Origin of the sequence: Marinobacter sp. ELB17, from assembly GCF_000169375.1 — a bacterium.
Taxonomy (GTDB): domain Bacteria; phylum Pseudomonadota; class Gammaproteobacteria; order Pseudomonadales; family Oleiphilaceae; genus Marinobacter.
This window is the reverse complement of the sequence record NZ_AAXY01000009.1, coordinates 1-56,074: the sequence shown is the minus strand read 5'-3', so window position 1 is coordinate 56,074 and position 56,074 is coordinate 1. Positions and strand designations below refer to the sequence as shown.

Here is a 56,074-nt window from a genome sequence, read left to right as displayed (position 1 = left end):
ACAGCGACGGCATCAGCGGAAAGGTTAACCAGGTGTGGGACATCGCCAGTGGCCAGACGGTCGCCGGGCGCTTTGGCTGGAAAGCCGCAGAGCCCGATGTGCACCAGCAAAGCATGGGCGCCTTTGCCGGTGATATGGGCCTTACCTCATCACTGAAAACCACCACCGACTGCACGCCAAGTCAGAACTGCGACGGCTGGGCCAATGGCGGCGAACCGGAAGTAACGGACAAAATTGCCGGTTTTGTGACCTTCTACTCTAAAAGCCTGGCCGTTCCTGCCCGCCGCGATATGGATAGCGCCGCGGTGCAGCAAGGCGCCCGTCTGTTCAATGAAAACGGCTGTGCTGCTTGCCATACGCCTACACACGTAACCGGTGTTGACCCGCAACGCCCAGACCTGAGCAATCAGACCATCTGGCCTTACAGCGATCTGTTGCTACACGACATGGGGCCGGCGCTGGCAGACGGTCGCGACGAGTTTTTGGCCAACGGCAATGAATGGCGTACGGCTCCTCTTTGGGGCGTTGGCATGGCTCAGCAGGTAAATCCTTTAGCCGGGTTTTTACACGATGGCAGGGCTCGTACGCTGGAAGAAGCTATTCTTTGGCACGGTGGCGAAGCGCAACCGGCCAGCAACCATTATCGCCAAATGGCCCCGCAGCAGCGCCAGGCGCTGGTTGAATTTCTAAACTCACTGTAAGGACGTTTTATGTTGCGATTTACCCGCTATTTCCGCACCGCCGCACTTACCCTTTTGCTGCCAACGCTGGTATTGCCGGGCCTTGCGCTGGCTGCTTCGGCGGAATTCGGAACGGCTGTTGAACAGCAGACACGCGCAGGCTGGCATCAGGGTATCGGCCGCGGCTATCAGGCTTTGGCCAACGACAGCGAAACCTTGTTACAGCAGGCAAAAGCCTATTGCCAACAGCCCTCAACGGAAGCTCGCAGTACCATTGCTCACAGTACCGTTGCTCGCAGTACCGTTGAGAGTGCCTGGAAACAGGCGTTTAAGGCCTGGCAGCAGGTGCGGTTTGTGGACTTCGGGCCGGTTGAAACCAACAACCGCGCCTGGCAGCTCCAGTTCTGGCCGGATCCGAAAAACCTGATTGCCCGCAAAGCCGATCTTCTGCTGAAAGACGGCACGGCGGTGAGTGCCGAAACCGTCGGCCAGGCCGGCGTGGCGGTTCAGGGTTTTCCGATGCTGGAATACCTGCTGTCTGACACGCGCTTCAATACGGGTGATCACGCCCTGCCAGCCGAGACAAGCTGCCAGATTCTGATTCAGGTGGCAGCCCATGTGGTCGATAACAGTCAGCAGTTGGTTGCAGACTGGGGCGAGTTCAAACCCCATTACCTGGCAACCGGCAACTACACCCACGCCACCATCCGCGCCGCTATGACTGCGCTGGAAGTGGTCGAAGAACGTCGGCTGGCCACCCCCATGGGATTGCGCGGCAATGGCAAACGCTCTGTTTACGCAGCCGACGCCTGGCGCAGTGGCAGCAGTCTGGCCAGCATTGGTGCCAGCGTTGACGGCCTGCAAAAGTACTTCCTGCCCGGCCTGGAAAAGCTGTTGAACGAGCAAGGCGAGAGCGATCTGGCGCAACGCATCAACAAGCAGTTTGGCGAAGTGCTGGAGCACTTCCCGGCAATGGATCTTGCGCTGAAGCCATTGCTAGACGACGACAACGCCTACCGCAGCCTTCAGGGCCTGTACGTTGACGTGTCGCAGCTGACGACGCTGGTCAACGGTGAAGCCGCCACCCGTCTCGGGGTGATTCGTGGTTTTAACGCCAGTGATGGCGACTGAGCCATTATGAGTGTAAGTCGCAGACAGTTCCTGGCGGCCTTTGGTGGCGCCATAAGCGCAACCGGCTTGAGCCTGACTGCCTGCTCGCGGTTGCCGGCAAAGGCCGATTCGCTGAAGGGCCGTGAGTACGTGGGCGCCAGCAAGCACGATGATGGAGGCTTTGCCGTGCAAAGCTTGAACAGCAACGGCACACCACTTTGGCAAACGCCCGTTGAAGCCCGCTGCCACGGTGGCTGTTTTCGCCCGCACACTGCCCAGGTACTGATTTTCGAGCGCCGGCCCGGCTGGTGGTTTCACGTGTTTGACAGCCGCAGTGGCAAGCGCCTGGCACACATAAAGGCCAATGACGGCGAGCATTTTTACGGCCATGGCGTGTTCTCCCCCGATGGCCGTTATTTGTACACAACGGCCAGCCGCTATGAGCGCGGCGACGGTATTATTGCGGTGTACGACGCCGAGGCCCGCTATGCGCGTGTCGACACGCTCGACCTGAACGGCATAGGCCCACACGAACTGCACCTGCACCCGGATGGCCAAACCCTGGTTATCGCTCTGGGTGGCATAAAAACCCACCCGGATTACGATCGCATCAAAATGAACCTCGAGTCCATGGCACCCGCGCTGATGCTGGTGGATCGCACCAGCGGCGAGATTCGCGCGCGCTTTAGCCCCTCACACCATCAACTGAGTTGCCGCCACCTGGACGTGACCCCACAAGGCTATATCTATGCGGGCTATCAATACCAGGGGCCGAATGACCAGGCGCCGCCATTGATCGCCAGGTACCGCAATGGCCGCTTTGATGAAATCGGGTTTACCGACGATGTCCAACCGCGATTGGCAAACTACATTGCCAGCGTGTGCGCGCATCCCCAGAAAGATCTGGTCGCGGTGACTGCGCCCCGAGGTGGCCGCGCTCTGATATTTGAGGGCGCAACAGGGCGAATACTCCGCAACGAAGCCATAACCGATGGCGCCGGCGTGGAAGCCCTGGCCGGCGGCGACTTTTTGATCACCACCGGCCAGGGCAAACTGATCCGCATGAGTATAGGCGCGCCAGCACAGGAACTGGCCACTCTACCTTTACACTGGGATAACCATCTGGTTTAGCCCATCCATGGCGACTGGTATGCTTGGTACTCACGTTTCACAGGGAGTGCTGGTGTGCCAACGTCCAAAACACCTTTAGACCGACTCTATGGGCTGATAGCCAACGAAGAAGACGCAAGGGTCTGCAAAGACATTCCCGATTCAGCCTGCCGCGAAGTACCGCGTAACTTTTTCCTGATTCTGGCGGCAAACGTTCTCACCAAACTCGGTGATCTGCTGATCAGTCCAAAAACGGTGCTGGCCTGGCTGATGAGTGCGGTTGGCGCCCCTGCTCTGGTGGCCTGGTTGGTACCCATTCGTGAATCCGGCTCTATGGTTCCACAAATGGTGATAGCCGCCTGGGTGCGACGTAAACCGGTGCGCAAATGGTTCTGGACACTGGGCAGTCTGGGCCAGGCCCTCAGTGTGGCCGCCATGGCCGCCAGCGTGTGGTTTCTGGACGGTTACAGCGCCGGCTACGGTCTGATTGCCGCGCTTATCCTGTTCTCGCTCTCCCGTGGTTTCTGCTCGGTGTCGATGAAAGATGTTCAGGGCAAGTGCATTCCAAAAACCCGTCGTGGCCGCTTGTCTGGCTTGGCCTCCACCCTCGGCGGCACTGCCACCGTTGCCCTCACCGCCCTGTTGTTCTGGGATCGGGGCGACCCAAGCATGGCTTTTTACAGCCTGCTTCTGTTGCTGGCTGCCGCTTTGTGGCTGCTTGCCGGCGCGCTGTTTGCCGGCGTTGACGAGTACCCCGGTGAAACCGGCGGTGGCGGCAACGCCATCCACGATGCCATTTCCAGCCTGTCGCTGCTGAAAACCGACAAGCCGTTCCGCCACTTTGTAATTACCCGCGCTCTGCTGCTGTGCTCTGCCCTGGCCGCACCGTATTTCGTGGTGTTGGCTCAACAGCAAACCGAATCCGGCTGGGCATTGGGGATTTTCTTGTTGGCCAGTAGCCTGGCCAGTTCATTGAGCGCCAGTTTTTGGGGCTGGGCCGCCGATACGTCTAGTCGTAAAGTCATGATTCGCGGCGCGCTCATGGCCAGCATGGTGTGCCTGAGTGTTGCAGGTACCGCTCTGGTTATGGGGGAGTCCGTGGGCGGCGTGTGGTTCTATCCAGGCGCTTTTTTTGTGCTCAGCATCGCCCACGCCGGCGTAAGGCTTGGCCGGAAAACCTATCTGGTGGATATGGCGGGGGGCAACAAACGCACAGATTATACCGCGGTCAGCAATACCGTTATCGGTGTTTTACTGCTGGCAACCGGGGCCCTGACGGCGCTGATCTCAACCTTTTCGAACATTGCCGTTATTCTGGTGCTGGGATTTATGGGCCTGGCCGGTACGTTCAGTGCCATGGGGCTGAGCGAAGTGACCGGCGACGATAACCACTGAGCGGCAAGCACCGGCTGCGTTGATGTTTAAAAAGTTTTGCTAGCCCTTTAGGTTTTTTTGAGGGTGGTAACCAATACGGAACCCACCCCAATGTTTGCCGTCGATGTAAATGGGCACTGACAGGTCGTGCATAATTTCACCGGTGTCGCGGCGATACGTTTGCAGCAGCATTTCCTGAGTATGGCTGCCGCAGCGAATGCCCGTGCGATCATTGAACAAACGCTTACTGCGACTACGCGCCAAATCGGTGGCGGCATTGCCGGTAGAAGCGTGGGCGAACTCGCGGTTATGGGTAGGCACGTAGCCATCCGGCGCCGTGGTAATAGCGTACACAATCTGCGCGTTGGCGCCCTTTATTGCCTCCTGAATAACAGGCAGGGCCTGATCAGTGAAACGGTCAAACCCACAGGTGTATTTCGGCGGATTGGTATTAGCCACAGGCTGACGATTGCGATCGAACAGGGCCGCGGCGCTGAGCTTATTGTCACGGAGAGCTTGTGCGAAAACATCAGCAACTTGCGCTGCACCAACGCTGGCGTGTTGGAAAAACGGGCGGTGGTAACTGGTCTCGCTGTTTAACGCAAACACCGCGTTTGTGGTTTCAGCGATTTCCATAAGGCGGGCGGCCTGCTGTGCCAGCGAAGCGACACTGACATCGCTCTCGGTGATGTCATCGCGCACCGTTTCGATCACCGTGAATATCTGCTGCAAATTGTGTTCGTTATCGCGATCAATACTCGCAATCTGCGAGACCTGTTGCTGGAGCTGGTCAGACTGTTCACGAATACCGTCCAGCTGTGTTCCCACCGATTCCACCGACGCCACACCCTGCTCAATGCTGACCGTCAAGGCTTCTATTCCGATCACAATCTGGGCAGTGTCTTCGCGAATTTCCCCCAAGGTGGCTGCAACATCGGCCGTGGCCTCTGCGGTACGACGTGCCAACTGCCTTACCTCGTCGGCAACCACGGCAAACCCACGCCCCTGATCGCCAGCCCGAGCCGCTTCAATGGCCGCGTTCAGAGCCAACAGATTGGTTTGCTCAGCAATGCCCTGAATCGTGCTAGTGACCCCCTGAATACGATTAGACTTTTCATTAAGGTGTTGAATACGTAACAAGTTCTCATCAGACTGACGATGTACATTACGGATACGCTCAATCACCTGCACCAGCGCCTGGCGGCCGTCTTGGCTCGCCGAACTGGCCTGCTGCGCAAGAGCCGCCGCATCATTGGCCTGCAAAGTCGATGCCTGAGTGGCGCCAGTAATCTCGCCGGCGAATTCGGCAAGCCTGGCGGTTTCATTCACCTGGCGGTCCAGCCGCAGTTTCAGCTGATCAGCAGCATAAGACACTTCGGCGGCAGAAATGGCGTTGGTATTGGCACTATGGCGAAGATTTTCCAGCAGTGCGCGGCCTGCTTTTGCATCGCTGAGTAGCTGCGCGCATAAACCTGCAAGCGGGTGGCCCGGTGCTAACTGGCCTTGGCTGAGATGAATGAGACTGCGCTGTGCCGGCGCGACAATCCGCCAGGTAATAAAAAGACCGGCCACCCCCAGACCAACCGCCAAACCGGTCAACACGGAAACCAGATCAATCGCGGTAACGGCCGCAACCAAAACGCCACCGGCCAGCGTAGCCAGCACCATTACCAAGCCCCAGCCTTTCGTTGCCTTGTCTACAAACAACATCTGATTACCCCGTTTTTATCATTGTTCGTTGTCGGGCGCAGCGCACAGCGCGCAATCCGCAATCTGTCACCAAAGTCGCCCATAGCTTACCGAAAAAGACACCGCCAGGCCTTGCGACTTTGGTAAAGAACGCTTGCAGTTACTTATTTTACGACTGAAGTGAGTATTTCTGAAGTGCGTGATCTGGCCAAATATGCAAAACAAAAAAAACCGGAGCAATGGCTCCGGTTTTTTGATCTGTGCCGATGCTTACTGGGTAGCGTCATCCATAGCATCTTCCGCGGCGTCGCCGGCCTCTTCTGCGGCCTCACCGACTTCTTCACCAGCATCTCCGGCGGCGTCTTTGGTTTCTTCCCAAGCGCTATCGTTCTGCCCGGTAACGTCTTCATAGCTTTCTTCAATGGCATCGCCGGCATCATCCGCCATATTGCTGATATTGTCGCCAGCCTTGTCCAAATCTACCATCTCGTCATCATCGGAACTGCAGCCCGCCAAGCCCAGAGTCAGCACCAATGCCAATGCGCTAATTGTAAATTTTTTCATAAAAATCTCCATCGATCGTCATTGAAAACAGCGCCAAGATTACGCTGCGACCTGGCGAAAACACAATTACACAAGGGTTACTCTTTGGTTAATCGGGCAAGGTGCTAGAACCACTCGGCTTTCATTGCCAAGCAGGTATCGTCCATGTTGCGCAGCAGAACCAGATCCTGAGCAACGGTGGGTAACTCCCAATGAAAAAAGTACTGTGCGGCCTGCAATTTACCCTCATAAAAATAGCGTTCACGATCGTTGCTGGCATCATTCAATCCTATCGCGGCGGCATTGGCCTGGCGCAGCCACATCCAGGCCACACAGATGTGACCGAACAGGTGCAAATAGCAAGAGGCGTTGGCCAGGGCCTGCTCGGTTTCACCGGCCATCAGCGTTTTGCCCAGGCTTTGGGTCACTTTAACCGCCTGCTGCAGAGTTTCGCTGAGTGACAGGGCCCAGGGTTCGCAGCGGGCGCTGGTCGCAGCTTGCAGATCAGCCTGCATGGCATCGAGCAACAACTGCAAGCCATGGCTTTGGTTCTGCCACACTTTGCGGCCCAGTAGATCCAGTGCCTGAATACCATTGGTGCCTTCATGGATCGGGTTCAGCCGGTTATCACGCCAGCATTGCTCCACCGGATATTCGCGGGTGTAACCTGCACCGCCGTAAACCTGAATCGCCAGATCGTTGGCCTTGGGGCCATATTCCGAAGGCCAGGCTTTAATAACCGGAGTCAGAAGATCCAGCAGTTGCCCGGCTTCCTGGCGTTTTTGCGGCTCCGGATGAGTGTTCTGGTCGTCCATCAGCCGGGCGCCATAAAGGCACAGCGCCAGTCCACCTTCGCTGTAGGCTTTCTGAGCCAGCAGCATGCGCCGTACATCGGCGTGTTCGATAATCGGCACCTGTTCACTTTGCGGATTGTTATCCGCTGCCCGACGCCCCTGCAGACGATCTTTGGCATAGGCCAGGCTGTGCATATAACCACGGTAGCCAATCACCGCCGCGCCACAGCCCACGCCAACCCGGGCCTCGTTCATCATCTGGAACATGTACTTCAATCCCTGATGGGGCTCGCCCACCAGGTAACCGTGGCATTCGGCGTCGTCACCAAAACTCAAGGCCGTCGAGGTGGTTCCACGGTAGCCCAGCTTGTGAATCAAGCCGGCCAAAGCCACCCCGTTGCGCTCACCCGACCCGCCGGTTTCGCTCAAACGGAGTTTGGGCACAATAAACAGTGAAATACCCTTCACACCGGCCGGCGCACCTTTTATTTTGGCCAGCACCATATGCACGATATTCTCCGTGATGTTTTGCTCGCCACCGGAGATGTATATCTTCGCGCCCTTGATCAAGTAATGACCAGCGTTGTCAGGCGTAGCCGACGTGCGAATGTCTGCCAGCGAAGAACCCGCATGGGGTTCGGTAAGGGCCATGGTGCCGGCATATTGGCCACTAAGCATAGGCGGTAGTTATCCTCACCCTATAATTATGCAAGGTTTGTTGGGCTATTCCGGCAAAGGCCAGTGGCGACGAAGCTTTTAGCTGTGTTGTAGCTATCGAGCTTTGCATAAAAACAGTGTTTCCTGTGGGCTCGTCCCTAACCGCAGGAGCACACACCATGCCCGCCGATAAAACCCTCACAAACCTTGTTCGCTACAACTGGCTGATTGATAGTCCGCTCGAGAGCGTCGTTTCATCCTACATTAAGGCGCTGCGAGGCCAGCGCTACGCTGATCGCACCATCAGAATCTATTTGGGCTGCCTTGCCCATTTTGGTTTCTGGCTTAAAGCTGAAGAGCTCGAGTTGACGCACGTCGATTCATCCCTTATTAAACGGTTCGTGCGCGAACACCTCCCGGCGTGCACCTGTCCCGTACCCTGCTACGATTCTGTAGGCTGCTCCGGAGCGGCGCTTCGGCATCTGCTCAAAATACTGATGCGTTCACAGCCATCGCCAACGATGGCGAAGGATCCAGTGACGATCGAGCTCACTCGGTTCGCCGAGTACTTAACGGATACTTGCGGGCTATCATCAGCCACCCGTGACAGCCGAGCTCAACACGTTGGGGCGTTCCTCTACGACGTAGGCGTTACTGATACCGTGAGCGTCTTGTCGCTGTCGGCGACCGACATAGATGCTTACTTTTCGACGCTGACGTCGCGCCTACGGCCGGCATCGCTGCGTATCGTGTGCAACAGTCTGCGTAGCTACTTTCGTTACCGTGCCGTGCGCGGTGACGAGACCGACGGGCTAGCGGCAGCGCTTCCACGAATCGCAGACTGGCGCCGGGCCACGTTGCCCAAGGTATTGTCGGACGCCGAACTAACGGCCTTTCTGGATGCCTTCGATCGCACGGACCCCGTTGGCCTGCGTGACTATGCCATCGCGCGCTGCCTGCTTGATCTGGGTTTACGCGGTCACGAAGTAACCTACCTCACGCTGGAGTCGATCGACTGGCGCAGGGCAATACTGACCATCAGCGGTACCAAAAGTAAACGCATTCAACAGCTTCCCCTGCCTGCGTCCACGGGAGAGGCGGTAGCGCAGTATCTGCGACAGGGACGCCCGCAGACGACGAGCCGCAGACTATTCGTCCGGCACCGGGCACCGCTCGACACGCCACTGAGCGTTCCGGCCATTCGCAATTCAATGAACCGCGCCTTTGTTCGTTGCGGTTTGCGCGATCAGTTCTGCAACACACACGTGCTGCGGCGAACGATGGCAACGCAGCTACAGCGCGCTGGGGTCTCAGTCAAAGAGATCGCCGACGTATTGCGTCACAAGAGTCTTGACACTGCCTACAGCTACGCCCGCGTTGACGTGGAGCAATTGCGCGCGATGGCACTGCCGTGGCCCGGGAGCCCGTCATGAGCGCCCGGTTGTCTTGGATGGCGCGGGTCGAAGCGTACCTGGCGTATCGTCGTCGTAACGGATTCGAGCTAACCATCGACGCAACGCAGCTTCAGTCATTTGCCCGTTTCGCGGATGAGGTCTCTCCTGAAGGGCATCTGACGGTGCCGCTCGCTGTCGCATGGGCACAGACTTCGCAGCTTAAGGCGTCGTTTACCTGGGCGCGCCGCATCGGGATTCTTCGCGGTTTCGCCCGCTTTTGCCAGCGCGAGGATCCGGCGACGGAGGTTCCACCGCGAAGTCTCTTTGGTTCGGCCCACCGGCGTCTCATCCCACACATCTACACAGAAGCCGAACTGTGCACACTGCTTGAAGCCACGCATGGCTTGGCGCCCACCGAGGGATTGCGTCCAGCAACTTGCCACTGTGTTTTTGGCTTGCTCGCCGCGACCGGGCTACGCATCGCCGAAGCACTGACACTAACCGCGGCTGACGTCGACATGGACAGTGGCGTTTTGCATATCCGCGAAGCGAAGTTCCATCAGCAGCGTCTCGTACCGCTGCATCCGAGCGTTACCGACTCGTTGCGCGCCTATGCACGACAGCGAGATAGGCTCGTGCCACGGCCTTGTTGTGACAAGTTCTTCCTGCGTGATGATGGCAGCGGCGTAAATCAGCCCAGCATGCTGTATGCCTTACAGAGGCTGTGTCAGCAACTGGACTGGCAAACGCGCGGTGACTATCAGCGTCACCGCCTGCATGACATCCGGCACACCTTCATCGTGAGAAGCATGCTGCGCCTCTATGAAGAGGGCGTAGATATTGATCGTGCCATTCTGGCGCTATCAACCTACGTCGGGCACGCCAAGGTGAGCGACACCTACTGGTATGTCACCGGCATTCCCGAACTGATGGCGATCGCCGCCGAACGCTTTCACCTCTATACGCAAGGAGAGGCGTCATGAACCCCTTGCTCACCGCTCCCACCGAATTCGGCGCGTTGCTCCAGCGCTTCTTCGCCGAGCGCTTGATCCAGCAACAGAACGTCAGCCCCCGAACAGTCGCTGCCTATCGCGATACCTTCAAGCTCTTGCTGAACTATGTGGGACGCGCAACGGGCAAGCCACCTGCCATGCTGGCACTGTGCGATGTCGATGCGGCCTTGGTGCTGAATTTCCTCACGCATCTCGAGACCGAACGGCACAACACCATTCGCACGCGCAATGCAAGATTGGCGGCGGTTCGTGCCTTTGCCCACTACGTCGCCTCACAAGCGCCGCCAGCTCTGCATCTTGCACAACAGATTCTCGCGATACCTATGAAACGCTTCGAACGACCCATGCTTGAGTTCCTGTCTCGCGACGAGGTTCGCGCGCTGCTTGCAGCCCCGGGTATAACGACCTGGTGCGGGCGCCGCGACACCGCCATGCTCACGGTGCTTTACAACACCGGCGCTCGGGTTTCCGAACTGATCGGCATCCGGGTGGCCGATATCACGTTGGCGGCAACCGCCTCTGTGCGCCTACATGGCAAGGGCCGCAAACAACGAACCGTGCCTCTATGGAAGGAAACGGCGAAGGAAATCCGGCAGTGGCTAAAATACGCCGACTTGCATGTCGAGCAACCCCTCATTCCAAACCGCAGCGGATTGCCAATGACGCGCACCAATGTGGCCGAACGACTGAACCTGGCCGTCAGCACCGCGACAAAGATGTGTCCACAGTTAGCAGGCCGCAGGATCTCGCCGCATACCTGGCGCCATACGACGGCCATGCACCTGTTGCAGGCGGGCGTCGATCTGACCGTGATCGCGTTGTGGCTCGGTCACGAAAGCCCCGTCACCACTCACGGCTATGTCGAAGCGGACATGGGCATGAAGGAGCGGGCCCTTGCCGCCATCACCCCACCTGCGACCCAGCACAAGCGCTACCGCCCGACGGACGCACTCCTCCAGTTCCTGGAAAGTCTCTGAAATTATGCAAACCTCCGCTCGCGCTCCGCCCCTGAAAATACCGCTTGTGTTCCGACGAACCTTGCATAATTATCGGGTGCAGATAATTTCGGTTATGCAAAGCTTCGCATAATCGAAAAAACAGACTCTTCTGCGACTCGCTGCCAAACACGCGAATCAGATTCGCCGCCGCCGTGGTCAGGAACGGGTAGCCCGCGGTGCTGGGATTCGCCGCGGTAAAAAAACCGTTGCAGGCTGCCATGACCGTTTCCGGCAGCTGCATGCCGCCAAGTTCGTAATCGTAACGACCGGCAATGAACCCGGCGCGGGCGTAGGCGTCGAAGGCCTGCTTTACCTGTGGCAGCAAGGCCACATTGCCATTCACAAACCGCGGCTCGTCCTGATCGGCGGCCCGATTGTGATTCGCGAATGTATCCCGCGCCATTTTGTCAGCGGTCTCGATGACGGCATCGAAGGTGTCACGGCTGTGGTCAGCAAAACGCTCGCGCTCGGCCAACACGTCAACACCCAGTACTTCGTAGAGTTGGAACGACAGGTCGCGACGGTCAATCAGGGTATCGGTCATTACGCGGTCTCCGGCTTTGGGCCATTTTCATACGGCCGTTTTAAAATTGCTGCGTTCTTTATGCCACAGATAACCGCTGGATAGCCACTCTTTAGCACGACGCCAGGCCACAAGTTACTTGACCTTCAGACTGCGGCACGTATCATCCTTTTGATATTTTCTATACGGAGTAACCATGACGGAGGAGTCGCACAGCTGCTGGTTTACATCAGATCTAATTCGCCTGGCTGACATCGCCCGTTATCGCGGCAAGCTTCCTTATTTTCCATACCCTCCACGGCGTTAAGCAGCTCATACTTGGCGAGTGATAGATCGCTTGTCATGGTTCGTTGGTAATGGATCGCTGGTAACATCTTTTTCTGCCCTACACCTACAATTGAGATTGCGATGTCGCTCCCGCTGGTTGTTTTACTGCCCTTTTTAGGCGCCATGGCCGCACCACTGTTCGCGCAGGGCGGGCGCACAGCCATCGCTATTGCGTCAACCGTTCCCGCGCTGATTGCGCTCGCCGCGTTGTTCCCCCACTGGCAAACACTGGCAGACGGCGGTGTTGTCCTGCACACCTACGAATGGTTACCTGCGATCGGGCTGTCGCTGAGTTTCCGCCTGGATGGCCTGTCACTGCTGTTCGCGCTGCTGATTCTAGTGATTGGTATCCTGATCATTCTTTACGCCCGCTACTACTTGAAACCTGAAGAAAACATTGGCAAGTTTTACGGCCTGCTGCTGTGTTTCAAGGGCTCAATGCTTGGCATTGTGCTTTCCAGCAATTTGTTGCTGATGATGATTTTCTGGGAAATCACCAGCTTGGTGTCGTTTTTACTGATCAGTTTCTGGACCCACAAAAAAGGCGCGCGGCGCGGCGCCCGCATGGCGCTGACGGTTACCGGCGGCGGCGGCCTGGCCCTGTTAGCAGGTGTTCTCATAATCGGTCAGATTGTCGGCAGCTACGAGCTGGACGATGTGCTGGCCGCAGGGCCCATCATCAAAGCACACGCGCTTTATCCGGTTGCGCTCACTTTGGTGCTACTAGGCGCATTTACAAAATCAGCCCAGTTCCCATTCCATTTCTGGTTGCCCCACGCCATGCAGGCGCCTACGCCGGTATCGGCCTACCTGCACTCGGCCACGATGGTTAAGGCCGGCATATTCCTGCTGGCGCGGCTATATCCGGCGCTGGCAGGCACTGAACAATGGTTTTACATGGTCAGTTTTACCGGCATGGCAACGCTGCTTTTAGGCGCTTACATCGCCATGTTCAAACACGACCTCAAAGGCTTGCTGGCGAACTCCACTGTTAGCCATCTTGGGTTGATTGTTCTGTTGCTTGGCATGGGTACGGAACTCGCCACAGTTGCTGCCCTGTTTCACGTAATCAACCACGCCACGTTTAAGGCCTCGCTGTTTATGGCGGCGGGCATTATTGACCATGAAACCGGCACCCGCGATATGCGCCGCATTAACGGGCTTTGGCGATTCATGCCCCACACCGCCACCCTGGCCATGGTGGCAGCGGCCTCTATGGCCGGTGTACCGCTACTGAACGGCTTTCTTAGTAAGGAAATGTTTTTCGCAGAGTCTCTGGCACTTAACCTTCCCGGTTACTGGGCCTGGCTACCGCCGATTGTGGCGACCCTGGCCGGTATTTTCGCGGTTGCTTACTCCGCCCGGTTTATTCACGACGTGTTCTTCAACGGCAAGCCGATAAATTTGCCCATTTACCCGCCCCATGAACCGCCGCGTTATATGAAAATCCCTGTGGAAATATTGGTGTTCGCTTGCCTGATGGTGGGTATGTTCCCGACCATATCAGTGGGCCCGCTGCTTTACGCCGCATCCTCTGCAACCTTGGGCGTGCCGGCACCGGACTATCGGCTGGCGGTAATGCACGGCTTCAATCTGCCGCTATTTATGAGTTTTTTAGCGTTCTTTGGCGGCTTGCTGATGTACAGCCAGCGCAAGCGCTTCTTTGCCTTTCACGATCGCTTCCGCGAGATCGACGAAAAAGCGATCTTCGAAAAAGTGGTGTTCAGCCTTGGCCTGAGAGCCAACCGGTTCACGACCGCCACCGAGAACGGCTCGCTGCAGCGCTACGTTATGCTGCTGATTGTCAGCGCTCTGGCCGTGGCGTTTTTACCCATCAGCAAAATGGGCTTCTTTATTGGCAGCAACGGGCTAACCCCGGTGGACTGGCCGACGGCAACCTTGGGTGCCGTTTTGATTGCCAGCGCTCTGGCCACTGCAGCTATGCACCGCGAACGCTTCTTTGCGCTGGTACTGATCAGCGTCGTCGGGTTGTTAACCGCGCTCACCTTTGTGCGTTTCTCGGCGCCAGATCTGACGATGACCCAATTGTCGGTGGAAGTCGTCACCGTTGTGCTGTTAATGCTGGCACTTTACTACATGCCCTCATGGACACCCGTTGAGAGCAGCCGTGGTCGCCGCGTTCGTGACATGGGGATAGCCCTGTTAGCCGGCAGCGGCATGACCATAATTACCCTGGCCATTCTGACCCAGCCGTTCAGTTCGATTTCCGAGTTCTTTCTGGCAAACAGCAAAACAGGTGGTGGTGGTACCAACGTGGTCAATGTGATCTTGGTGGATTTCCGCGGCTTCGACACCTTGGGTGAAATTTCAGTGCTGGCGATTGCGGCGTTGGGCATTTTTGCAATGCTCAAAAACACGACACTTACGCCGCCTCCGGGCGACGGCCTGGGCCACGCATGGGCCCGCGAAAGCCACCCCACCATGCTCAAACAGATTGCCCGTCCGATGCTACCAATGGCGCTGATGGTATCCGCGTTTATATTCCTGCGCGGTCATAACCTGCCAGGGGGGGGCTTTATTGCCGGGCTGATAACCGCCGTTGCGCTGATTCTTCAGTACATCGCCAGTGGCTTTTCCTGGACCGAAGACCGCATCGCCATGCGCTATCACAATGTGATTGCGCTAGGTCTGCTGTTTGCCGTTATTACTGGCGCCGGCAGCCTGGCGTTTGGTTATCCGTTCCTGACCTCCACATTCGGCTATATCACTTGGCCGGTGGTGGGTAAGTTCGAACTGGCATCGGCGCTGGTGTTTGACCTGGGTGTGTACCTGGCGGTGGTGGGTGCCACACTGATGATGCTGGTCAGTGTAGGCCGCATCAACCCCCATTCCGCTATCCGTCCTGTAAACAGCGAGTCGAGCTACGGCGCTGACACGACTACCCTGACTCAAAGAGAGACCGAATAATGGAACTTGTATTCGCACTGGCCATTGGTGCGCTCACAGCCGGCGGGGTGTATCTGTTGCTGCGCGCCCGCACGTTTCCGGTGGTGCTGGGCCTGACCATGCTGTCGTACGGGGTGAATTTGTTCCTGTTCGCCAGCGGGCGCCTGGCCACCGGCAGCCAGCCGGTTCTGGGCACCGCTGCCCAGTACGCAGACCCATTGCCCCAGGCGCTGGTGTTAACCGCGATTGTTATCGGCTTCGCCATGACCGCATTCGTGGTGGTGTTGTCACTTCGCAACCTGGCCGACCACGGCAATGATCACGTAGACGGCGACCCGAAAAAGCGTACGCCCGCTTCCAAGCATGCGCGGGAGCGTCGGCCACTATGACCCACTGGCTGCTTGCTCCGATTCTGATCCCGCTACTGGGCGCTATTCTGCAAATATTTGTGGGCTACGCGCCCATGCCGTTGCGCCGGGTGTTGGCCATTGTTACCTCGGTTCTGACCCTGGCCGCCGCCATTGTTCTGCTAAATTTGGCCGGCGACGACACCTACCGTGTCTACGCCATGGGCAACTGGCAGCCACCCTTCGGCATTGTGATGGTGCTGGACCGTCTGGCCGCCATGATGTTGGTTCTAACGGCGTCGCTGGCACTGCTGTGCCATCTGTTCTCGATCGGAGGTGCCGACGAAGGTACGCGCCAGTTCCACAGCCTGTTCCTGTTCCAGCTGATGGGCCTGAATATTGCCTTTCTGACCGGCGACCTGTTCAACCTGTTCGTTGCGTTTGAGATTCTGCTGATTGCCTCTTACGGACTGCTGATGCACGGCAGTGGAAGCACGCGCTCAACGCCAGGGCTGCATTATGTCGTATTAAACCTGGTGGGTTCGTCGCTGTTTCTGATCAGCGTGGGCATGATTTACAGCGTTACCGGCACCTTGAATATGGCCGACCTGGCCGTGAAAGTGCCGCAGGTCAGCGGCGACCAACGTTTTCTGGTCGAAGCCGGTGGCATGCTGTTGTTGGTGGTATTTGCCCTTAAAGCAGCGGTGTTGCCACTGACATTCTGGCTACCACGGACCTACGCCAGCGCTACCGCGCCGGTCGCTGCATTTTTTGCCATTATGACCAAAGTCGGTATCTACGGGATTATCCGGGTTTACCCGCTGGTTTTTGGCGCCAACGCCGGCGAGATGGCTAATCTGGGCATGAACTGGCTTTTCCCGCTAGCGCTCGCCACCCTTATTATGGGCGTTATTGGCGCTATGGGTGCACAAACCTTGCGCACCCTGGTGACCTGGCAACTGGTCATTTCGGTTGGCACTCTACTGGCACCCATCGCGCTGGGTTCGCAAAAAGGCCTGGCTGCGGCCCTGTTTTACTTACTTAGCACTACCTGGACAGTGGGCGGTTTGTTTTTGCTGATTGAGCTGGTGCGCAGCCAGCGCGGGTCCGCTTCTGACAAAATCGTTATGGCGCCGCAAATTCGTCATCGAACCCTGCTTAGCTCGCTGTTTTTCTTTGGCGCGGTGTCCGCTGCGGGTTTACCGCCCCTAAGCGGTTTCTTTGGCAAAGTGATGATTCTGCAATCCACCACCAGCGGCGTGGAAATGGCGTGGCTTTGGGGTACGATTCTCACGGGGAGCTTTTTCACTCTGATTGCCTATAGCCGCGCCGGCAGCGTGGTCTTTTGGCGCAATATTGAAGGCGAAATTAAAAACAGCACCCCGGTAACGCCGTTGTTGGCCATTTCTACCGGCGCGCTGATTGGTATGAGTGTATTAATGGTGGCACTGGCCGGGCCTATCAGTGCCTATACCAGCGCCACTGCTGTGCAATTGCTGGACACCCGTGGTTATATCCAAACGTTGCAGGCACCAATGGTTGAGGAGGGTTCGTAATGCTGGACCGCCTGAGTTTCCCGCAACCCTGGCTAAGCCTTCTGCTGTTCAGCATCTGGCAGTTGCTTGCCGATGGCGTTGGCGGCGGAAGCGTGATTGTGGGTTTAATACTGGCCTGGGGTATTCCGCAGCTCACCCAAAGCTTCTGGCCTGATCGTCCGGCGGTGTTCAAGGCTTGGCGTTTACCGGGTTATTTGCTGCTGGTGTTATGGGACATCGTGATTGCCAGCTTTGAAGTGGCCTGGCTGATTATCAGCCCGCGCCGGCCGGAACCGATGTTTATCAGCTACCCGCTGCAGCTTGACTGCCCACAGGCTATCGCTATTTTGGCCAGTACCATTTCCCTGACACCGGGCACGGTGACCGCCGATATCAGCGATGATCACAAGATTCTGCTGATTCACGCGCTAGACACCCGAACCGCAGAAGAAGTGATTGAGGCCATTCACAATCGTTATGAAAAGCCTTTGATGGAGATGTTCCAATGATTGCGATTGTCTTGAAAATATCCATCGCCCTGGTGGTGATTGCGGCTTTGCTTAATGTGTATCGTCTGATTGTTGGCCCACATGCCCCAGACCGGGTTCTGGCCATAGACACTCTGGCCATTAACGCCATCGCACTCATCATTCTTCTGGGTATTACGTTGAACACCCGTATGTACCTGGAGGCCGCGTTGCTGATTGCCGTCATGGGTTTTGTCAGCACAGTGGCTATGGCCAAATACCTGAAACGCGGTAGCGTTATTGAATAACAAGGGTGCAGAGCGAGGCGCCAGGCGCGTTGCAAAGGAGACGACACAATAATGAACTTGTTTATCGAATACATTATCGCAGCCCTGTTGTTGCTCGGTGCAGTATTTACATTGATGGGCGCCATCGGGCTTGCGGTCTTGCCTGATTTTTTCACCCGCCTGCACGGACCCACCAAGGCCACCACCGTGGGTGTGGGAGCTATGGCGTTAGCGTCGATGATTTGGTTCGCCAACCAGCCGGTGGGCACAGGCTTCGTGGAGATTCTGATTATGGTCTTTTTGCTGCTGACCGCACCGCCAAGCGCCAACATGATGGCAAAAGCCGCTATGCACATGGAAGTACCTAAAGTTGGCAATACCCGCGGCGACTCCTGGCAGCAATAAAACGACCCTCGAATGTGAGTGCCTGCAAAAACGGTAGTGGTGCGCTAGGTTAGATAGTGCGCTAGATTAGGCGCATATTGACTACGCAGAATGATTTCTGAAACAGTCCGACACGGAGTTCTGTTTATGCTTAAGGTAAATGAATATTTTGATGGCAAAGCAAAGTCGATCGCCTTTCAGTCAGACGCTTTACCCGCCACCATTGGCGTAATAAGCCCTGGCGAATACCAGTTCAGCACCCAGCAAAAAGAAACCATGACCATTGTCAGCGGTGTGATGTCGGTGTGCTTGCCAGGTGTGGAAACATGGATGACCTACGGTGCCGGTGAATGCTTCGGGGTTGCGCCCGATTCCACCTTTCGGGTTACCGTCGAATACGATACCGCCTATTTGTGCACCTACGGCTGAGGTAGCCCACCTCTCCCAACAACAAAAAGGATATTGTCATGGCTTCGACCCGCTTGCTAACTCCAGCAGAAAACGCCTATCAGTACCCATTACTGATCAAACAATTACTGGCTTCCGGGCCGCGATTCGCCGGCTCCCAGGAAATTATTTACGCGAACAAAAGTCGCTACACCTACACCGAGTTGCAAGCCCGTATCGGCCGCCTGGCCAACGCCCTGACCAAAGCCGGAGTTAAAGCCGGCGACACCGTTGCAGTGATGGACTGGGATACGCCCCGCTATCTTGAATGCTTTTTTGCAATACCGATGATTGGCGCCGTTCTGCACACCGTTAACGTGCGGCTGTCACCGGATCAGATCGTATACACCATGAATCACGCCGAAGACGATGTGGTGCTGATACACGACGATTTCCTGCCCATACTCGATGCTGTTAAAGACCAGATCGAGACGGTAAAGCACTACATACAGCTGACCGATAACAACCAGCCTGCAGCCGCCAGCATGCCGGTGTTGGGTGAATACGAGCAGCTTCTGGCCCAGGAAGACAGCCACTTCGACTTCCCGGATTTTGACGAAAACAGCGTAGCCACCTGCTTTTACACCACTGGCACGACCGGCAAGCCGAAAGGTGTAATGTTCAGCCATCGCCAGTTGGTGATGCACACTATGGCCATGGTAGGCTCCCTTTCAATGTTCGATGAGGCGCCGCTGCTGCGCTCCAGTTCTGTCTACATGCCGATGACGCCCATGTTCCACGTGCACGCATGGGGTGTTCCCTACGCTGCCACCTTAATGGGCATTAAACAGGTATACCCCGGGCGCTATGAACCCGAACTGCTGATGGACCTGATCAAAACCCACAATGTGACCTTCTCCCACTGCGTGCCCACCATTATGCAGATGCTGCTTGCCACTGAGTCCATCAAAGACGCAGATCTGAGCAACTGGCAGGTACTGATAGGCGGCAGTGCCCTCACCAAAGGGCTGTGTGAAGCCGGAGCCGAGCGGGGCATTCGCATGTACACCGGCTACGGCATGTCGGAAACCTGCCCGATTCTGACCATCACCCACCTGACACCGGAAGATCTGGAACTGCCGCTGGCGCAGCAGGCCGAAGTGCGGGTGAAAACCGGTGTCGCCATTCCGTTGGTGCAAGTTGAAATTGTGGACACCAATGGCAAACCGGTCGCCCACGACGGTCAGGCCAAAGGCGAAGTTGTTGCGCGTACGCCCTGGTTAACCCAAAGCTATCTGAAAGAACCGGAAAAAGGCGAAGAACTTTGGCAACACGGCTGGCTGCACACTGGCGACGTGGCCAGTATGGAGCCAAATCAGACCCTGATGATTAAAGACCGCATCAAGGATGTGATCAAAACCGGGGGTGAATGGTTGTCGTCACTGGATCTGGAAAACCTGATTAGCCAGCATCCGGCGGTCGCAGCCGCTGCGGTTGTGGGCGTTGCCGATGAGAAATGGGGCGAGCGCCCACACGCACTGATCACGCTCAAGCCCGGCCAGAATGCCACACAAGAAGACATTCAAGCGCACTTACAGCGCTATGTGGATAAAGGCGAAATCAACAAGTGGGCAATCCCCCGGCAAATGGACTTTGTGGACGACATTCCAAAAACCAGCGTGGGCAAGATCAACAAGAAGCAGATTCGCGATCAGTTAGGCTAGCTCAGTTACGTCACTGAAACGCCACTGAAGCGAAAATCCAGCTGCGGCGGCCGCCCGGCGATAATATCCGCCAGCGCGGCCGCTGACCCGCAGGCATGGGTCCAGCCCAAAGTACCATGCCCGGTATTCAAAAACAGATTACTAATAACGCTCTTACCCACGTAGGGCACGCTGGACGGCGTCGTTGGCCGCAACCCGCTCCAGTATTCAGCCTGCTCCCAGTGACCCGCCTCGGGCATAACAGCCGCCACCCGGCGCAACACGGCCCGGCAGCGGGTGACATTCAGGCGTCTGGAATAGCCGCTGAGCTCTGCCGTACCCGCAATCCGCATACGATCACCCAAACGTGAGTAAACCAGCTTGTACTCATCGTCGGTCAGGCTGACATTGAACGCCGCCTCAGGATTTTTCACCGGCACGGTGATGGAATAGCCCTTGGCTGGATAAATATTCAAAGCCAGTCCCAATTGCCGCACCAGTGGCGCGCTAAAGCTACCCAAACTGAGAACCCAAGCGTCTGCACGCAGATTATGGTGATGGCCTTGGGACAGGGTTTCCACCGCATCGATACGCCCGATACCGCGCTCAAACCCAACCACTTCGGTGTTGTGTTTGAACACCACACCCGCTTGTTTACAGCGCTCCGCCAGGGCCTGGGTAAATTTGCGAGCATCACCGGATTCGTCTTCCTCGGTGTAGGTGCCCCCTGCGAGGCGATGCTTCAAGGGCGCCAAAGCCGGCTCCAGTTCGATTGCCCGCGCAGCACTCACCACTTGCCGGTCACACCCCAGCTCGCGCATCTGCCGCGCCGGTTCCAGGGCGCTGTCGAATTCTTTCTGGTTGGTGTAAAAGTGCAGAATTCCACGGGTCAGATGGTCGTACTCTAAACCCAGTTCGGCCCGCAGTTCCTGTAATTTGCTGCGGCTGTAAAGGCCCAGGTTGACCATCTGACGCAGATTGTCAGCCGCCCGTGCAGAGGTGCATTGGCCCAGAAACGCCAGCGCCCAGCGCCATTGGGCAGCATCCAGTCGTGGCCGGAACAGCAGCGGCGCGTCATTACGGTGCAGCCATTTCAGAACCTTCAGCGGTGTCGATGGGTTGGCCCAAGGCTCGGCATGGCACACTGAAATCTGGCCGCCGTTGGCGTAACTGGTTTCAAGCCCGGCTGCTGGCTGACGATCTATCACTGTGACTTGGTAACCCTGACGCTGCAAAAACCAGGCACTGGTAACGCCAACCACACCCGCGCCTAAAACCACTACGTGCATACCCGTTCCTGTCGGTTATTCGTGTTGTTCATCGTCGATTATTGCTTACTGCTTAGTAATGGCTGTTTGTTGATGAGCAGGGTCAGCCACCGGAACGTTTTACCACCCAGCCTTTTTGCATCAGCAACGGCAATAGAATATCTCGTTGGTCGCCCTGAATTTCAACAATGCCGTCTTTTAGGGTGCCACCGGTGCCGCATTTGGCTTTAAGCTCTTTGGTGTAGGCTTTCAGCTTTTTTTCTGCCAAAGGTATGCCGCTAATCAGAGTAACGCCCTTACCTTTGCGGCCTTTGGTTTCGCGACTGACCCGCACGACACCGTCACCCAGCGGGCGTTGTTCCCGGCCGCAGCTGCACTGTTCCTGCGGATGACGACACCGGGGGCACATGCGGCCCTGATCGGTGGAATAAACCAGTCCACCGTCGTGCTTTTTACTCATTCAGTCCAGCCCGGGCGGATATTTGGTGAACATTTCCTGAACCACTTCGTCGATCAGCTTGCGCCGCGTTTCTGGTGATTGGTTTTCGTTCAGGTAACGCCTGCTGGCTGCACGCCAAATCACCTGGCGGCTTTGCGCATCAGCCAGTTCAATCACCAGTTTACCTTCGTTGACTTCTCGCACCGGAGGCGGTGCCGACAGCCCCCAACCAAAATTACCGGTACCAAACCCTAACCCCAGGCCCAAACCGCTTTGCTCAAGGCGCTCTTCCTTTGTAATGTGCCAATTTACCAGCACGTCGGCCTCAGCAGCGCTTACCGGCTTCATAGCCTTGCTTGCCAGCTCACGTTCCAGCGCGCTTTTTACGCGGCTGCCGTCGAGCGACATAAAAGAATCGGAGCCGGCATCGTCGGCGTAGGCCCAGGTGTTGTAATCACCAAAAGGCGTGGCTGAATTATAATCCGTCACCACGTTGCTTGCGCAACCGGCCAGAGCCAGCGCGACAACTACACAGGTTACAAAGCGCATTAGTGCGTTCTCCTCAAATTAGCGGCCCGATAGAGTATACGCGCTGCCCGGCGAGCGGGTCAGGTATCGAAATGATAATTCAGTCCGCGGGCGTTGCAAAAACCAGCAAAATTTTCTGTCGCAGGTTCTGGCACGTCAACAGATACCGCCACTTGCTGGCCATAATTGATCTCGGTAATGGTCGCGTTGTGCCGTTCGCACCAATGCCGCAGAGGTTGTTCATCGGCAAAACCAATCACCGCCAAGGCTAGCTGGCTGGGCTGATGCACTACCCGTTCTACCGCCGACAGTACACTTTCTGCGGCGCCTGCGTAGGCCCGCACCAGGCCACCTGCGCCCAGCTTTATGCCGCCAAAATAGCGAATGACCAATACCAGTACATCCCCCATGTCTTTATGCTGAATAACACTGAGTATCGGTTTTCCAGCGGTGCCAGAGGGCTCGCCGTCGTCGTTCATGGCGGCTTCGGCTGCCGAGCCCGGACGGCCAATCTGATACGCCCAGCAGATATGGCGGGCATCATTATGATCTGCCTGCGCCTGTGCCAGCCATTGATGAACCTCATCGCGACTGTTTACCGGAGCCACGCGGGCTATAAACCGGCTCTTTTTAATTTCCGTGACCCGCTCCAGATAACCGGCGGGGACGGGGTAGTCTTTTTTCATTCGATTTTGCCTATTTTGCTCTCGAGCGCGCTCTAGATATTGATGGTTCCAAATCGAGACATTGCAACGACGCTATTCGGGTTCTCAGAAGCTCAGCTGACCACAAACACTGGCAACTGGACCCTTACCACCAGGCCTCCAGCGACCGCGTTGGCGGCGGAGACCTCGCCATCGTGGGCGAAAATTACCTTTTGTGCGATTGCCAGCCCCAGGCCCCAGCCCTGGCCACCACGGGATTGGTCGCTGCGGTAGAACGGCTCAAACAGGTGCGCCAGGGCTTCGTCTGGCGCACCGGGGCCGCTGTCGGTGATTTCAATCCATAACCGGTTGTCTGCAACCGTGGCCGCAACCGTCAAGGCTTGTCCTGGTGGCGTATGGTCCAGAGCATTCTGCAGAATATTGTCAAAGGCTCGGTGCAACAGCCCGGCATCACCCAGAACCAGCACGTGAGTTGCCTGCTCGCTCGCATTCAGCCGGCATTTCACATCCCGTCCACGGGCATACCCTGCTGCGTCTTGCAGTACAGCGTTTAATAGCTCCATAACAGCCACTGGCTGGCACGCAAACTGCTCGCCCTGGGCGGCCAACCGGTAAAGGGTCAACACCTGTTCAGTCATGGCTTCCAGGCGTTCGTTCTGACGCAGTATGCTGTTTAGCAATGCACCATCGCCGCCGCCGTCCAGAGCCAGTTCAATGGCTACCCGCTGCCGTGCCAGTGGCGTGCGCAAATCGTGGGAAATATCCCGTAATAATTGCTGCTGGCGATCAAGAAGACCCCACAGCTGTGCCGTCATAGCGTTAAATGCACTGGCAAGGGCGCCAATCTCATCACGGCGCGAGGCAACTTTGGGGTCAACCCGCAGGCTTTTGTCGCCGGCGGCAATAGCGCGAGCGGTGGCCTCCATGATTTTTAACGGCCGTGACAGGCGCCGGGCAATCAGCCAGCAGGCCAGGGAAATCAGCACTACCGCAAAGCCAGCGTTAATGGATCTTAAAGACCCAGGGGTCAACCAGCCGGCGGATTTGCCGCGCGGCCAGGCAATCAACCTATAATTGCCTGCCAGTTCAATCACTGCGGGTTTCAAGGCAAACCAGTGCGAATCCATGCGTTTACGAACGGAGGCCGGCAGGTTTCGACTATGGCCGGGCTCGCCGGAAGCCTCGGGCGCGGCCAGTATCAGGTGCAGGCCCAGAGTTCGGCCTTGCTGGCGCAAAAACTGGCGGGCCGCATCACCGCCGCCGCTCTGGCTGAGCGCCAGCACTTCCTGGCCTAGCTCATACAGCCCAAGCTGGCGCGTCATGGCCTGCTGTTCTTGTGCCACCAGCAACCGTGACACCAGCTGTCCAGCTCCCAGCGTTAACGCCATGGCCAGCCACACCATCAAAAAAATGCGCCAAAACAATGACACCGTAAAACGTCGCCGCGGCTCGGCAGCTTCATCGGCGCCGTTATTGTTTGTGCTGTGGAATGGTTTCATGGCACTACCCGGTAGCTATAACCAAGCCCGCGCACGGTTTCGATGCGCGGCGGTTCTTCGTTGCCGAGTTTCTTGCGCAGATTGCTAATGTGCATATCCAGAGTTCGATCGTAAGTCTCAAGGCGCCGGCCCAGCGCCCACTGCATAAGATCGGTTTTACGCACCACACTGCCGGCGTGAGCCAGAAGCACCTGCAGAACTTCGTATTCGGTAGCGGTCAAGTCCAGCGGCGTGCCATTCTGGCGCACCCGCCTGTGGTCGGGCTCAAGGCGCAAATCACCGTAGCTTCGACTGTCGTCCAGGTCCGCTTTCTGGTCCCACGCAATACGGCGCAACAGTGCGTGCAAACGTGCCACCAGCTCACGGGGGTTGCAGGGTTTGGAGATATAATCATCGGCACCCACTTCAAAGCCCACAATGCGATCAGTTTCATCACCGTGGGCGGTCAGCAGAATCACTGGCAGATGGGCACTGACACGCAGCTGTCGCAGTACGTCGAGCCCGTTGATATCAGGCAGCATAATATCCAGAACCACAATGTCACAGGATTCGCTTCGAGCCAGTGCCAGTCCGTCTTTACCGTTGGCCGCTTCGCGCACGGTGAAGCCTTGGGTAACAAGGTAACGGGCCAGCAACATGCGCAGCTCGTCGTCATCTTCTATTAATAGCACCCGATTTTGCATGCCTGCTTCACTCCGTCTGGAACTGCTCTGGCTTAGCGCAAGTCTACCATGCCCGCACTCACCCAATTTGGCTGGCCGCAAAGGCTTTACAGAACCTTTACCCAACGCTGACAGCAATTGACACTGCATTGATTAACATGGAGCCCCCTAAACGAAGCCACTAACCCTTACTGGCTTCGTCGCAAACCCGTTACCGGAGAAATCACCATGAAAACACCCCAATCTGTTCGCATCGCAGCTGCCCTGATGGCCTGCGCATTGCTGTCCACCGCTCCGCTTGCCATGGCCCAAGGCTTCGAAAAAGGTCCGGACAAGCATCAACGAATGCAGGAGCAGTGTGAACAAATGAACAGCACTGACATGCAGGCCCGGCATGCGCAACATCAGCAAAAAATGATGGAACGCCGCAACGAAACGGCCGACCGTCTTAAGCTAACCGATGAACAGCGCGAAACCTGGAACGATATGCAAAAAGAGCGTCAGCAACAGATGCAAAAGAAAATGGAGAAACAGCAAAAGCGTTGCGACAAGATGGCTAAATAAATCGCAACGGGTGATCGCCTGGGTGGTTCTGGCGTAAGGTATGTGCAGTGAGTGCATCGTCTTACAGGAAATCGAACTTACATGAACCAGCCAGATAGCCAACCACTAAGCCTTACCTTTGACGGCCCTGCACAAAGCAAGATCCACATTTGCCGGTCTATCGACGATATTAACGCTGCAGACTGGCAGAGCTTGGCCGGCAGCGATTACCCCTTTGCGCGATACGATTTTCTTCAGGCACTGGAGCACAGCGGTTGCACCAATGCTGCTACCGGCTGGCAGCCCAGCCATCTGGTGATCCGCCAGCAGGGTCAGGTTACCGGCATTATTCCAGCATTCTTAAAAAACAATTCCCGCGGCGAATACGTGTTCGATTTTGCCTGGGCCGAAGCCTACCAGCGTCACGGCCAGCCTTATTATCCAAAGTTGCTAATGGCCATTCCCTTTACCCCGTCACAGGGGCCGCGGCTGCTGCTAACACCGCAGCTGCGCGAAATTCTGGACAGCGCATCGCTTCATAAACTGCTTGATACAGCCACCACTGCACTCGGCGCCCATTCCTGGCATCTGCTGTTTCCCAACAGCGCGGATCAAGCGCTGCTTTGCCAGCCGCAAACACCAGACAGCTCGCAATTGCATCGGCTAGGCTGCCAGTTTCACTGGCACAATGCCGGGTACGGCGCCTTTGACGACTTTCTGGCGCTATTAACATCGCGCAAGCGCAAGTCCATCCGCAAAGAACGCAAACAGGTCAGCGATCAGGGCATTGAGTTTCAGCGTGTCAGCGGCTCGGACATATCTGACCGAGTGCTTGATAGTTTCTACGTGTTCTACCAGGCAACTTATCTTAAGCGCGGCCAGCGGCCCTATCTGAACCGTGACTTTTTCGAGCGTTTGTTCCGCCAGGTGCCAGAGCATGTGCACATCGTGATAGCGCTCAAACAAGGTGAAATGATCGCCAGCGCGCTGTTTCTAAGCGGCACTGACACCCTTTACGGGCGCTACTGGGGTTGCCTGGACGAGTACAATCATTTGCACTTTGAAACCTGCTATTACCAGGGAATAGAACTGGCCATAGACCTTGGCCTGCAGCATTTTGACGCCGGTGCTCAGGGTGAGCACAAACTGGTACGGGGTTTTGAGCCGCTACTCACCCACTCGTGGCACGGCATAGAACATCCGGGCTTTCGCGATGCCATTGCAAATTTTGTCGCTGAAGAGCGCGAGGGAGTTCGCGGCTATTTTGAAGAGAGTAAAACATTACTGCCATTTCGCCAGACTGAAAATGAAAAAGGCGGCTGATTGCGCAGCCGCCTTTTTGATTTTGCCATTCAACATGAACTAGCGTGCAAAATCAGTCTTTACCAATGCGAAAGCCAATTTTCAAACTGACCTGGTAATGGCCCACCTTGCCGTCAACAATGTGGCCGCGGGTTTCAACCACTTCAAACCACTCCATGTTACGCAGGCTTTTACCACATTCGTCCAGTGCGTTCTGAATAGCCTCCTCAATGCTGTTGGGAGATGACCCTACAATTTCAACTTTCTTGTAAACATGCAAGCTGCTCAAAATTGAACTCCTCCTATCCTCATGAATTAACACGTACTTTCAGCCTAGAACAGGTTTTCATACAATGCAATTCCACGCGAACGGATTTTTTACCCGGCTTGCGGCTAAAGCTGGTTCACGCAAACCCGAAGGGTGTCCGAAATGCTGGCGTTAAGTCTGAGCATTGCCAGAGATTCCGCACGGGTTCGGCCCAGGTTCAATGTCGCGATGGGCTTACCCCATTCATGAGCGTAACGGCAAAAGCGGAATCCGGAGTAAACCATCAGTGACGAGCCAATCACCAGTAGGCCGTCGCTGGCTTTAAGCGCATCCAGTGCCGCATTCACCCGCTGTTTGGGTACGTAATCACCAAAGAACACCACGTCCGGTTTTAAAATACCGCCACACACCGGGCAGTCTGCCAACTGGAAGTCTGCAAAATTAATGTCTAAATCGGCATCACCATCCGGCGCCACGTCCGCCGTAAACGCACTGAACTGCGGATTAAGAATCGCACAGCGCTGGTGTACCTCGTCCCTCATGCATCGATAATCGCAGCTCATGCATAGCACCTCGTCAGCGCGGCCGTGCAAATCAGTTACCGCCTGAGTACCTGCTTTTTGGTGCAACCTGTCAACATTCTGGGTGACCACCAGCGAACTGTGATTGAGCATTTCAAGCTGGGAAATATGATGGTGAGATGCATTCGGTGAGGCGTTGCGCATCAGCGGCCAGCCTATCAGGCTGCGGCCCCAGTAACGTTGGCGGGTTTGAACGCTGCCCATAAAGGCCTGATGCTGCACCGGCTGCTTTCGCTTCCAGGCGCCGTCGCCATCGCGGTAATCCGGAATACCGGAATCGGTGCTGACACCAGCGCCGGTCAGAATCAACAATCTGGGATGGCTGTGAATATAGTCGGCGAGCATGGCACCGGCCTGCTCGGGCTGGTGCGCATTGGGCGTTATGTCAGTATCTGGCAGCCGCTGACCAGAGCTGAAGGGGCGGGAACGGTGACGGATTTCAGACATGCACACTCCGGTCAGGAAGGATTTTCCAGGCATCTCGCCAGAAGGGCGCGCATTTTCTGGACACCCAGTTTTTGCGTGAGTTCAATATTACGGTCTGGAATGTCATCTACGTTCGGATAGTGATCAATGGCCACTTCCAGGCTGGCTTCGCGCAGCAGATGCAGCATCGGGTAGGGCGATCGATTGGTGTAGTTCTCGGCATCATCCGGCCCGGTGCCAGCGAACTGATAGTGCGGGTGAAAACTGGCAACCTGGTAAACACCTTCCAGTTCCAGAACCGCCAACAGGCCGTTGGCTTCTTCCAGAAACTCGTTGTACCGCATGAAGTCGCCCAGTGCGTAGGGGTGAATCAGCAGCGTGGTTTCCAGATCTGGCTCGTTATCCAGGCGCTGTAGTTCCTGCTGCAGATACTGCAGCAAGAACTCTTCGTTTGTCGCTTCGCACACCGTAAAACGCACGCTGCCTTTCGCGAGTTCGCGCTTGGCGAACGGACAGAAGTTCAACCCAACGACTACCGTGTCCACCCAGTTACGGGTAGCGCTAATAATGTCTGACTGGTTCACACCCTACCCTCTTGCATAACCAAGTGCGTTAGTTGCTCTTACTCATACGTAGCCGCGGCTTCGCAGGTATTCGTCGTAGTTGCCGCTGAAATCGATGACTCCGCTAGCGTCGAGTTCAATAATACGGGTCGCCAGGGACGATACAAACTCCCGGTCGTGGCTCACAAAAATAAGTGTGCCTTCATAGTTTTCAAGAGCCAGGTTTAACGCTTCAATTGACTCCATGTCCATGTGGTTGGTGGGTTCGTCCAGCAGCATCACATTGGGCTGTTGCAAAATCAGTTTGCCAAACAGCATTCGGCCTTGCTCCCCTCCTGACAACACGTGAACAGATTTTTCGATGTCGTCGCTGGAAAACAGCATGCGACCCAATGTGCCGCGAATCACTTGCTCGCCGCCGGTGGTCCAGCGTGCCATCCAGTCGTTCAGGTTCATGTCCTGAGCGAAATCTGACGTGTGGTCCTGGGCAAAATAGCCAACCTGAGCACTGTCAGTCCACTTCACCTCACCGCTATCCGGCTGGTAAGCCCCTGTCAGACACTGTAAAAACGTGGTTTTTCCAACGCCATTGGGTCCAATGATCGCAACCCGTTCACCGGCTTCAATTTGCAGACTGAGTTTTTTGAACAGCGGGATGTCGGTAAAACCCTTGGTCAATTCCTTCAGCGTTAACGCTTGGCGGTGAATCTTTTTACCCGATTCAAAACGGATAAACGGGCTGATACGGCTGGACGGTTTTACATCATCCAGTTGAATCTTGTCGATCTGGCGCGCCCGCGAAGTGGCCTGCTTGGCTTTAGAGGCGTTAGCCGAAAAACGACTAACAAATTGCTGAAGCTCGGCAATTTGGATCTTTTTCTTGGCATTTTCTGACAGCATGCGCTCGCGGGCCTGGGTGGCAGCGGTCATGTACTCATCGTAGTTACCCGGGAACAAGCGCAACTCACCGTAATCCAGATCCGCCATGTGGGTGCACACGCTGTTCAGGAAGTGGCGGTCGTGGGAAATAATAATCATGGTGCTGTTGCGCGCCACCAGAATGCTTTCCAGCCAGCGGATGGTGTTAATGTCCAGGTGGTTAGTGGGCTCGTCCAGCAACAACACATCCGGATTTGAAAACAGTGCCTGGGCCAGCAAAACCCGCAGCTTCCAGCCGGGCGCCAGTGCGCTCATCAGGCCATCGTGCTGGTCCAAAGGAATGTCCAGGCCCAGCAATAACTCACCGGCGCGGGATTCCGAGGTATAACCGTCCATCTCGGCAAATTGCACTTCCAGATCCGCCACGGCCATGCCGTCGTCTTCGGTCATCTCTGGCAGCGAATAGATACGGTCGCGCTCTTTCTTCACCGTCCACAATTCTTCGTGGCCCATGATCACGGTGTCAATCACTGTTGAACTTTCAAACGCGAACTGGTCCTGGCGTAATTTACCCAGGCGAATATTAGAATCGAGCATAATGTGCCCGGAGGACGGCTCCAGATCGCCACCCATGATTTTCATCAGCGTCGACTTTCCACAACCGTTGGCACCAATCAGGCCATAGCGATTGCCGTTACCGAATTTGGCTGAGACGTTTTCGAACAGGGGCTTGGCCCCGAATTGCATCGTAATATTGGCAGTAGCGATCAAGGCAGCAACCTGTAGACGTAAGGCCGGTACCGGCAATTCACCAGGGAATCCGGAGCGGCTGAAAATAGACGCGGTATTGTACAGGATTGCGCACAAAATGGTCAGCCAACATTAACACTGACAAAAAGCTCTTGCCAGAGGCCGCCATGGCGGGCAGCATTCGCCAGTCGTCTTTAGACACTCAAACATACTTAAGGAAGCAAAACATGGCACAAGCAACAGCGCGTCACATTCTGGTAGACACCGAAGCAAAGTGTGAAGAACTGAAAAAAGACATCGAAGGCGGGCAGGATTTTGCCGAAGTCGCTAAGAAGCACTCATCTTGTCCGTCTGGCGGTAACGGCGGCGACCTGGGCTCCTTCGGCCCCGGCCAGATGGTTCCGGAATTCGACACCGTGGTTTTTAGCGCTGACCTGAACACCGTGCAGGGCCCGGTAAAAACCCAGTTCGGCTATCACCTGCTGGAAGTGACCAGCCGCGGCTGATCTGTTCGCCCGGCGAATCGCTCATGGATCGCCGGGCGTTTAGTACAAAACGACTTTCTTACATAACGACTATTTCGTAGTGGCCTGGGGTGCTAAAAACTGGCCCAGCTGCTCGCCAATGCTCTCTACAGGCTCAATAACCGCTTGCTTCACGCCACTGGATACCACGCGGGTAAAAGCCGCGCCGCCATCGCTTTCCAGAAACCTTAGATACTGCTCCATTTCCGCACCACTGATATCCTGGTAGGCATACAGGTAACTGTTAAACACCTGCTGCTCCACAACTCCTTTCAAAACCGGGCGCTGGCTTTCTATACGCTTTTGAAGCGTTTCGAAGTTTACCGAATTACTGCTGAACGCTGCCATGGTAGACGCTAACCCAAGCTGCACCGCAATGGTGGTATCAACAGCGCTTTGGGTTGCGTGCGAAGCGCGGTCAAAACGCACGAAACTCTTGGCACGATCGGTATTGCCGAATCTTTGGGCCAGTTGGTCGGCCTGCGCGCTAATTTGCGACCACACCGCCGGTGCTGACGCGGCTACTTCGGCTCTTGAGATTTTCTGTGCGACGGGCGTGTTGTACCAGTCAGCCACGGCTTGCAGCTGCCCATTGCTCAACTCCGCCTGCAGGCGGCCTGCCACCTGCTGCTCTATTTTCTGCGGATTAAAATTGTTGCTAACCACATACCCAACCGCGTCAGCGACCATCGGCGGAACCTGCCCTGTCTGCTTAAGGCCATCGCGTATGCCCTGGCTCATCATGGCCGGGTACTGGGCAATAATTTCGTCCATTGGCGAGGCTCTGAGCACCTGCCTGGCGTCCACCGTCTGCTGCTGTTTTGCAGCGGGTGACGTTGCCGCAACAGCAAGCGCAGGGTTACCCAGCAGTGCCGCCGACATCAAAAAAAAACAGATTTTGTTACCACCCATCATAATGCCGCCATCCAAAGATAATGTGGGCTGTTTATGACACGGCCAACGCCCACGCGGCAAGTAAATCCCTGCGCGAGCGGATGACAGTTTGGTAGGGTTGATCGCCCTGCGGCACACCGCAGCGAGCATTAGTACGTGGTGCTGAACTCCAGGCTAGCCTCAAGAGCCCGCAAGCGGGATACCAGAAAAGCCATCACCAGCCGCACCCGCGCCATTTGTTGGGTGTCCTGATTCACGTGTAGCCATAAATCCACACTTTCACCTTCCAGCGGCTCCGACAGGCGCCGCAATTCACGAGCGTCTTCGCCCAGATAACAGGGCAATACAGCCACCCCTGCACCGCTGCGGGCCAGCGCCACCATTGCCTGCAAGCTATTACAACGAATCACCGAGGTTACATGTTTCAGGTGGCGACGGTACCAACGCCCGGTAGCCAGCAGGCTGAAGGTTTCATCGGGGATAATCCAGCGCAGCTGTTCCGGCCGCTGGTCGATATCGAAACCGCGGTTACGGCGACAGTATCCCGGGGTGGCATACACCGCGTATTCCATCGCCGCAATGCGCTCACCTTCCCATGTCGCCTGGGGTTTGTTTTCCGGGCGCAGGGTCAAATCGGCTTCGCGATGGCTTAAATTGCTGACGTCGTTGTCGGTCAGAACTTCCAGTTCGATGTCTGGGTACTTTATAAGCAGGCTCGCCAGAATCGGCGCTAACAGCTCAGCCATCAGCGTGTCCGGGGTGGCGATGCGTATCTTGCCCTCAAGCGCAGTTGTTTCCTGGCGTAGTTTGCGCTCCAGGTTTTCTATTTCCGCCGCCAGTTTTTCAGCCTCGTGAAAAGCCATTTCGCCGGCAGCCGTCAGCTTCAAACCTTCGCGGCTGCGCTCGAAAAGCCGAACTGCCAGGGCCTCCTCCATATGGTCAAGCCGACGCAACACCGTGGTTTGGTGCACGCCCAGTATTTCTCCGGCTTTGGCGAGCGTTCCACCTATTGCCAAAGCACGTACATATCTTAAATAATCCCAATCCATAGATCACTGCATATTTGCAACGTGGATAGGGATTATAACGTATTTATACTGCGAATATGAATCTATATAGTTAACTACATGTTCGGCAAACACCCGAAACTCACTGTTGAGAAATTTCTTAAAGGAGGAAAGCACTATGGCCACCAAGCCAGTCGCAACCGTTCACCAGTTGCCGTCATCCATCCTCCACAACAGTGGCGCTATCCGGAGCCAGTACACCCGTGAAGCCAGCCGTCTCATGGTTCAGGTGATCGCACGCAAATTTCGCTCCTGGAACAAAAGAGCGGTGGCCGTGGCTACCGACATGGGCCAGGTGCAGGGCGGCCACTAAGCCGACCTGAAGATCAAAAAAACGCCGGCAAGCGCTAAGCTCCCGGCGTTTTTTTGTGAATGGAATGTATCAATCGAAAACCCAATTGAAAAAAAGCACCCATGAGTCCCAGTCGCGTGCCATAGTCTATAGTGACCGACGAGGCGCATAACTGAAATAAACTATAAAAAAAGGAAGAAATCGCCATGAGACTTTCACGCAGAGCGTCTTACACCACGGCCGCTTGGGCCTTCATAATGATTGGCTCAACCGCGTTTTTCCTGTCCAGCTATTTTGGATTCATGGGCTTTTAAGCCCACATTTAACCAGCGTTGCCGCTCCGCCCTAATCAAGTTAGTGCCAAACTGCACGCGCGACTGAAGCTCGTTCAGCATTTGCCCTGCGAAGCGGGGATGGCAAATAACGCGCAGGCAGCGCTGGGTGAGCCTGGGAGCTTCCTATGGGCCTCGCGACCTTGCAAGTGCAAGCTCATACTGCCCTTCGCACCCTGCCCTGCCACGAGGAAATACTGTAAACAATCAGCGCCAGCCAGATCACCATAAAACTTGTTAACTGAATAGGGCTTAAAGGCTCGTTGAAAACCAACAGAGCGATTACGAACTGCAACGTCGGGTTTATGTACATCAGAAAGCCAACAGTCGCTAACCTCAGGCGTCGCGCGGCGCCGGCGAATAGCAGCAGGGGAATGGCCGTTAACACGCCGCTGGCCATCAACAAACTGCCCGTGGGCAAATCCCGGGTAAAGTTCGAAGCGCCCGATGTCGCCAGCCAACCAAAGGTCATTAAGCCCAAGGGCAGTAGCAGGAGGGTTTCCACAAATAAACCGGACAAACCGTCTAGCTGGATCTGTTTGCGCAGAAGCCCATACACGCCAAAACTGAATGCCAATACCAGGCTAATCCAGGGTAGCTCGCCCAGCATCAGCAGCTGAAGCGCGATGCCAAAGCCGGCAATAGCGACCGCTGCCATCTGCCAACGCCCCATCTGTTCGCGCAACACCACCATGCCCAAGGCTACATTCACCAGCGGCGTCAGAAAATAGCCCAGGCTAGCCTGCAACACGTGGCGGGTTTCAACGGCGTATATGTACACGCCCCAGTTAAGCGCGATAAGCAGCGCGCAGCCCAACACCCGCCAAAGTTGTCGCGGACTGGCAAAAGCGTCTTTTACCGGCTGCCAGCGCCTTAACCCGGAAATCAGGATGGCCAGAAAAACACAGGACCAGATGATTCGATGCACCAGAATCTCAAGGGCCGGCACGCCCTGAAACAGCGCAAAAAATAGCGCGAATGAGCCCCAGATAGTGTAGGCGCATACGCCATACCACACGCCTTTGGTCTGTTCGGGCACTGGCTTCTCCGCTGTGCAACAGGCAACAAAAAAACCCCGGGCCCTGCGCCCATGGCGCAGCCCGAAGTGCGGGATCTACAATCAGTGAAATCAGTACAATCAGAGATTAACGGATTATTTGATGCTCAGTATCGCGAGCAACATTTGCGCTTGCTCGATCGCTTCGCTACCCAATGCGGTCAGGTAGCCGCCGTCGTCGCGGGTAATCAGGCCTTTACTGAACAAGCGCTCTGCCGCCGAAACCAGCTCCGGGGCGGCCTCATTGCGATGTACTTTGATACCTTCCTGAGCGGACGACGAATCGAACTGGGTTAAAAGATTCAGCTCGGCCAGGTGATCTGCAGAGAATGCCATGTAGTTTCCTCGTATGATGTCAGATGTCCGGCTTAGGGCCGGTTGTTACAGTCTATACCATGAGCGCCATGAAACTTTCCCGTATTGTTAGCAACCAACCCGATATAAGCCGCAAACAAGCGAATTGGCTGATTGCTACCGGCCAAGTGTACGTTAACGACCTGAGTTGCCGAACGGCAGACGCCGATGTGGACGAATTTGCGGCGGTCAGCGTCAACGGAAAAACCTTACAGCAGGGCCATTGTGCCCACTATATTATGCTGCACAAACCGGCAGGTTATCTTAGCGCTACCGAAGATGATACGCACCCTACAGTTCTGCAATTGTTACCTCCTGGTTTAAGCCAATGCCTGCACATTGCCGGCCGGCTGGATCGCGCCACTACCGGCCTGATGATACTGACCAACAACGGCACCTGGTCACGGCAATTAACGCTGCCCGGCATGGGCATTGCCAAGGTTTATCGGGTAACAACCGCCTACCCGATTGGGCCAGACACGCCGCAGCGCTTTGCTGAGGGTATCTGGTTCGAATACGAGCAGCTCACCACAGCCCCCGCCACGCTTGAATTGCTGGAACCAACATTGGCAAGGCTGACTATTTATGAAGGCCGCTATCACCAGGTGAAGCGCATGTTCCACGCCGTAGGCAATCGGGTCATTGCGCTACACCGGGAACAGATTGGCCACTTACAATTAAACAGCGATTTGGCCGAAGGTAACTTCAGAATGCTGACGGGTTCAGAGACTGAAGGGCTGAATCGGTATTACACTTGAGGAATAACCCTTGTTGAAGCGATATACTTTGTAGCTATGAAATACGCTCACACGTTTTGCTCTCCGCTTCTCGCACTTTTTCTGGCATTTGCCAGCAGCGCGACCTGTGGCGACACCATCAAGCGTATTGTGCACAGCGACGGCAGCGTGGAGTTTTCCAATGTAAAAAGCGACAGCCCGCTGGCGTCAGATGGCGCAGCCACGGTGTACCGTTATCAAGACAAATACGGCGTGGTGTCCTACAGCGGCGAACGCCCGGCTAACACCAAGTTTTCGGTGATTCGCTTCCACTGCTTTGCCTGTGATCCTTCGTCTACGGTGAATTGGGACACCACGCCGCTGTTTGCATCCCGCTACAATGAACAGATTGAGACGGCGGCCAAAGAGTTCAATGTAGATCCCGCCCTCGTTCGCGCCGTTATTCACGCCGAATCGGCATTCAACCCCAGGGCGCTGTCGCCCAAAGGGGCACAGGGACTTATGCAACTAATGCCCGCCACTGCAAACGAGCTCGGGGTGGTTAACGCCATGGTTGCCGAAGACAACATTCGCGGTGGTGCAAATTATCTGGCGCAAATGCTGGATCGCTTTCGGGGCGACACCAAGCTGGCCACCGCGGCCTACAACGCCGGCCCCGGAGCCGTTAGCCGCCACAATGGCATTCCGCCCTACGCAGAAACTCGGGCTTACGTGAAAAGAGTGGGTATTCTGTACCGCCGTTACGCCGCGCTTTAACGCGCCGTTCCAAAACCCGCTCAAGCCCAGAGTTCTTTCAACCCGTTCAGCCCGCTCAGCCCGCTCAGCCCAAAGCCAGCCAAACACCCACCAGCATCATCAGGCTGCCTGAAATTCGATTGGCCAGCCGTACTTTATCACCACTGCGCAGAGCCCGACGCAAGGTGCGCCCGCCATTGGCATACAGCAGCAAGCACAAAAATTCCATGCTCAGAATAATCAGTATCAGCGCCGTAAGCTGCGGCGCCATTGGCAGTGAGCTATCTATAAACGGCGGCAGCAAAACCACCAGAAACGCCCAGCCTTTGGGGTTGGCAATGGCGGTTATAAAACCCTGCATGGCCAACTGCCAGCGGGTGCTGCTCGGCAATATCGCGCCTTCTTCCGGCATCGCCATTTTGCCGCGGGAACGCCACAGTTGTACGCCCAACCATATCAAATAGGCACCGCCCGCGACCTTGGCAACTTCAAACACCGTGGGATAACCCAGCATAAATGTAGCCACGCCTACGGCAGACGCAATGGCCACAATACCAACGCCCAGCAGTTCGCCGATCATCATCCATAGCGCCCGGCGCACACCCACAGTAATGCCCAGCGACAACGCCAGGGTCATGCACATGCCAGGGGTGATAGACACCACAAAAAAGGTGGGCAGAAACACCGACAACAACGCCAAATTCAAAACCGACATAACAATCCTTAAACGTTTGCAGCGACGCTGCGCATAAATTTTCCGGCATAACGCCGCTACAGCAACGCGCTGACAATGCCCACACTGCTAACGATAAACAGCACAATGCCCAGCAGGCGGAAAAACACAGGCGTTTCGGCTTTTAAAATACGGTCGTGAAAACGCAGCCCTATCACATGACCGATGGCAGCGCAGGGCAACAGCCACAGATGGTGAATCAGCTGCAGATCCAGCCCAACCCAGATAAACGCAGCCATTTTGATCAGCACCAGAATAAACCAGAGGCCAAACAAGGTGTCGCGCAGCTTTTCCCGGGGCAGATGCTGCGCCGCCACCGCAATAATCAATGGTGCGCCAATCAGCGAAGTACCGCTGATATAACCACCGGCCATCAGCAAACCCACGTCCACCGCTTTGCTGTTGCTGCGAAAAGGCCGGTTGAGGATATAAGACACCGAATAAATCGCAACAATCACAAATATGATAGAGCTAAGCACATTCGCTGGCAGCGTAAACAGCCCAAACACGCCAATCAGTTTGGGCACGAGCATAATGCGGAGCATACGCCACAGGTACGGCCAATCCACCGTGCTTTCTACCGTGCTTTCCGGCGCTATTACGGCTGCATCCGGCCCAAAGCCGGTTAATGTCTGGCCGCTTTTATCACCTTTCTGGCTTTGACTGCGGCGGTTGTTCATCCAAATGGTGAGTGATGAAAACACCAGCAAGTGAACGGCTATGATCGGCAAAAAAACCAGTGGTGCGTCTTTCACCAGCAGCAAAAACGGCAACGACAATACAGCCCCACCGAAGCCCAACCCGGAGCGTACAAAACCGCTCCAAATGAAGATCAGCGCAATCAAACCGTACTGAATTAGGGAAAGATCTGACATAACATCCTGAGCGGTAGGAGCAAATTCGTTCGAGTGTAACGGTTTTTCAATAAAAAACACCGGGCAAAGCCCGGTGCAACCTGCGTAATTTATCCGCCGTGGCGGCTTACCGGAGCGTTTAATCGCTCACTGGGCCCTCCTTGATGGCAGAGCGCATGCGCCGGCGTATTATTGGCCCGACCAGCGTCGGCAGCACCAGGCCCAAACCAGCAACCAGCCACAAACCAATGGCCAAGGGGCTAGACCAGAGTGTCATCCAGTCTCCGTCAGACAATATCAACGCGTGACCCAGGTTTTTTTCCATTTCTGGCCCCAACAGCAGGCCTAGAATAATAGGTACCATGGGAATTTCCAGCTTGCGCAGAATAAACCCGCCAACTCCAAACACAATCATGAAGTACAGATCAAAGGTGCTGTGGCTAATGGAGTAAATACCCACAAACGCTACCATGGTCACAATCGGCAGCAGGTACATCGGCGGCACCGACAGCAGCCGAACAAACACGCCAATCATCGGAATGTTCAGTATCAGCAGCAATACGTTGCCAATCAACAGCGCAGCGATCACCCCCCACACAATGTCGGCGTTCTGCGTGAACATTAACGGCCCCGGCGTGATATTCAGGGAAATCAGCATGGCCAGCAACACCGCTGTGGTGCCACTGCCCGGCACTCCCAGGGTCAGCATGGGTACCAAAGCGCCCGATGCCGCACCGTTGTTGCCCGCTTCCGGCGCCACTACACCGCGAATGTCACCTTCGCCAAAGCGACCTTTTTTGCCGATCACCGACTTTTCCAGGGTGTAGCTGATAAAGCTGCCCAAAGACGCACCAGCACCCGGCAGCACGCCGGCAATAAAACCCAGCACACCACCGCGCAGTTGGGTGGGGATAGTCGACACAATTTCTTTGAAACTCAGCGTCAGTTTCCCTACCTTCACTTTGCTGCGGCCTTTGCCCATTCGTGCTTCAACAAAAAACAACAGCTCGGATATGGCGAACAGCCCAACAATCGCCAATATGAAGTCGATACCTTCATACATCTCCAACACACCGGCGGTATAACGCTGAGTGCCGGTGGATATGTCGATACCCACGGTGGAAATCATGATGCCAAGCGCTGCAGCAATCACCGTTTTCATCGGATTTTTGCCGGTTATGCCGCCAAGAGTGGCGAACGCCAGCATAAACAGGGCGAAGTATTCCACCGGCCCGAAGGTCAGTGCGAATCGCGCCAGCACCGGTGCCAATATGATCAGCCCTATCGTGCCGATCAGACTCCCCGCAAAGGACGCAATCGCTGAAATAGCCAAAGCATCTGCCGCACGGCCTTGTTGCGCCATGGGATAGCCGTCCAGGCAGGTCATCATGGCTGGCTCGTCGCCCGGTATGTTTAGCAGGATGGACGAAATTCGCCCGCCGTACATAGCACCGGCATAAACCGAGGTCAGCAGAATCATCGCCGTTTCCGGCGGAAGCCCCAAGGTGAAGGCCAGCGGAATAAGAATGGCAACGCCGTTAGCCGGGCCCAGGCCTGGCAAGCAGCCAATCAGGGTGCCCACAAAGGCGCCGAACAGCGCAAACATCAGGTTGTACGGCGTTAGCGCCACCGCAAACCCGTCCATCAGAAAGCCAATAGTTTCCATGGTCAGGAGCCTCCCAGCAGGCCGTTAGGCAGGCTCAGCGACAAGCCATAGTTGAACAATCCAAACACCACAACGGCACTGATCAAACCGGTCACAAATGCCCGCAGTGGCGGCGCACCCATGCGCCAGCTTAAAATGCCAACCGCCAGCGTAGTGGAAATAATAAAGCCCAATGGCTCAAGCAGCAGCGCATAAACAACCAGCACAATGATCGAAATCACCAGTTCCAAAGCGGACTTGCCCACCGGCCATTTGGCATCGGCGTCTGGTTTAATCATCAGGTACAGGCTGCCCACCACCAGCACAATCGCCAGAATGGTGGGGAAAGTTTCTGGCCCTACGCCCTCGGCACCGCCGAAGGGCTCAGGCCATTGCTGCGCTACCCAGCCATAGGCAACCGCCACAACCAGCAGAAACAAGCCCAGAATACGGTCGCCCATGCCGGTCATTTTAGTAGACCGATTTCCCGGGACAGGTTTTCAATGTCCTGCACCTGGTTGGTTACAAAGCTTTCAAACTCGCCAGCCTTGGGATGGAACGGAATCAAACCGTTGCTTTTCATCACGGCTTTCCATTCTTCGCTGGCGTAAATAGTGTCCATCGCCTCTACCCAGTATTGCTGAGCTTCTTCCGAGGTGTCTTTGGGCATATAAAACCCGCGCCAGTTAGGGCCAAGCGCATCAATACCCTGTTCGCGGGCGGTAGGTATGTTGCCAAATTTGCCCGGCAGACGTTCTTCGGAAAGCACCGCCAGTACGCGCAAATCGCCCGATTCCATAAAGCCGGTCGCTTCAGATACGTCACCGGTAAAGGCATCCACCTGGCCACCCACTACCTGGGTCATGGCTTCGCCGCCGTTGTTATAAGACAGATAAGGAATGGAAGGCAGCTTGTCGGCACCCGCCGCTTTTGCTGCAATCAGCACTTTCAAGTGGTCCCAACCGCCGCGAGCACTGCCGCCGGCAAACTTGACCGCGCGCGGGTCTTCTTTCAGCGCATCCATCAACTGGTTGAGGTTTTGGTACTCGGAATCTTTGCTCACGGCGATAATGCCGTAGTCGGCTCCCAAAGCGCCGATCCACTTCACCATAGACGCGTCCATACCCGGAAACTGCTTCTGTGCCAAGCGTGTGGTAGTCGCGGTCGACGCTGCAACAATCAGCTTGTCATCGTTTTTACGCTTGCTGACCGTGTGGGCATAAGCCACGCCGCCACCGGCGCCAGCCATGTTGACGGTTTGTACAGAGCCTTCTACCAGCTTAAGCTGCTGCATAACGTTGCCAACGCTGCGGCAGGTGAAATCCCAGCCGCCGCCCGGGTCAGCCGGAGCCAGGCACTCTACTTTTCCGCTAGGCTGCCAGGCCATGGCAGACATACTGAAAGCGGCCGTCGCCGCGAGTGTTATTGCTCTTTTAATAAACATACACATCACCTTTTTGTTGTTTCACCAAACAGAATAGAAGGCAATGCGTAGTTGCTGAAGTTTGCGGGCGTAACGGATATAAAAAAACTAACGTTCATTCTGTGCATAAAGTTCACGAGCAAAACCGCTTACGGTGTTTTAACCTGATAATTCCGGGCGCGCAGCGCCGATGGACCAAGCGGACGGACGCCTATGCCTGTAAAGCGACGCACAAAACTTAAAACCCGCATGATTCTCACCCTTGGCCTGGTAAGCGCTCTACAGACCGTGTTTATTGGCGTGTTTGCCGGTTATTACCTCAGCGAATCCCTGTACAACGAGATTGGCCAACGGGCCTTGATGGTCGCCAAAACCATTGCTGCCAGCCCTGCGGTTATCCGTGGTATACAGCAACGGAATCTTGACGACCTCAACACCCTCACCCGCACCCTGGCCCGAACCAACGAAGCCCTGTTTATTGTGATTGGCGATCACAACGCCATTCGCCTGGCGCACCCTTTACCCGAGCGCATCGGTCGTTCCATGGCCGACGACGAAGGCGATTATGGCCGCCGCGCACTGGTGGAGGGTAAGGGCTATGTCGCCCGTGCGCTCGGCAACCTTGGCGAATCCATGCGAGGCAAAGCGCCGGTGTTCGAACCCGGCAGTGGCTCTATTATTGGAATCGTGTCGGTGGGCTACAGCGTAAGCCAGGTAGAGGCCACCGTGCAGCGATACAATTTTGTCCTTTACGGGGTTCTGGGGGTGGTTTTACTGATTAGCATTCTGGCGGCGGTGGTGATTGCCAGTCGTTTCAAGCGCGCTATTTTTGGCCTGGAACCAGAGGAAATCGCCGGTCTGTTCCAAGAGCGCAACGCTACGCTGCAATCGGTGCGTGAAGGCATTATTGCCATTAACCGCGACGGCATTATTACCACGGTGAATCGTGCGGCCCTGGTCACTCTTGGGCTTGATACCGAAATGCCGGTGGCAGGGCGCCCAATTCACGAGATACTGCCGGAGAGCGGTTTAATGTCCGTTCTGGCCACCGGCACGCCAGATTTCGACCGCGAAGTGTGGCTGCGCAACCGCCAGATGGTGGTCAACCGGCTGCCAATGCGCCAAGGCGCCGACATAATTGGCGTGGTGGCCAGCTTCCGTTTGCGTAACGAGCTGGATCAAGTCAGCCAGCAGCTCACCCGCATCCAGCAATACGCCGACACTCTGCGCAGCCAAACCCACGAATACTCCAATAAGCTGCACACCATCGCAGGGCTGATACAGTTGGGTGCCTACAACGACGCTCTGGGGCTTATTGGCAGCGAAGTCAGCAGCCATCAGGCACTGATTCACTTGCTGCTGGAAGCCGTGCCTGACCCCATCATTGCCGGTTGCCTGTTGGGCAAACACAACCGTGCCCGGGAAATGGGCCTGCATCTGGACATAGACCCGGATAGCCAGATGACTGACCTGCCGCACAATTTACCGCGAGAACAACTCGTAAGCGTACTCGGCAACCTGATTGATAACGCGCTGGAAGCCACTCGTCGACATACCGGTGCCAATGGCCGGGTACAGCTGTCGATGACCGATCTTGGCCAAGAGCTGATTTTCGAGGTGGAAGACCAAGGCCCGGGCATTCCTCTGGAAGTTCAAAACCGAATGTTTGAAAAGGGTGTTACCAGCAAAACAGGCACCCATCACGGTTTTGGCTTGCATCTGGTGCGCCAGTTTCTGGACAGCTGGGGTGGCTCGGTGACGGTGGAAAACCTGAAAGCCGCTGGCGGCAGCCGCTTCACCTTATATTTACCAAAAACACCCACCGGAAGGAGCCAACCTTGCCCCCCATCCGACTGCTGATTGCTGAAGACGACCGCCAGATTGCGGAAATCCAGCGCCGCTTTATCCAGCGGTTAGAGCAGGTAGAACTTTGCGGCATTGCCCATACCCTGGCCGATGCACGCGAACAGGCCGAAGTATTAAAGCCTGACCTGATACTGCTAGACGTGTATTTCCCCGACGGCAACGGATTAGATTTGCTGCGTGAGCTGCGCGCCAGTAATAGCAGCAGCGACGTGATCCTGATCACCGCCGCCAAAGAAGTAGAAACATTGCGGACCGCCCTGCGCGGTGGCGTGTTTGATTACATCCTGAAACCCTTGGCGTTCGAACGCCTGGAAGAGGCCATTAACCGCTTCTGTGACCATGTTGAACGCCTGTCGGCACTGAAGCATTTAGGTCAGGACGAAGTAGACGCCCTGCTCCCGCGCAACAGCGGCGAAAATGGCAACGACAGCCATCACCGACTGCCCAAAGGCATTGATGTGATTACGCTGGACCGGATTCGTGAGGTCGTTGCCGACGGCAAGCCTTGGAGTGCAGAGGAAGTAGGCGGCGCCATGGGTGCATCGCGCACCACAGCCAGACGCTACCTGGAATATATGACCGGCACCAGAACCCTGGCGGCTGAGGTTACCTATGGCAGTATTGGCCGGCCGGAAAGACGCTACCGAATGCAGCGCCTGCCGGCCTGAACACGCCCCGCCCGGCCTTAGCTCTTTATAGATAACTCTATAACGCCAGACGGAACACCCACCTGCTATATCAGCTTCTGCGCCCGCGCCATGGCAAACGCAGCCTGCGGGCCTGTCCACAGCGACGGCAGAATAATCAGCGACACCGGAATGGCGGTTAGCACAATAAACTGCTGCAGCACACCAATCTGGCCGGCACCCATGTACAGCAGAATCGCCGCCATAATAGCCATGGCTCCGCCCCAAAAGGCGCGAATGGCGTAGTGCGGTTCATCGTGGCCTGCGCCTACGGTGGCAATGGCATAGCTCATGGAATCGCCGGTGGTGGCCACGAAAATGGTGGTCAACAGCAGTACGGCTGCAGCCATCACTACGCCACCGGGTAAGTTCTTGGCAACCGTCAGTGTGGCTTGATCAAAGCGGAACGCGTTCAGCGCTTCGGTTAGGTCAAACACACCCGTGAGCTGGTAATACACACCCGAACCACCCAGCAGGGTGAACCAGATGGTGGTGGCGATCGGCGCCAGAATGGATACCGCCAAAATAGTCTGGCGAATGGTGCGACCGCGGGAAATGCGCGCCACAAAAATCGACATCAGCGGGGTGTAGCCAATAAACCAGGCAAAAAAGAATACCGTCCACCACTTCATCCACCATTCCGGCGCCGTTTCACTGGTCATAGTGGCCATGGCGAAGAACGACGTCAGATACTCACCCATAGACGCCACATAGGTATTGACTAAAAACAGGGTGGGGCCAAACGCGAAGATCACCGCGCCGATGACCAGTGCCAGAATGACATTGAACCGGCTCAGCAACTGAATACCACGGTGAATACCACTGACCGCCGAGGCCATGTAAACAGCGGCCAGCAGGCCAAGAATAACCAATTGCGTGCTGAATTCGTCGGCCACGCCGAACAGCTCATGCAGGCCGAAACTCATCTGTGTGGCCAAAAAGCCAATGGGGCCAACGGTACCGGCAACCACCGCAATGACGCACATGGCGTCAACAACGCCGCCTAACCAGCTGCTCATAATGCGCTCGCCAAACACCGGATACAGCAAGGTACGCGGCTGTAACGGTTTGCCCTGAACGTAGTGGGCGTGAGCCAGAACCATGGCGGTTAACGACCCAAGTACGCTCCAGGCCAAGAAACCCCAGTGCATAAACGCCTGAGCCATGGCCGGCGCAACGGCCTGTGCCGTGCCGGCTTCGGTGTCAAACGCCGGTGGCGTTACCACAAAGTGATACACCGGCTCGCCAGCAGCAAAGAACACACCGCCACCCGCCAGCAGAGTACATAGAATCATCGACAGCCAGCGGAAGGTGCTGAATTCAGGCTTTTCCATGCCACCCAGGCGGGCGGCACCAGCGCGGCTAACGGCCACACCCATCGCAATGAAGAAGGTCAGCAACAGCAACAACTGGAAAAAGGTGCCCATATACCTGGCCGTCCAGGCGAAGCCCACGTCAATCACGGCAGCAAGACTGTCGGCATCCGTCAGCGACCAGCCTACGAACAGCAAGATGAAGCCAATGGTTAGAACCAGTACAACCGGATCACCAAAGCGGTGGGCATCTGCGGAGCCAGCGGGGGAAGAATCAGAGGAGGTAGAACGGGGGTTATCGGTAGTGCTTGCCATGCTTAAAGACATGTATCGACCAGTTTCGAAAATTAGCCGCCCACCGTACACACCTGGTTTTGTATTATCCAGCACGTTTGGGCATTTTCGCGATCAAAGGTCTGCTTTTTCGGGTGGACCCAGCTGCTTCAAATCGTCGCTATACAGGGCCACCAGCAAGGGTTCGCCTTGTTCGTTCAACCGAAACTGACCGTACCTGGCGGCCTCGTAATATTCAGCGTCGCCTTCCTGGAAAAAAAACGCGTTGGTGGCAAAGTGCACAGTGTTATGGCGTATCCGGTAGCGCAACAACTCCTCCTCCGGGGCCAAATCTTGTCCGTTGAACAGCGCTTTGAAGCTCGCCCTGTTCTGGCTGTCGAGGGTAACAATGACGTAATGGGTTGACGTTTTCGCCGTTGAAAATTGCTGTGCACTGCGTCCAAAGGCGCGGCGAATTTCCTGGCCGATAGCGAAGCTCAGGGTCATGTAGTCGCCTTGCATCAGCGAGCGCGGATCTACCCGCGCTAAATCAAGATAAACCACCTTGCCATGAGCCAACTGCTGCTCTTTGTGGAACACCGACAGGTTCACCATCGCCAAGGCGACCAACAAGGCTAGCAACCCAATAATCCGGCGGCTTAACCGCTGTTTCATGGGCTCTCTCCCGCCTGGCCATTCACCAGTCTTAACATCAACCAGCGCATGGCCAGCAGCAGTAAACCGGTGGCTAGCAAAATCTGGGCTTTAACCATCAGGGTTACATGCAACTGGTAATAAAAAGCACTGGCGTAAAACAGTAGGCCCGCAATGCCGATGCCTTTCAGCAAGCTGTTGCTACCGGCTTGGCCCAGCACGATGACCATCATGCACACCAGCAAGCCCGGCGCATCGGCACTGGCTAACACCAGGGCTGTCAGGGCGCAAAGCGCCAATATTTGAACCCGAACAGCTGTCTTCAGGCGCTGGCACACGTTGTACACAATATAAACGGCAGCCAGACCTTCCAACAACGGTGTCAACCAGCCATAAATCGTGGGCAGCGTATCAAGCACTCCGTTCCCCACCGACCAATTCAGACCTAGCACAACCTCACTTCTGCTGGTAACCAGCGCCAGCACGCCACCATAGCCCCAGGCTCGCAGCGCTGGCAACATACGCGGAAACTGGAATTCATGCAGCCACACCCAGCCCGTAAAAGCCAACACAGCGCCGCCCGCCACCACGTTCAGTAAGGGCAATTCGACAAACACAAGCAAGCCAAGTGCGGCTACACAAGTTGAGAACACGCGGTGGATAAAGTCCGGCATAAACACCGCTAAAAGCATTTGAAAGCCAGTAATCAGCAGCGTGGCACCTATAGCATCAGCGCCCCCAAACGAGCCCCAGGCCACAAAACCCTGCCCTGCAAGGCTAAACGCCAACGCCATATGCCTTACGAACTCGCTGGCCGCACTTCGCAGCAGCCAGAATGCAACGCCAATCAACAATAGCCCTATTGTCCAAAGCAATAGCGGGCTTTCAAAAAACCAATCTAGCTCCAGGTCGAAGAAAAACAGCAACGCGATGGCCAAAAACAAAAACAGCGCGGCCAACCAGCCAAAAAAGCCCATAAACACCGAGATATACCAGGGCGAACCTGCATCTCCCGGCGCTGGCGGTGCCCCCTCTACCAATCCTTGCTGTTGCAAGCTAGTCCATAGCCGTTGGTGTTCAGCGTTCATACCTGCCATCCCCGGTGAACAGACCGCAACCAGTTAACGGCCAACGTACTCATGGCCATCAACGCTATGGCCATCAGTAATACACTCCCGCTGTTGTCGAGGTGCCACACCACATGTTTAACCAGCACGCTGACAACAATCGCAATCACCGAAACCGCCGCAAGCGTCAGCATAAACAGATCCGGACGTTGGTAGCGGTAAACCCCATACACAATCGCCAGTGCCAATAGAAACACCAACGCGGGAAGCCATAAATCGCTGCTAGAAAACACACTTTCGACGACTCGCAGAGTCAGTGGCATTAAGGTAGCCATTGCCAAAAATCGCAACGCCCAACGCTGATTGAGCCAGGGCGCACGGCCGGCTAGCCACTCCCATGCACACAACATAAACCCGTTTGCGGCAAACTGAACCCACAACAGCTGCCCATAAGCCTCCGTTGAAAAGCGGCCGGTAGGCTGAAAGTACAACGTTAACGCGAGGTTGACCAAAACGGCCCAAAGCACCCACAGCGGTGCAAATCGGCCAATCAAGGCAAAGGGTGTTAGCAGTAACATCCACACAAAAAACAGCTGCCAGGGGTCTGCACCGGTCTGGTAGGTTTGCCCGAACAGCGCCAGCAATCCGCCCAACAGAAGACCGGTCGAAAGCAGCGCAACCTTGCCAGCCAAGGTTTCACGTCCGGCCAGCCAGTAACCCACAAACGCCAGCAGTACAGCTCCTTCGACCAGCGCGAAACGAGCCAGTCGGCCCAGATCACCCCAGTTGAAGGCCACAAAAAGCAGTACGGAAAAAGCCAGCGCCAAGCCACCCAGGCACAACAGCAACACGTCTAAAAAGCGCAGCCACTGCCGGCCAGCCGGAAACACGCCGGCTATCGCCGCGGCGCGGTTTGAGTCTGCGGGCGCAATCTGGCCGCCGTCAACCAAAGCAACAAACGCTTTACGTGTTTCAGGCCGTATTTCAGGCTTTGCTTCAGGCTGCGTTTCAAACATAACGGCTGCGCCCTCCTGGCACGACTTACCAGGCAGATGCCCGTTACTCCGCGGTCGCCCGCCCCATGAACCTGCGTTCTTCCACATTCACTTTGATCCGGTCGCCGGTGGAAATGTATTCAGGCACCTGAATCACCAAGCCTGTGACCATAGTCGCTGGCTTGGTTCTGGCTGTGGCAGAGCCACCTTTCACCGAAGGAGCTGTGTCCATGATTTCAAAATCGACCGTGGGGGGCAGAGCCAGCGCTACGGGTGCATCTTTGATCAACACAACCATAATGCCTTGGGTTTCTTCGGTCACAAACAGCAGCTCCTCGGCAATGGCTTCTTTGTTGAGCATATACTGTGTGTAATCTTCGGTATCCATAAACACGTATTCTTCGCCGTCGGCGTAAGAAAATGACGCAGTACGGCGGGTCAAATCCGCCAGATTCAGCATATCGCCGTCTTTGAAGGTCTCGTCTTTCTTGATGTTGGTGACCACATCGTACAACCGCATGCGGTAAAGGCTGCCGCCAGCCCGGCCTTGGGGTACAGACCGCTCGATGTCCTTGACAAAATACACCCGACCTTCAAACTCGACAGCAGAGTTTTTCTTGATTTCACTTGCTCTAGGCATTTTCAAAGCTCCAAAACAGCATAATAAACGAACCGGTGCCAAGCAAATACCGGCGCGGGTTCAGGCCCGGTGATTCTACCGTCAGAAGCGCTTTGCTGGTAGCTCTCACAGATCAACACAACCAAAACCGATTTGATGTAAGATTGCGGCCCTATGAAAACACCAAAACGATTACAATCCCTTTTAGACGACGGGCTGATAGACAGCGTGCTGTATCAGCTTATGAGCGGCAAAGAAGCTCAGGTATACGTGGTGCAGTGTGGCGACCAGGTTCGCTGTGCCAAAGTGTTTAAAGAAGCGTCAAAACGCAGCTTCAAGCAAGCCGTGGAATACCAGGAAGGCCGCAAGGTGCGCAACAGCCGCCGTGCCCGCGCCATGGGTAAAAAAACCCGCTACGGCCAAAAAGAGCATGAAGACGCCTGGCTGAACGCCGAGGTAGACGCCCTTTACCGCCTGGCGGATGCCGGTGTGCGGGTGCCACGGCCATCAGGCTTTGTTGATGGGGTGCTGCTGATGGAACTGATCAGCGATGCCGATGGCAAAGCCGCGCCCAGGCTGGACGACGTTGAACTGACCCGCGAACAGGCGCTGGACTTCCACCAGCAGGTGATTGCCGACGTAGTGCGCATGCTCAGCGCCGGACTGATTCACGGCGACTTGTCGGAGTTCAACGTACTGCTGGATGATCAGGGGCCAGTAATTATCGACCTACCCCAGGCGGTGAACGCCTCTGGCAACAACAACGCGGAACGCATGTTGGAGCGCGACGTAGACAACATGCGCCGCTATTTTGGCAAGTACGCGCCGGAGCTGATGAACACCGATTACGGCAAAGAAATCTGGGAGCTGTACGAAAGTGGCCGCCTGCACCCCACCAGCAAACTGACCGGGTGCTTCATTCACGACACCCACAGCGCGGATCTGGGCGAAATAATGGAAGTGATTGACGCAGCTAAAGAAGAAGAGCGCGACCGGCTGGAGCGCCAGCAGGCCAACGACGAAGAAGATTAACGAAACAAAGCTGGCGCCAAAACGTCAGCTTTTTTACACCTGATTTTTAAAATCTTCCTGCAAATCAGTAACCCGCTAAAACAAAGATTTAACTGGCAGCGCAAATGCCCGCCGGTGATAACGGCGGGCATTTTCCTCACCACGGCAGCACCTCACCGGTTTGATGCCAGAATGAGCCGGTGTTCTCCAGATTCAGCTCTTCAATCCGTGCGGTCAGCCCGCTGATGGATTCCGCGGTCGTAATCTCCCCCCGCCCTTTGGTCATGCCGGTTTGCACAAAGCCGGGGTGCAATTGAGCCACCGCAATGCCTTTGGGTTTAAGATCCACGGAGAGTGATTTGCCAAACGCATTCAGCGCCGCCTTAGAGGCCCGGTAGCCATATCTGCCACCTGAATTATTCAGGGTTATTGAGCCCAATCGGCTGGTGATGTTGGCAACTTTTCCGCCAGATGGTATGAGTGACATAAGCGCCTCGGTCACTCGCAGCGGCGCATAAGCGTTTACTTCCATTTGTGCTCGCAGGGAATCAAAGTCAATGCAGCCCAGCTCGTTTTCCTGCAATAAGCCGGCGTTGTTGATTAAAAGATCAATGCGATCACCTGCCAGCGAGTCCGCCAGCCCTGCCACACTCTCACCTGATGTCACATCCACATGCTCAATTACCCGCGCCGCTGCCGCCTCCAGCTCGTCAGAGGTTTGGCGGCATACGCCAATAACGTAATGGCCAGCACGGCTATAGTGCTGCGCCAGTTCCAGGCCAATGCCGCGGTTGGCACCCGTAATTACAACAACCCGTTTTTTCATCGTTCATTCCCTTGTAAATGGCGATTGTACGTCTATTGGAAATAGTAATACGTTTCCCTCAGTCAAAAAAAACGGTGAAGAGGTTTCACCCTATTCACCGTTTTTTACAGCCGTTGATTCCGTCAGTTATCGTGTCGGCTTTCAGAGCGGGCAATAATAGACGTACCCACCAGGTCACCGGTCACGTTCAGGCCGGTGGCACCCATACCCACCAAGGCATCAATAGACACCAGCAACGCTACGGTTTCAATCGGCAGGCCGACCTGCGCAAACACTGTGGCAATCATCACAATACCGGCGCCTGGCACGCCAGCGGTGCCAATCGATGTAAGCGTGCCAATCAGCACAATCTCGGCCATGGTCATCAAGTCCAGAGGAACGCCTACCACATTGGCGGCAAACACGGCGGAAATGGCGATGCGAATGGCGGCACCGTCCATATTAATGGTGGCGCCTAACGGCAAGCTGAAACCGTATATTCGCTGGGGTATGTTCAGCTTGCGGGCTGCGGTAATGGTCAGTGGCAAGGTGCCAGAACTGCTCTGGGTGGCAAAAGCCGTCGCCATAGGCGTTCTGGCTTCGCGGAAAAATCCACGTACGTTTACACCAAAACCGCGCATCAGCACGCAATACACCACCAACTGAACGGCTAGCGCAATGTACAGCACCACCACCATGTCGCCCAGGGCCATAATAGTTGCCATGCCCTGCTCACCGGCGGTTTTCGCCACAATCGCAAATACCCCGATGGGCACGTATTGCAACACACCTGCCATCACTTTCAGGGTCATTTCACTGAGCCCCTCAATCACCTTATAAAGGTGCTCGCCCAGCTCAGCGTGCTGTTCTGACTCACGCAGCTTCAACAGCGCAATACCGAATACAATGGCGGTGAAAATAATCCCCAGCAAATTCAGTTCGGTGAAAGCCGTAAAAATATTATCCGGAATAATGTTTAGTAACACCGCCGCAAAGCCCGGATTGTCCGGAACTTTTACCGTCGCATTTTCATTCAGTGTCATACCACTGCCGGGATCGAGCCAGGTTGCAACGGCCAACCCAACAATAATCGCCAGCGCTGAAGAGGCAATGTAGTACAGCATCAGTTTGCGACCGACACGCCCCATACTGCCGATATTGGCCTGGTTGATACCCACCATTAAAGTGAACAGCACGATGGGTACAATCAGGAATTTCAGCAAACGCAGTAGCAGTTCGCCAAACGGCGCCAACCAGTCAGCTACAGGCTGGCCACCAATAAGCCCAACGGCGATGCCCAACACCAACGCAATGCTGACGCGCAGAATCAGTGATGAATTAAGGTAGCCATAAAACAAAGCTCTCATCGGGCAACTCCCGACAAAACTGAACAATCGTGTGCCATAAAACCGGTTCCTGATTTTGAATGGCGCCGATTGTGGTGGAAATCAACCGATAGGTAAACTGATGCAACCAAGCATAAGCTAATAGCTTCGGTGCGTTTCTATCTTTGGCTGAGCCGTGAATTTTTACCCACAAAAGCTGTGGATAACCTTGTGAGAAGCCTCGGGACAGCCTCTCAGAACCCTGTAGCCATGGGCATGAACGGAAGTTAGCGGGAAATTGACCGGGCTGATAAGTGATGCCCGCCAAACACCGCACTGGCGTGTTTCACATTACAGGCTCATTATCAGAGTTATGCTTTCTATATAAGGACAATTGCTATGCCAATGATCGGATAGATTATCTTACTCGCCTCGCTGGCGCTGATTCTAGGCAGCCTGCTTATGCTGCGTGACACGGCCAGCACCATGAGCCTGTCTGGCGAAAAACTGGAAAAAGTGCGCAAACGCAAAGCCGAGCAGGAAGCCCTCGACAAACAAGACAAACAGGACAAACAGGACGACTGAACGCACTCAGCTACTTCAACTGAGCGCCCAGCCACTGATCAATCTGAGCCTGATTCACGGCGCCACTCTGACGAGCATGCTCGCGGCCATTGCGAAACAGAATCAGCGTGGGAATACTGCGAATCCCAAACTGCCCCGACGGGCCTGGGTGCTGCTCGGTATTCAGCTTGGCAAACCGCACCTTACCCTTCCAGCCTTTCGCCGCCAGCGCAAACTGCGGCGCCATCGCCTTACACGGGCCGCACCAGCTGGCCCAAAAATCCACCAGCACCGGCAAGTCGCTACGAGCGATGTGAGTGGCGAACGCCTGTTCAGTAAACTCGGGCACGTTATCTGGCCATAACGGCTGTTTGCACGCACCGCAGGTGCCACCCGCTGACAAGCGACTGGCAGGAACCCGATTTACTTTATTGCAACTTGGGCAAACGATGTGCCGGTTTTCATCCACCATGAAATTACCTCACTTACGATACTATTCAGGATATTGCTCAAGATACTACTCAAAAGCCGCACTTTACGTTAAGGTCAACTTTCCCATGAGCGATTTCGCACAATGCGTTCTATACTCTGGAAAAGATTAGCACCCTAAACCTGATAAAACCAAAGCCCTCACAAGGGGCTCTATGTTCCTCAAGCCACCACCCAAGGACGAGGATAATGACAACAACAAAGCCAAAAACCGTGCATTCCCCCATTTTCACTGATGGCGCGGAGTTTCGAATTTCCACCTTCAAACTGCTAAAACAGGACGGCTCGCTTTATAAAGGCGGTAAAGCGCCTGACATAAGCAAAGAAAAAGCCCTGCGCATTTACCGCGCCATGGTCACTACCCGCATTCTGGACGAGCGCATGTTAGCCGCCCAACGCCAGGGCCGGCTCAGCTTTTACATGCAATGCACCGGTGAAGAAGCCGCCGTTATTGGCAGCGCAGCAGCGCTGGATGATAGCGATATGATTATGGCCCAATACCGAGAACAAGGTGCGCTGGCCTACCGTGGCTTCACCATCGACGAGTTCATGAACCAGCTGTTCGGTAATAACAAAGACTACGGCAAAGGCCGGCAGATGCCGGTGCATTACGGTTCGAAAAAACTCTATTACATGACCATTTCATCGCCGTTGGCCACCCAGATCCCCCAGGCCACCGGTTATGCCTATGGCCAGAAGCTGGCCGGTGAAGGCCACTGCACTCTGGTCTACTTTGGTGAAGGCGCCGCCTCCGAAGGCGACTTCCATGCGGCTCTGAATATGGCCGCGGTTCACCGGGTACCGGTGATCTTTTTCTGCCGCAATAACGGCTACGCAATTTCCACACCGGCCTCCGAGCAGTTCGCTGCCGACGGTGTAGCACCGCGGGCTTACGGCTACAAAATGGACGTGATTCGGGTAGACGGCAACGACGTTCTGGCGGTTTACCAGGCTACCGAAAAAGCCCGCCAAATGGCCGTTGAAGAGAACCGCCCGGTACTGATTGAAGCCATGACGTACCGCTTGGCCGCCCACTCTTCTTCCGATGACCCCTCCGGCTACCGCAGCAAAGACGAAGAAGCCATCTGGCGTGAAAAAGATCCGATTCTGCGTACCCAACACTGGCTGAAGTCACACGGTTGGTGGAGCGACAACGAAGAAAAAGAATTACAGGAACGCCTGCGCCGCGAGGTTCTCGAAACCATGAAGCAAGCACAGAAACGACCACCACCGGCGCTGGAAACCTTGATTACCGATGTTTATAAAGAAGTGCCTCCAGCCCTGAATGCGCAATTCGAGAAATTGAAAGCGCACATTCGCCGGCACCCGGACGCCTACCCAAAGAGCGCAAACGATCCGGCCATCACTGGAAAACCCGTTAGCACTCAAAAAGGAGAGGCTTGAAATGGCGAAGATGAACATGCTGCAAGCCATCAACAACGCCCTGGATACTGCTATGGCGGCGAATGAGCGGGTGCTGTGCTTTGGCGAAGATGTGGGCATTTTTGGCGGCGTATTCCGCGCCACCAGCAATCTGCAACAAAAGTACGGTAAGTCGCGTTGTTTTAACACGCCTTTAGTGGAACAAGGCATCATCGGCTTCGCCAACGGCCTGGCGGCCCAAGGCTCGGTGCCGGTGGCTGAAATACAATTCGCCGATTACATTTTCCCGGCTTTTGACCAGATCGTGAACGAAACCGCGAAATTCCGTTACCGCTCCGGCAACCTGTTTGACGTCGGCGGACTGACCATTCGCGCACCTTACGGCGGTGGCATTGCCGGCGGCCTTTACCACTCCCAATCGCCAGAAGCCTATTTTGCTCACACACCGGGCCTGAAAGTGGTAGTGCCACGCAATCCACATCAGGCCAAAGGCCTTTTGTTGGCCGCCATTCACGACCCCGACCCGGTGCTGTTCTTTGAGCCCAAGCGCCTGTACCGGGCATCCGTGGGCGAAGTGCCCGAAGAAGAATACCAACTTCCATTAGGCAAGGCCGAAGTACTCAAAGAAGGCACAGATGTGACTGTTCTGGGCTGGGGTGCACAAATGGAAGTGATCGAACACGCCGTGGAAATGGCAGAAAAAGACGGCATTTCCTGCGAAGTGATCGATCTACGCAGCATTTTGCCCTGGGACGTCGATACCGTGGCTGAATCGGTTCTGAAAACCGGGCGACTGGTGATTACCCACGAAGCTCCGTTGACCGGTGGCTTTGCCGGCGAAATCGCGGCCACTATTCAAGAACGATGCTTTTTGTATTTGGAATCGCCTATTGCCCGGGTAGCCGGATTAGACACGCCCTTCCCGCTGGTGCTGGAAAAAGAACACTTTCCCAATCTGTTGAAGGTGTATGAAGCCATTTGCGACAGCGTCGAATTCTAACCCGGTATCAGGACAGGAGAACGAACATGAGTGATTTTATACTGCCCGATATCGGCGAAGGTATTGTGGAATGCGAAGTGGTGAAGTGGCTGGTCAGCGAAGGCGACATGATCGAAGAAGATCAACCGGTGGTCGAGGTAATGACCGACAAAGCGCTGGTGGAAATACCGGCACCTCACAAGGGACAGATTAAGCGCCTTTATTACAAAGAAGGCGACATTGCCAAGGTGCACGCACCGCTGTTTGAGTTGTTAGAAGAGGGTAGCGAGCAAGAAGACGGCACCATCAACGATAACGACGACTCCGCCTCAGAAAAAGCCACCGCAAGCTCAATGCCGGCCAGTCAAAAGGCCGAAACAACAAAACAGGCGAGCGATAGCTCCGGCTCTAATGAAACAGCAAGCGCTGCGGAAACCAAAACACCGGCCAGCCCGGCGGTAAGACGCCTGATGCGCGAGTACGACTTGTCATTGGGTCACATCAGCGGCTCTGGCAGAGACGGCCGGGTGCTGAAAGAAGATGTGCTGGCTCATATGAAGCAGCCAGAAGGCCAAACAGGCGAGTCCGCGAGCGCCCAATCAGGCAGTCAATCAGGCAATCTATTAGCGAAGCGCTCCAGCACCACTGACCAGCAGATTCGCGTAGAGCCCATCAAAGGCATGAAGGCGGTGATGGCAAAGCGCATGGTAGCCGCCGCCTCCAGCATCCCGCACTTTATCTTCAGCGAAGATATCGATGTGACCGAACTGCTGGCGCTGCGCGCGCAGCTCAAACC

At 55.7% G+C, this 56,074-nt stretch carries 58 protein-coding genes and 2 pseudogenes (1 of these 60 cut by a window edge); 28 read left to right on the top strand and 32 right to left on the bottom strand.

All coding sequences use genetic code 11. From position 1 onward, the window contains the following. The 4 genes in view from MELB17_RS12330 to MELB17_RS12315 are tightly spaced (at most 54 nt apart) and all read left to right on the top strand, a layout consistent with a single transcriptional unit that may run on beyond the window. Positions 1-701: the final stretch of a di-heme oxidoredictase family protein gene (locus MELB17_RS12330; RefSeq protein ID WP_007350576.1), read on the top strand. Its footprint begins 742 nt before the window's first position; only the last 701 of its 1,443 coding nucleotides appear in the window; its start codon lies off the left edge, out of view; the stop codon is at positions 699-701. Positions 702-710: 9 nt separating this feature from the next. After that, complete coding sequence (locus MELB17_RS12325) at positions 711-1,811, top strand: imelysin family protein (protein WP_007350575.1); 1,101 nt, start codon at positions 711-713, stop codon at positions 1,809-1,811. A gap of 6 nt (positions 1,812-1,817) precedes the next feature. Further along, positions 1,818-2,921 carry a DUF1513 domain-containing protein gene (locus MELB17_RS12320; protein ID WP_007350574.1) on the top strand — a complete coding sequence of 368 codons (1,104 nt, stop codon included), beginning with the start codon at positions 1,818-1,820 and terminating at the stop codon, positions 2,919-2,921. Between the two features lie 54 nt (positions 2,922-2,975). Then, complete coding sequence (locus MELB17_RS12315) at positions 2,976-4,295, top strand: MFS transporter (protein ID WP_007350573.1); 1,320 nt, start codon at positions 2,976-2,978, stop codon at positions 4,293-4,295. A gap of 39 nt (positions 4,296-4,334) precedes the next feature. Here MELB17_RS12315 and MELB17_RS12310 read toward each other — a convergent pair whose 3' ends face one another. The 3 genes and pseudogenes from MELB17_RS12310 to MELB17_RS12300 form a co-directional block, all read right to left on the bottom strand. Next, positions 4,335-5,984 carry a methyl-accepting chemotaxis protein gene (locus tag MELB17_RS12310; protein WP_007350572.1) on the bottom strand — a complete coding sequence of 550 codons (1,650 nt, stop codon included), beginning with the start codon at positions 5,982-5,984 and terminating at the stop codon, positions 4,335-4,337. A gap of 249 nt (positions 5,985-6,233) precedes the next feature. Beyond that, on the bottom strand, positions 6,234-6,527 hold the full coding sequence (locus MELB17_RS12305) for a hypothetical protein (RefSeq protein WP_007350571.1): 294 nt from the start codon (positions 6,525-6,527) through the stop codon (positions 6,234-6,236). A gap of 104 nt (positions 6,528-6,631) precedes the next feature. After that, a pseudogene (locus MELB17_RS12300) lies at positions 6,632-7,987 on the bottom strand (acyl-CoA dehydrogenase); the annotation flags it as partial. Between the two features lie 149 nt (positions 7,988-8,136). Between MELB17_RS12300 and MELB17_RS12295 the strand changes: the two are divergent. Genes MELB17_RS12295 through MELB17_RS12285 form a run of 3 tightly spaced genes read left to right on the top strand, consistent with a single transcriptional unit; the run spans position 8,137 to position 11,341 of the window. Beyond that, positions 8,137-9,390: a site-specific integrase gene (locus MELB17_RS12295; RefSeq protein WP_007348454.1), complete on the top strand. Its 1,254-nt coding sequence runs from the start codon at positions 8,137-8,139 to the stop codon at positions 9,388-9,390. Continuing rightward, positions 9,369-10,334 (top strand): tyrosine-type recombinase/integrase, encoded by a 966-nt coding sequence (locus tag MELB17_RS12290; RefSeq protein ID WP_227498758.1) that lies wholly within the window; start codon positions 9,369-9,371, stop codon positions 10,332-10,334. The genes MELB17_RS12295 and MELB17_RS12290 overlap by 22 nt, the downstream gene beginning before the upstream one ends. Next, a complete protein-coding gene (locus MELB17_RS12285; protein ID WP_007348452.1) occupies positions 10,331-11,341 on the top strand; it encodes a tyrosine-type recombinase/integrase in 1,011 nt (336 codons plus the stop codon). The genes MELB17_RS12290 and MELB17_RS12285 overlap by 4 nt, the downstream gene beginning before the upstream one ends. Before the next feature lie 118 nt (positions 11,342-11,459). On the opposite strand, the pseudogene MELB17_RS12280 reads toward MELB17_RS12285, so the two are convergent. Beyond that, positions 11,460-11,906 (bottom strand): annotated as a pseudogene (locus tag MELB17_RS12280) (acyl-CoA dehydrogenase family protein); the annotation flags it as partial. Between the two features lie 387 nt (positions 11,907-12,293). Between MELB17_RS12280 and MELB17_RS12275 the strand changes: the two are divergent. The 8 genes from MELB17_RS12275 to MELB17_RS12240 all read left to right on the top strand — a co-directional run bounded on the left by MELB17_RS12275 (position 12,294) and on the right by MELB17_RS12240 (position 20,250). Beyond that, positions 12,294-15,140, top strand: coding sequence for a monovalent cation/H+ antiporter subunit A (locus tag MELB17_RS12275; protein ID WP_036184661.1), 2,847 nt, complete (start codon positions 12,294-12,296; stop codon positions 15,138-15,140). After that, a complete protein-coding gene (locus tag MELB17_RS12270; protein ID WP_007350566.1) occupies positions 15,140-15,508 on the top strand; it encodes a Na+/H+ antiporter subunit C in 369 nt (122 codons plus the stop codon). Before MELB17_RS12275 ends, MELB17_RS12270 begins: the two co-directional genes overlap by 1 nt. Beyond that, positions 15,505-17,022 (top strand): monovalent cation/H+ antiporter subunit D, encoded by a 1,518-nt coding sequence (locus MELB17_RS12265; protein WP_007350565.1) that lies wholly within the window; start codon positions 15,505-15,507, stop codon positions 17,020-17,022. The genes MELB17_RS12270 and MELB17_RS12265 overlap by 4 nt, the downstream gene beginning before the upstream one ends. Further along, on the top strand, positions 17,022-17,510 hold the full coding sequence (locus tag MELB17_RS12260) for a Na+/H+ antiporter subunit E (protein ID WP_007350564.1): 489 nt from the start codon (positions 17,022-17,024) through the stop codon (positions 17,508-17,510). The genes MELB17_RS12265 and MELB17_RS12260 overlap by 1 nt, the downstream gene beginning before the upstream one ends. Then, entirely contained in the window at positions 17,507-17,776 is a 270-nt protein-coding gene (locus MELB17_RS12255; protein WP_007350563.1) for a K+/H+ antiporter subunit F, read from the top strand. Before MELB17_RS12260 ends, MELB17_RS12255 begins: the two co-directional genes overlap by 4 nt. Positions 17,777-17,827: 51 nt before the next feature. Continuing rightward, the gene (locus MELB17_RS12250) at positions 17,828-18,160 is read left to right on the top strand and encodes a Na+/H+ antiporter subunit G (protein WP_007350562.1); all 333 of its coding nucleotides are present in this window, start codon (positions 17,828-17,830) and stop codon (positions 18,158-18,160) included. Between the two features lie 126 nt (positions 18,161-18,286). Then, positions 18,287-18,568, top strand: a complete 282-nt coding sequence (locus MELB17_RS12245; protein WP_007350561.1) for a pyrimidine/purine nucleoside phosphorylase — start codon at positions 18,287-18,289, stop codon at positions 18,566-18,568. Positions 18,569-18,606: 38 nt separating this feature from the next. Continuing rightward, entirely contained in the window at positions 18,607-20,250 is a 1,644-nt protein-coding gene (locus tag MELB17_RS12240) for a fatty acid--CoA ligase (protein ID WP_007350560.1), read from the top strand. Between the two features lie 5 nt (positions 20,251-20,255). Here MELB17_RS12240 and MELB17_RS12235 read toward each other — a convergent pair whose 3' ends face one another. From MELB17_RS12235 to MELB17_RS12210, 6 genes are all read right to left on the bottom strand, one after another. Next, a complete protein-coding gene (locus MELB17_RS12235; protein WP_007350559.1) occupies positions 20,256-21,518 on the bottom strand; it encodes a D-amino acid dehydrogenase in 1,263 nt (420 codons plus the stop codon). An 82-nt stretch (positions 21,519-21,600) separates the two neighbouring features. Further along, the gene (locus MELB17_RS12230) at positions 21,601-21,957 is read right to left on the bottom strand and encodes a translation initiation factor Sui1 (protein WP_007350558.1); all 357 of its coding nucleotides are present in this window, start codon (positions 21,955-21,957) and stop codon (positions 21,601-21,603) included. After that, positions 21,958-22,485 carry a DUF4136 domain-containing protein gene (locus MELB17_RS12225; RefSeq protein ID WP_007350557.1) on the bottom strand — a complete coding sequence of 176 codons (528 nt, stop codon included), beginning with the start codon at positions 22,483-22,485 and terminating at the stop codon, positions 21,958-21,960. 59 nt (positions 22,486-22,544) lie between these two features. Then, a complete protein-coding gene (locus MELB17_RS12220) occupies positions 22,545-23,150 on the bottom strand; it encodes a YigZ family protein (protein WP_007350556.1) in 606 nt (201 codons plus the stop codon). A gap of 92 nt (positions 23,151-23,242) precedes the next feature. Next, the gene (locus MELB17_RS12215) at positions 23,243-24,628 is read right to left on the bottom strand and encodes a sensor histidine kinase (protein WP_007350555.1); all 1,386 of its coding nucleotides are present in this window, start codon (positions 24,626-24,628) and stop codon (positions 23,243-23,245) included. After that, positions 24,625-25,311: a response regulator transcription factor gene (locus MELB17_RS12210; protein WP_007350554.1), complete on the bottom strand. Its 687-nt coding sequence runs from the start codon at positions 25,309-25,311 to the stop codon at positions 24,625-24,627. The genes MELB17_RS12215 and MELB17_RS12210 overlap by 4 nt, the downstream gene beginning before the upstream one ends. A gap of 207 nt (positions 25,312-25,518) precedes the next feature. Here MELB17_RS12210 and MELB17_RS12205 point away from each other — a divergent pair, with 207 nt between their 5' ends. Together MELB17_RS12205 and MELB17_RS12200 are read left to right on the top strand one after the other, a co-directional pair. Beyond that, positions 25,519-25,854: a hypothetical protein gene (locus MELB17_RS12205; RefSeq protein ID WP_007350553.1), complete on the top strand. Its 336-nt coding sequence runs from the start codon at positions 25,519-25,521 to the stop codon at positions 25,852-25,854. Positions 25,855-25,935: 81 nt separating this feature from the next. Next, the gene (locus MELB17_RS12200; RefSeq protein ID WP_007350552.1) at positions 25,936-27,156 is read left to right on the top strand and encodes a GNAT family N-acetyltransferase; all 1,221 of its coding nucleotides are present in this window, start codon (positions 25,936-25,938) and stop codon (positions 27,154-27,156) included. 52 nt (positions 27,157-27,208) lie between these two features. On the opposite strand, the gene MELB17_RS12195 is transcribed toward MELB17_RS12200, so the two are convergent. From MELB17_RS12195 to MELB17_RS12180, 4 genes are all read right to left on the bottom strand, one after another. Continuing rightward, complete coding sequence (locus tag MELB17_RS12195) at positions 27,209-27,424, bottom strand: dodecin (protein WP_007350551.1); 216 nt, start codon at positions 27,422-27,424, stop codon at positions 27,209-27,211. 104 nt (positions 27,425-27,528) lie between these two features. After that, on the bottom strand, positions 27,529-28,431 hold the full coding sequence (locus MELB17_RS12190) for an NAD-dependent protein deacetylase (RefSeq protein ID WP_007350550.1): 903 nt from the start codon (positions 28,429-28,431) through the stop codon (positions 27,529-27,531). Between the two features lie 11 nt (positions 28,432-28,442). Continuing rightward, the gene (locus MELB17_RS12185; protein WP_007350549.1) at positions 28,443-28,994 is read right to left on the bottom strand and encodes a DUF1415 domain-containing protein; all 552 of its coding nucleotides are present in this window, start codon (positions 28,992-28,994) and stop codon (positions 28,443-28,445) included. Between the two features lie 42 nt (positions 28,995-29,036). Next, positions 29,037-30,623 carry an ABC-F family ATPase gene (locus MELB17_RS12180; RefSeq protein WP_007350548.1) on the bottom strand — a complete coding sequence of 529 codons (1,587 nt, stop codon included), beginning with the start codon at positions 30,621-30,623 and terminating at the stop codon, positions 29,037-29,039. 146 nt (positions 30,624-30,769) lie between these two features. Between MELB17_RS12180 and MELB17_RS12175 the strand changes: the two genes are divergently transcribed. Next, entirely contained in the window at positions 30,770-31,108 is a 339-nt protein-coding gene (locus MELB17_RS12175) for a peptidylprolyl isomerase (RefSeq protein ID WP_083796387.1), read from the top strand. Positions 31,109-31,177: 69 nt separating this feature from the next. On the opposite strand, the gene MELB17_RS12170 is transcribed toward MELB17_RS12175, so the two are convergent. Both MELB17_RS12170 and MELB17_RS12165 read right to left on the bottom strand, forming a co-directional pair. Beyond that, complete coding sequence (locus MELB17_RS12170; protein ID WP_036184690.1) at positions 31,178-32,041, bottom strand: DUF2059 domain-containing protein; 864 nt, start codon at positions 32,039-32,041, stop codon at positions 31,178-31,180. Positions 32,042-32,169: 128 nt separating this feature from the next. After that, complete coding sequence (locus MELB17_RS12165; RefSeq protein ID WP_007350544.1) at positions 32,170-33,069, bottom strand: LysR family transcriptional regulator; 900 nt, start codon at positions 33,067-33,069, stop codon at positions 32,170-32,172. A gap of 136 nt (positions 33,070-33,205) precedes the next feature. Here MELB17_RS12165 and MELB17_RS12160 point away from each other — a divergent pair, with 136 nt between their 5' ends. Continuing rightward, complete coding sequence (locus MELB17_RS12160; protein WP_007350543.1) at positions 33,206-33,400, top strand: hypothetical protein; 195 nt, start codon at positions 33,206-33,208, stop codon at positions 33,398-33,400. A gap of 468 nt (positions 33,401-33,868) precedes the next feature. On the opposite strand, the gene rarD is transcribed toward MELB17_RS12160, so the two are convergent. Together rarD and MELB17_RS12150 are read right to left on the bottom strand one after the other, a co-directional pair. Further along, a complete protein-coding gene (rarD, locus tag MELB17_RS12155; protein ID WP_007350542.1) occupies positions 33,869-34,750 on the bottom strand; it encodes an EamA family transporter RarD in 882 nt (293 codons plus the stop codon). Between the two features lie 114 nt (positions 34,751-34,864). Further along, positions 34,865-35,104 carry a TIGR02647 family protein gene (locus tag MELB17_RS12150; protein ID WP_007350541.1) on the bottom strand — a complete coding sequence of 80 codons (240 nt, stop codon included), beginning with the start codon at positions 35,102-35,104 and terminating at the stop codon, positions 34,865-34,867. Between the two features lie 68 nt (positions 35,105-35,172). Between MELB17_RS12150 and MELB17_RS12145 the strand changes: the two genes are divergently transcribed. Both MELB17_RS12145 and MELB17_RS12140 read left to right on the top strand, forming a co-directional pair. After that, entirely contained in the window at positions 35,173-35,880 is a 708-nt protein-coding gene (locus tag MELB17_RS12145) for a pseudouridine synthase (protein WP_036184656.1), read from the top strand. A 36-nt stretch (positions 35,881-35,916) separates the two neighbouring features. Continuing rightward, positions 35,917-36,615: a lytic transglycosylase domain-containing protein gene (locus tag MELB17_RS12140; protein WP_007350539.1), complete on the top strand. Its 699-nt coding sequence runs from the start codon at positions 35,917-35,919 to the stop codon at positions 36,613-36,615. Between the two features lie 64 nt (positions 36,616-36,679). Here MELB17_RS12140 and MELB17_RS12135 read toward each other — a convergent pair whose 3' ends face one another. The 5 genes from MELB17_RS12135 to MELB17_RS12115 all read right to left on the bottom strand — a co-directional run bounded on the left by MELB17_RS12135 (position 36,680) and on the right by MELB17_RS12115 (position 41,270). Continuing rightward, the gene (locus tag MELB17_RS12135; protein WP_007350538.1) at positions 36,680-37,309 is read right to left on the bottom strand and encodes a LysE family translocator; all 630 of its coding nucleotides are present in this window, start codon (positions 37,307-37,309) and stop codon (positions 36,680-36,682) included. Between the two features lie 56 nt (positions 37,310-37,365). Beyond that, the gene (locus tag MELB17_RS12130; RefSeq protein WP_036184689.1) at positions 37,366-38,202 is read right to left on the bottom strand and encodes a sulfite exporter TauE/SafE family protein; all 837 of its coding nucleotides are present in this window, start codon (positions 38,200-38,202) and stop codon (positions 37,366-37,368) included. Positions 38,203-38,320: 118 nt separating this feature from the next. Then, a complete protein-coding gene (locus tag MELB17_RS12125; protein ID WP_007350536.1) occupies positions 38,321-39,847 on the bottom strand; it encodes a tripartite tricarboxylate transporter permease in 1,527 nt (508 codons plus the stop codon). 2 nt (positions 39,848-39,849) lie between these two features. Beyond that, positions 39,850-40,296 carry a tripartite tricarboxylate transporter TctB family protein gene (locus MELB17_RS12120; RefSeq protein ID WP_007350535.1) on the bottom strand — a complete coding sequence of 149 codons (447 nt, stop codon included), beginning with the start codon at positions 40,294-40,296 and terminating at the stop codon, positions 39,850-39,852. Then, positions 40,293-41,270, bottom strand: coding sequence for a Bug family tripartite tricarboxylate transporter substrate binding protein (locus MELB17_RS12115; protein WP_007350534.1), 978 nt, complete (start codon positions 41,268-41,270; stop codon positions 40,293-40,295). The genes MELB17_RS12120 and MELB17_RS12115 overlap by 4 nt, the downstream gene beginning before the upstream one ends. Positions 41,271-41,462: 192 nt before the next feature. Between MELB17_RS12115 and MELB17_RS12110 the strand changes: the two genes are divergently transcribed. Beyond that, positions 41,463-43,109, top strand: a complete 1,647-nt coding sequence (locus tag MELB17_RS12110; protein WP_007350533.1) for a sensor histidine kinase — start codon at positions 41,463-41,465, stop codon at positions 43,107-43,109. Then, positions 43,088-43,783 carry a response regulator gene (locus MELB17_RS12105; RefSeq protein WP_007350532.1) on the top strand — a complete coding sequence of 232 codons (696 nt, stop codon included), beginning with the start codon at positions 43,088-43,090 and terminating at the stop codon, positions 43,781-43,783. The genes MELB17_RS12110 and MELB17_RS12105 overlap by 22 nt, the downstream gene beginning before the upstream one ends. Before the next feature lie 65 nt (positions 43,784-43,848). Here MELB17_RS12105 and MELB17_RS12100 read toward each other — a convergent pair whose 3' ends face one another. The 5 genes from MELB17_RS12100 to yeiP form a co-directional block, all read right to left on the bottom strand. After that, positions 43,849-45,441 carry a BCCT family transporter gene (locus MELB17_RS12100; protein WP_007350531.1) on the bottom strand — a complete coding sequence of 531 codons (1,593 nt, stop codon included), beginning with the start codon at positions 45,439-45,441 and terminating at the stop codon, positions 43,849-43,851. 81 nt (positions 45,442-45,522) lie between these two features. Further along, positions 45,523-46,062, bottom strand: a complete 540-nt coding sequence (locus MELB17_RS12095; RefSeq protein WP_007350530.1) for a GDYXXLXY domain-containing protein — start codon at positions 46,060-46,062, stop codon at positions 45,523-45,525. After that, a complete protein-coding gene (locus MELB17_RS12090; protein WP_007350529.1) occupies positions 46,059-47,129 on the bottom strand; it encodes a DUF4401 domain-containing protein in 1,071 nt (356 codons plus the stop codon). Before MELB17_RS12090 ends, MELB17_RS12095 begins: the two co-directional genes overlap by 4 nt. Beyond that, entirely contained in the window at positions 47,126-48,124 is a 999-nt protein-coding gene (locus tag MELB17_RS12085) for a DUF2157 domain-containing protein (RefSeq protein WP_007350528.1), read from the bottom strand. Before MELB17_RS12085 ends, MELB17_RS12090 begins: the two co-directional genes overlap by 4 nt. Before the next feature lie 43 nt (positions 48,125-48,167). Beyond that, positions 48,168-48,743: an elongation factor P-like protein YeiP gene (yeiP, locus tag MELB17_RS12080; RefSeq protein ID WP_007350527.1), complete on the bottom strand. Its 576-nt coding sequence runs from the start codon at positions 48,741-48,743 to the stop codon at positions 48,168-48,170. Between the two features lie 153 nt (positions 48,744-48,896). On the opposite strand from yeiP, the gene MELB17_RS12075 reads away from it, so the two are divergent. After that, positions 48,897-49,754: a PA4780 family RIO1-like protein kinase gene (locus tag MELB17_RS12075; RefSeq protein WP_007350525.1), complete on the top strand. Its 858-nt coding sequence runs from the start codon at positions 48,897-48,899 to the stop codon at positions 49,752-49,754. Between the two features lie 136 nt (positions 49,755-49,890). Here MELB17_RS12075 and MELB17_RS12070 read toward each other — a convergent pair whose 3' ends face one another. From MELB17_RS12070 to MELB17_RS24590, 3 genes are all read right to left on the bottom strand, one after another. After that, complete coding sequence (locus MELB17_RS12070; RefSeq protein ID WP_007350524.1) at positions 49,891-50,559, bottom strand: SDR family oxidoreductase; 669 nt, start codon at positions 50,557-50,559, stop codon at positions 49,891-49,893. A gap of 122 nt (positions 50,560-50,681) precedes the next feature. Beyond that, positions 50,682-51,905, bottom strand: a complete 1,224-nt coding sequence (locus MELB17_RS12065) for a dicarboxylate/amino acid:cation symporter (protein WP_007350523.1) — start codon at positions 51,903-51,905, stop codon at positions 50,682-50,684. Next, a complete protein-coding gene (locus MELB17_RS24590) occupies positions 51,877-52,191 on the bottom strand; it encodes a hypothetical protein (RefSeq protein WP_157133290.1) in 315 nt (104 codons plus the stop codon). The genes MELB17_RS12065 and MELB17_RS24590 overlap by 29 nt, the downstream gene beginning before the upstream one ends. Positions 52,192-52,280: 89 nt before the next feature. On the opposite strand from MELB17_RS24590, the gene MELB17_RS12060 reads away from it, so the two are divergent. Then, positions 52,281-52,448, top strand: a complete 168-nt coding sequence (locus tag MELB17_RS12060) for a DUF2897 family protein (protein ID WP_319795884.1) — start codon at positions 52,281-52,283, stop codon at positions 52,446-52,448. A 10-nt stretch (positions 52,449-52,458) separates the two neighbouring features. Here MELB17_RS12060 and trxC read toward each other — a convergent pair whose 3' ends face one another. After that, a complete protein-coding gene (gene trxC / locus MELB17_RS12055) occupies positions 52,459-52,899 on the bottom strand; it encodes a thioredoxin TrxC (RefSeq protein WP_007350521.1) in 441 nt (146 codons plus the stop codon). A gap of 206 nt (positions 52,900-53,105) precedes the next feature. On the opposite strand from trxC, the gene MELB17_RS12050 reads away from it, so the two are divergent. From MELB17_RS12050 to MELB17_RS12040, 3 genes are all read left to right on the top strand, one after another. Continuing rightward, positions 53,106-54,320, top strand: coding sequence for a thiamine pyrophosphate-dependent dehydrogenase E1 component subunit alpha (locus MELB17_RS12050; RefSeq protein WP_007350520.1), 1,215 nt, complete (start codon positions 53,106-53,108; stop codon positions 54,318-54,320). A 1-nt stretch (position 54,321) separates the two neighbouring features. Continuing rightward, on the top strand, positions 54,322-55,299 hold the full coding sequence (locus MELB17_RS12045; protein WP_007350519.1) for an alpha-ketoacid dehydrogenase subunit beta: 978 nt from the start codon (positions 54,322-54,324) through the stop codon (positions 55,297-55,299). A gap of 26 nt (positions 55,300-55,325) precedes the next feature. Next, positions 55,326-56,074: biotin/lipoyl-containing protein (locus tag MELB17_RS12040; protein ID WP_007350518.1), on the top strand; the 749-nt coding region annotated here is incomplete at its 3' end.

Excerpts from the sequence above, each read along its gene's own strand:
- MELB17_RS12325 (WP_007350575.1), top strand. The coding sequence starts at position 711 with ATGTTGCGATTTACCCGCTATTTCCGCACCGCCGCACTTACCCTTTTG.
- MELB17_RS12320 (WP_007350574.1), top strand. The coding sequence starts at position 1,818 with ATGAGTGTAAGTCGCAGACAGTTCCTGGCGGCCTTTGGTGGCGCCATA.
- MELB17_RS12310 (WP_007350572.1), bottom strand. The coding sequence starts at position 5,984 with ATGTTGTTTGTAGACAAGGCAACGAAAGGCTGGGGCTTGGTAATGGTG.
- MELB17_RS12305 (WP_007350571.1), bottom strand. The coding sequence starts at position 6,527 with ATGAAAAAATTTACAATTAGCGCATTGGCATTGGTGCTGACTCTGGGC.
- MELB17_RS12295 (WP_007348454.1), top strand. The coding sequence starts at position 8,137 with ATGCCCGCCGATAAAACCCTCACAAACCTTGTTCGCTACAACTGGCTG.
- MELB17_RS12285 (WP_007348452.1), top strand. The coding sequence starts at position 10,331 with ATGAACCCCTTGCTCACCGCTCCCACCGAATTCGGCGCGTTGCTCCAG.
- MELB17_RS12275 (WP_036184661.1), top strand. The coding sequence starts at position 12,294 with ATGTCGCTCCCGCTGGTTGTTTTACTGCCCTTTTTAGGCGCCATGGCC.
- MELB17_RS12270 (WP_007350566.1), top strand. The coding sequence starts at position 15,140 with ATGGAACTTGTATTCGCACTGGCCATTGGTGCGCTCACAGCCGGCGGG.
- MELB17_RS12265 (WP_007350565.1), top strand. The coding sequence starts at position 15,505 with ATGACCCACTGGCTGCTTGCTCCGATTCTGATCCCGCTACTGGGCGCT.
- MELB17_RS12260 (WP_007350564.1), top strand. The coding sequence starts at position 17,022 with ATGCTGGACCGCCTGAGTTTCCCGCAACCCTGGCTAAGCCTTCTGCTG.
- MELB17_RS12255 (WP_007350563.1), top strand. The coding sequence starts at position 17,507 with ATGATTGCGATTGTCTTGAAAATATCCATCGCCCTGGTGGTGATTGCG.
- MELB17_RS12250 (WP_007350562.1), top strand. The coding sequence starts at position 17,828 with ATGAACTTGTTTATCGAATACATTATCGCAGCCCTGTTGTTGCTCGGT.
- MELB17_RS12245 (WP_007350561.1), top strand. The coding sequence starts at position 18,287 with ATGCTTAAGGTAAATGAATATTTTGATGGCAAAGCAAAGTCGATCGCC.
- MELB17_RS12240 (WP_007350560.1), top strand. The coding sequence starts at position 18,607 with ATGGCTTCGACCCGCTTGCTAACTCCAGCAGAAAACGCCTATCAGTAC.
- MELB17_RS12235 (WP_007350559.1), bottom strand. The coding sequence starts at position 21,518 with ATGCACGTAGTGGTTTTAGGCGCGGGTGTGGTTGGCGTTACCAGTGCC.
- MELB17_RS12230 (WP_007350558.1), bottom strand. The coding sequence starts at position 21,957 with ATGAGTAAAAAGCACGACGGTGGACTGGTTTATTCCACCGATCAGGGC.
- MELB17_RS12225 (WP_007350557.1), bottom strand. The coding sequence starts at position 22,485 with ATGCGCTTTGTAACCTGTGTAGTTGTCGCGCTGGCTCTGGCCGGTTGC.
- MELB17_RS12220 (WP_007350556.1), bottom strand. The coding sequence starts at position 23,150 with ATGAAAAAAGACTACCCCGTCCCCGCCGGTTATCTGGAGCGGGTCACG.
- MELB17_RS12215 (WP_007350555.1), bottom strand. The coding sequence starts at position 24,628 with ATGAAACCATTCCACAGCACAAACAATAACGGCGCCGATGAAGCTGCC.
- MELB17_RS12210 (WP_007350554.1), bottom strand. The coding sequence starts at position 25,311 with ATGCAAAATCGGGTGCTATTAATAGAAGATGACGACGAGCTGCGCATG.
- MELB17_RS12205 (WP_007350553.1), top strand. The coding sequence starts at position 25,519 with ATGAAAACACCCCAATCTGTTCGCATCGCAGCTGCCCTGATGGCCTGC.
- MELB17_RS12200 (WP_007350552.1), top strand. The coding sequence starts at position 25,936 with ATGAACCAGCCAGATAGCCAACCACTAAGCCTTACCTTTGACGGCCCT.
- MELB17_RS12190 (WP_007350550.1), bottom strand. The coding sequence starts at position 28,431 with ATGTCTGAAATCCGTCACCGTTCCCGCCCCTTCAGCTCTGGTCAGCGG.
- MELB17_RS12175 (WP_083796387.1), top strand. The coding sequence starts at position 30,770 with ATGGCGGGCAGCATTCGCCAGTCGTCTTTAGACACTCAAACATACTTA.
- MELB17_RS12170 (WP_036184690.1), bottom strand. The coding sequence starts at position 32,041 with ATGATGGGTGGTAACAAAATCTGTTTTTTTTTGATGTCGGCGGCACTG.
- MELB17_RS12165 (WP_007350544.1), bottom strand. The coding sequence starts at position 33,069 with ATGGATTGGGATTATTTAAGATATGTACGTGCTTTGGCAATAGGTGGA.
- MELB17_RS12160 (WP_007350543.1), top strand. The coding sequence starts at position 33,206 with ATGGCCACCAAGCCAGTCGCAACCGTTCACCAGTTGCCGTCATCCATC.
- MELB17_RS12150 (WP_007350541.1), bottom strand. The coding sequence starts at position 35,104 with ATGGCATTCTCTGCAGATCACCTGGCCGAGCTGAATCTTTTAACCCAG.
- MELB17_RS12145 (WP_036184656.1), top strand. The coding sequence starts at position 35,173 with ATGAAACTTTCCCGTATTGTTAGCAACCAACCCGATATAAGCCGCAAA.
- MELB17_RS12140 (WP_007350539.1), top strand. The coding sequence starts at position 35,917 with ATGAAATACGCTCACACGTTTTGCTCTCCGCTTCTCGCACTTTTTCTG.
- MELB17_RS12135 (WP_007350538.1), bottom strand. The coding sequence starts at position 37,309 with ATGTCGGTTTTGAATTTGGCGTTGTTGTCGGTGTTTCTGCCCACCTTT.
- MELB17_RS12130 (WP_036184689.1), bottom strand. The coding sequence starts at position 38,202 with ATGTCAGATCTTTCCCTAATTCAGTACGGTTTGATTGCGCTGATCTTC.
- MELB17_RS12125 (WP_007350536.1), bottom strand. The coding sequence starts at position 39,847 with ATGGAAACTATTGGCTTTCTGATGGACGGGTTTGCGGTGGCGCTAACG.
- MELB17_RS12120 (WP_007350535.1), bottom strand. The coding sequence starts at position 40,296 with ATGACCGGCATGGGCGACCGTATTCTGGGCTTGTTTCTGCTGGTTGTG.
- MELB17_RS12115 (WP_007350534.1), bottom strand. The coding sequence starts at position 41,270 with ATGTTTATTAAAAGAGCAATAACACTCGCGGCGACGGCCGCTTTCAGT.
- MELB17_RS12110 (WP_007350533.1), top strand. The coding sequence starts at position 41,463 with ATGCCTGTAAAGCGACGCACAAAACTTAAAACCCGCATGATTCTCACC.
- MELB17_RS12100 (WP_007350531.1), bottom strand. The coding sequence starts at position 45,441 with ATGTCTTTAAGCATGGCAAGCACTACCGATAACCCCCGTTCTACCTCC.
- MELB17_RS12095 (WP_007350530.1), bottom strand. The coding sequence starts at position 46,062 with ATGAAACAGCGGTTAAGCCGCCGGATTATTGGGTTGCTAGCCTTGTTG.
- MELB17_RS12090 (WP_007350529.1), bottom strand. The coding sequence starts at position 47,129 with ATGAACGCTGAACACCAACGGCTATGGACTAGCTTGCAACAGCAAGGA.
- MELB17_RS12085 (WP_007350528.1), bottom strand. The coding sequence starts at position 48,124 with ATGTTTGAAACGCAGCCTGAAGCAAAGCCTGAAATACGGCCTGAAACA.
- yeiP (WP_007350527.1), bottom strand. The coding sequence starts at position 48,743 with ATGCCTAGAGCAAGTGAAATCAAGAAAAACTCTGCTGTCGAGTTTGAA.
- MELB17_RS12075 (WP_007350525.1), top strand. The coding sequence starts at position 48,897 with ATGAAAACACCAAAACGATTACAATCCCTTTTAGACGACGGGCTGATA.
- MELB17_RS12070 (WP_007350524.1), bottom strand. The coding sequence starts at position 50,559 with ATGAAAAAACGGGTTGTTGTAATTACGGGTGCCAACCGCGGCATTGGC.
- MELB17_RS12065 (WP_007350523.1), bottom strand. The coding sequence starts at position 51,905 with ATGAGAGCTTTGTTTTATGGCTACCTTAATTCATCACTGATTCTGCGC.
- trxC (WP_007350521.1), bottom strand. The coding sequence starts at position 52,899 with ATGGTGGATGAAAACCGGCACATCGTTTGCCCAAGTTGCAATAAAGTA.
- MELB17_RS12050 (WP_007350520.1), top strand. The coding sequence starts at position 53,106 with ATGACAACAACAAAGCCAAAAACCGTGCATTCCCCCATTTTCACTGAT.
- MELB17_RS12045 (WP_007350519.1), top strand. The coding sequence starts at position 54,322 with ATGGCGAAGATGAACATGCTGCAAGCCATCAACAACGCCCTGGATACT.